The organism is Amycolatopsis sp. NPDC058340, from assembly GCF_042723975.1.
Classification (GTDB): domain Bacteria; phylum Actinomycetota; class Actinomycetes; order Mycobacteriales; family Pseudonocardiaceae; genus Amycolatopsis.
Genome location: NZ_JBHXIB010000006.1, coordinates 17,405 through 73,294, shown reverse-complemented (window position 1 = coordinate 73,294; position 55,890 = coordinate 17,405). Strand labels below are relative to the sequence as shown.

General features: G+C 69.2%; 54 protein-coding genes (1 of these 54 running past the window's edge). 28 read left to right on the top strand and 26 right to left on the bottom strand.

The window, feature by feature from the left end; translation table 11 throughout:
- The 5 genes from ACFWIW_RS10225 to ACFWIW_RS10205 form a co-directional block, all read left to right on the top strand.
- On the top strand, positions 1-441 hold the 3' portion of the coding sequence (locus ACFWIW_RS10225; RefSeq protein WP_378368124.1) for a hypothetical protein. Its footprint begins 51 nt before the window's first position; the window shows 441 of its 492 coding nt (coding positions 52-492); its start codon lies off the left edge, out of view; it ends in the stop codon at positions 439-441.
- Complete coding sequence (locus ACFWIW_RS10220; RefSeq protein WP_378368123.1) at positions 432-782, top strand: hypothetical protein; 351 nt, start codon at positions 432-434, stop codon at positions 780-782. The genes ACFWIW_RS10225 and ACFWIW_RS10220 overlap by 10 nt, the downstream gene beginning before the upstream one ends.
- 12 nt (positions 783-794) lie before the next feature.
- Complete coding sequence (locus tag ACFWIW_RS10215) at positions 795-1,652, top strand: fumarylacetoacetate hydrolase family protein (protein WP_378368122.1); 858 nt, start codon at positions 795-797, stop codon at positions 1,650-1,652.
- 1 nt (position 1,653) lies between these two features.
- Entirely contained in the window at positions 1,654-2,577 is a 924-nt protein-coding gene (locus ACFWIW_RS10210; RefSeq protein WP_378368121.1) for a VOC family protein, read from the top strand.
- Between the two features lie 95 nt (positions 2,578-2,672).
- The gene (locus tag ACFWIW_RS10205; RefSeq protein ID WP_378368120.1) at positions 2,673-3,185 is read left to right on the top strand and encodes an SRPBCC family protein; all 513 of its coding nucleotides are present in this window, start codon (positions 2,673-2,675) and stop codon (positions 3,183-3,185) included.
- Between the two features lie 25 nt (positions 3,186-3,210).
- Here the strand turns inward: ACFWIW_RS10205 and ACFWIW_RS10200 are convergent, their stop codons facing one another.
- The 3 genes from ACFWIW_RS10200 to ACFWIW_RS10190 are packed head-to-tail and all read right to left on the bottom strand — an operon-like array spanning position 3,211 to position 5,019.
- Positions 3,211-3,966, bottom strand: coding sequence for an SDR family NAD(P)-dependent oxidoreductase (locus ACFWIW_RS10200; protein WP_378368119.1), 756 nt, complete (start codon positions 3,964-3,966; stop codon positions 3,211-3,213).
- 34 nt (positions 3,967-4,000) lie between these two features.
- A complete protein-coding gene (locus tag ACFWIW_RS10195) occupies positions 4,001-4,750 on the bottom strand; it encodes an SDR family NAD(P)-dependent oxidoreductase (protein WP_378368118.1) in 750 nt (249 codons plus the stop codon).
- A complete protein-coding gene (locus tag ACFWIW_RS10190) occupies positions 4,747-5,019 on the bottom strand; it encodes an Atu4866 domain-containing protein (protein ID WP_378368117.1) in 273 nt (90 codons plus the stop codon). Before ACFWIW_RS10190 ends, ACFWIW_RS10195 begins: the two co-directional genes overlap by 4 nt.
- Before the next feature lie 102 nt (positions 5,020-5,121).
- On the opposite strand from ACFWIW_RS10190, the gene ACFWIW_RS10185 reads away from it, so the two are divergent.
- Both ACFWIW_RS10185 and ACFWIW_RS10180 read left to right on the top strand, forming a co-directional pair.
- On the top strand, positions 5,122-5,964 hold the full coding sequence (locus tag ACFWIW_RS10185; RefSeq protein ID WP_378368116.1) for a helix-turn-helix transcriptional regulator: 843 nt from the start codon (positions 5,122-5,124) through the stop codon (positions 5,962-5,964).
- A gap of 146 nt (positions 5,965-6,110) precedes the next feature.
- Entirely contained in the window at positions 6,111-6,392 is a 282-nt protein-coding gene (locus tag ACFWIW_RS10180; protein WP_378368115.1) for an aldo/keto reductase, read from the top strand.
- Here ACFWIW_RS10180 and ACFWIW_RS10175 read toward each other — a convergent pair.
- Positions 6,380-6,952, bottom strand: coding sequence for a CGNR zinc finger domain-containing protein (locus ACFWIW_RS10175; protein WP_378368114.1), 573 nt, complete (start codon positions 6,950-6,952; stop codon positions 6,380-6,382). The two genes, ACFWIW_RS10180 and ACFWIW_RS10175, sit on opposite strands and share 13 nt — an antisense overlap.
- 64 nt (positions 6,953-7,016) lie before the next feature.
- Between ACFWIW_RS10175 and ACFWIW_RS10170 the strand changes: the two genes are divergently transcribed.
- From ACFWIW_RS10170 to ACFWIW_RS10145, 6 genes are all read left to right on the top strand, one after another.
- A complete protein-coding gene (locus ACFWIW_RS10170; RefSeq protein ID WP_378368113.1) occupies positions 7,017-7,655 on the top strand; it encodes a haloacid dehalogenase type II in 639 nt (212 codons plus the stop codon).
- A gap of 104 nt (positions 7,656-7,759) precedes the next feature.
- Positions 7,760-8,224, top strand: coding sequence for a hypothetical protein (locus ACFWIW_RS10165; RefSeq protein WP_378368112.1), 465 nt, complete (start codon positions 7,760-7,762; stop codon positions 8,222-8,224).
- Positions 8,224-9,597: a hypothetical protein gene (locus ACFWIW_RS10160; protein WP_378368111.1), complete on the top strand. Its 1,374-nt coding sequence runs from the start codon at positions 8,224-8,226 to the stop codon at positions 9,595-9,597. Before ACFWIW_RS10165 ends, ACFWIW_RS10160 begins: the two co-directional genes overlap by 1 nt.
- Positions 9,594-10,964, top strand: coding sequence for a VWA domain-containing protein (locus ACFWIW_RS10155; RefSeq protein WP_378368110.1), 1,371 nt, complete (start codon positions 9,594-9,596; stop codon positions 10,962-10,964). The genes ACFWIW_RS10160 and ACFWIW_RS10155 overlap by 4 nt, the downstream gene beginning before the upstream one ends.
- Positions 10,965-10,983: 19 nt before the next feature.
- Entirely contained in the window at positions 10,984-12,096 is a 1,113-nt protein-coding gene (locus ACFWIW_RS10150) for an AAA family ATPase (protein WP_378368109.1), read from the top strand.
- Entirely contained in the window at positions 12,093-14,855 is a 2,763-nt protein-coding gene (locus ACFWIW_RS10145) for a DUF5682 family protein (protein ID WP_378368108.1), read from the top strand. The genes ACFWIW_RS10150 and ACFWIW_RS10145 overlap by 4 nt, the downstream gene beginning before the upstream one ends.
- 43 nt (positions 14,856-14,898) lie before the next feature.
- Here the strand turns inward: ACFWIW_RS10145 and ACFWIW_RS10140 are convergent, their stop codons facing one another.
- Positions 14,899-16,365 carry a carotenoid oxygenase family protein gene (locus ACFWIW_RS10140; protein ID WP_378368107.1) on the bottom strand — a complete coding sequence of 489 codons (1,467 nt, stop codon included), beginning with the start codon at positions 16,363-16,365 and terminating at the stop codon, positions 14,899-14,901.
- Between the two features lie 83 nt (positions 16,366-16,448).
- On the opposite strand from ACFWIW_RS10140, the gene ACFWIW_RS10135 reads away from it, so the two are divergent.
- Complete coding sequence (locus ACFWIW_RS10135) at positions 16,449-17,168, top strand: TetR/AcrR family transcriptional regulator (protein ID WP_378368106.1); 720 nt, start codon at positions 16,449-16,451, stop codon at positions 17,166-17,168.
- On the opposite strand, the gene ACFWIW_RS10130 is transcribed toward ACFWIW_RS10135, so the two are convergent.
- On the bottom strand, positions 17,152-17,757 hold the full coding sequence (locus ACFWIW_RS10130; protein ID WP_378368105.1) for a TetR/AcrR family transcriptional regulator: 606 nt from the start codon (positions 17,755-17,757) through the stop codon (positions 17,152-17,154). The two genes, ACFWIW_RS10135 and ACFWIW_RS10130, sit on opposite strands and share 17 nt — an antisense overlap.
- Positions 17,758-17,845: 88 nt before the next feature.
- Here ACFWIW_RS10130 and ACFWIW_RS10125 point away from each other — a divergent pair, with 88 nt between their 5' ends.
- Positions 17,846-18,718, top strand: a complete 873-nt coding sequence (locus ACFWIW_RS10125) for an alpha/beta fold hydrolase (protein ID WP_378368104.1) — start codon at positions 17,846-17,848, stop codon at positions 18,716-18,718.
- On the opposite strand, the gene ACFWIW_RS10120 is transcribed toward ACFWIW_RS10125, so the two are convergent.
- On the bottom strand, positions 18,700-19,308 hold the full coding sequence (locus tag ACFWIW_RS10120; RefSeq protein WP_378368103.1) for a TIGR03086 family metal-binding protein: 609 nt from the start codon (positions 19,306-19,308) through the stop codon (positions 18,700-18,702). The genes ACFWIW_RS10125 and ACFWIW_RS10120 overlap by 19 nt on opposite strands.
- Before the next feature lie 70 nt (positions 19,309-19,378).
- On the opposite strand from ACFWIW_RS10120, the gene ACFWIW_RS10115 reads away from it, so the two are divergent.
- Complete coding sequence (locus tag ACFWIW_RS10115) at positions 19,379-19,807, top strand: MarR family winged helix-turn-helix transcriptional regulator (protein WP_378368102.1); 429 nt, start codon at positions 19,379-19,381, stop codon at positions 19,805-19,807.
- A gap of 1 nt (position 19,808) precedes the next feature.
- On the opposite strand, the gene ACFWIW_RS10110 is transcribed toward ACFWIW_RS10115, so the two are convergent.
- Complete coding sequence (locus tag ACFWIW_RS10110; protein ID WP_378368101.1) at positions 19,809-20,420, bottom strand: hypothetical protein; 612 nt, start codon at positions 20,418-20,420, stop codon at positions 19,809-19,811.
- A gap of 90 nt (positions 20,421-20,510) precedes the next feature.
- Here ACFWIW_RS10110 and ACFWIW_RS10105 point away from each other — a divergent pair, with 90 nt between their 5' ends.
- Positions 20,511-23,507, top strand: a complete 2,997-nt coding sequence (locus ACFWIW_RS10105; protein WP_378368100.1) for an SNF2-related protein — start codon at positions 20,511-20,513, stop codon at positions 23,505-23,507.
- A complete protein-coding gene (locus ACFWIW_RS10100; protein WP_378368099.1) occupies positions 23,500-24,204 on the top strand; it encodes a hypothetical protein in 705 nt (234 codons plus the stop codon). The genes ACFWIW_RS10105 and ACFWIW_RS10100 overlap by 8 nt, the downstream gene beginning before the upstream one ends.
- On the opposite strand, the gene ACFWIW_RS10095 is transcribed toward ACFWIW_RS10100, so the two are convergent.
- Positions 24,192-25,190, bottom strand: a complete 999-nt coding sequence (locus ACFWIW_RS10095; protein WP_378368098.1) for an enoyl-CoA hydratase/isomerase family protein — start codon at positions 25,188-25,190, stop codon at positions 24,192-24,194. The two genes, ACFWIW_RS10100 and ACFWIW_RS10095, sit on opposite strands and share 13 nt — an antisense overlap.
- Positions 25,191-25,320: 130 nt before the next feature.
- Here ACFWIW_RS10095 and ACFWIW_RS10090 point away from each other — a divergent pair, with 130 nt between their 5' ends.
- Positions 25,321-26,976 (top strand): DUF885 domain-containing protein, encoded by a 1,656-nt coding sequence (locus ACFWIW_RS10090; protein ID WP_378368097.1) that lies wholly within the window; start codon positions 25,321-25,323, stop codon positions 26,974-26,976.
- Between the two features lie 22 nt (positions 26,977-26,998).
- On the opposite strand, the gene ACFWIW_RS10085 is transcribed toward ACFWIW_RS10090, so the two are convergent.
- Complete coding sequence (locus ACFWIW_RS10085) at positions 26,999-29,452, bottom strand: LamG-like jellyroll fold domain-containing protein (protein WP_378368335.1); 2,454 nt, start codon at positions 29,450-29,452, stop codon at positions 26,999-27,001.
- Positions 29,453-29,730: 278 nt separating this feature from the next.
- Positions 29,731-30,252, bottom strand: a complete 522-nt coding sequence (locus ACFWIW_RS10080; RefSeq protein ID WP_378368096.1) for an HAD domain-containing protein — start codon at positions 30,250-30,252, stop codon at positions 29,731-29,733.
- A gap of 149 nt (positions 30,253-30,401) precedes the next feature.
- Here ACFWIW_RS10080 and ACFWIW_RS10075 point away from each other — a divergent pair, with 149 nt between their 5' ends.
- Positions 30,402-31,985, top strand: a complete 1,584-nt coding sequence (locus tag ACFWIW_RS10075) for an FAD-binding oxidoreductase (RefSeq protein WP_378368095.1) — start codon at positions 30,402-30,404, stop codon at positions 31,983-31,985.
- Here the strand turns inward: ACFWIW_RS10075 and ACFWIW_RS10070 are convergent.
- Positions 31,960-32,883: a LysR family transcriptional regulator gene (locus tag ACFWIW_RS10070; protein ID WP_378368094.1), complete on the bottom strand. Its 924-nt coding sequence runs from the start codon at positions 32,881-32,883 to the stop codon at positions 31,960-31,962. The genes ACFWIW_RS10075 and ACFWIW_RS10070 overlap by 26 nt on opposite strands.
- Positions 32,884-33,003: 120 nt before the next feature.
- Between ACFWIW_RS10070 and ACFWIW_RS10065 the strand changes: the two genes are divergently transcribed.
- Both ACFWIW_RS10065 and ACFWIW_RS10060 read left to right on the top strand, forming a co-directional pair.
- Positions 33,004-34,386 carry a M20 family metallopeptidase gene (locus tag ACFWIW_RS10065; RefSeq protein WP_378368093.1) on the top strand — a complete coding sequence of 461 codons (1,383 nt, stop codon included), beginning with the start codon at positions 33,004-33,006 and terminating at the stop codon, positions 34,384-34,386.
- The gene (locus ACFWIW_RS10060) at positions 34,383-35,660 is read left to right on the top strand and encodes an MFS transporter (RefSeq protein ID WP_378368092.1); all 1,278 of its coding nucleotides are present in this window, start codon (positions 34,383-34,385) and stop codon (positions 35,658-35,660) included. The genes ACFWIW_RS10065 and ACFWIW_RS10060 overlap by 4 nt, the downstream gene beginning before the upstream one ends.
- A gap of 129 nt (positions 35,661-35,789) precedes the next feature.
- Here ACFWIW_RS10060 and ACFWIW_RS10055 read toward each other — a convergent pair whose 3' ends face one another.
- From ACFWIW_RS10055 to ACFWIW_RS10040, 4 genes are all read right to left on the bottom strand, one after another.
- Entirely contained in the window at positions 35,790-36,545 is a 756-nt protein-coding gene (locus ACFWIW_RS10055; RefSeq protein WP_378368091.1) for a tyrosine-protein phosphatase, read from the bottom strand.
- Between the two features lie 84 nt (positions 36,546-36,629).
- Positions 36,630-37,070, bottom strand: coding sequence for a hypothetical protein (locus ACFWIW_RS10050; RefSeq protein ID WP_378368090.1), 441 nt, complete (start codon positions 37,068-37,070; stop codon positions 36,630-36,632).
- Positions 37,071-37,162: 92 nt separating this feature from the next.
- The gene (locus tag ACFWIW_RS10045) at positions 37,163-38,746 is read right to left on the bottom strand and encodes an AMP-binding protein (RefSeq protein WP_378368089.1); all 1,584 of its coding nucleotides are present in this window, start codon (positions 38,744-38,746) and stop codon (positions 37,163-37,165) included.
- A gap of 80 nt (positions 38,747-38,826) precedes the next feature.
- On the bottom strand, positions 38,827-39,387 hold the full coding sequence (locus ACFWIW_RS10040; RefSeq protein ID WP_378368088.1) for a TetR/AcrR family transcriptional regulator: 561 nt from the start codon (positions 39,385-39,387) through the stop codon (positions 38,827-38,829).
- A gap of 127 nt (positions 39,388-39,514) precedes the next feature.
- Between ACFWIW_RS10040 and ACFWIW_RS10035 the strand changes: the two genes are divergently transcribed.
- The 3 genes from ACFWIW_RS10035 (at position 39,515) to ACFWIW_RS10025 (ending at position 41,958) form a co-directional block, all read left to right on the top strand.
- Positions 39,515-40,219 (top strand): alpha/beta fold hydrolase, encoded by a 705-nt coding sequence (locus ACFWIW_RS10035; RefSeq protein ID WP_378368087.1) that lies wholly within the window; start codon positions 39,515-39,517, stop codon positions 40,217-40,219.
- Between the two features lie 77 nt (positions 40,220-40,296).
- A complete protein-coding gene (locus ACFWIW_RS10030; protein ID WP_378368086.1) occupies positions 40,297-40,941 on the top strand; it encodes a flavodoxin family protein in 645 nt (214 codons plus the stop codon).
- Complete coding sequence (locus ACFWIW_RS10025) at positions 40,942-41,958, top strand: LacI family DNA-binding transcriptional regulator (protein WP_378368085.1); 1,017 nt, start codon at positions 40,942-40,944, stop codon at positions 41,956-41,958.
- A gap of 50 nt (positions 41,959-42,008) precedes the next feature.
- On the opposite strand, the gene ACFWIW_RS10020 is transcribed toward ACFWIW_RS10025, so the two are convergent.
- The 9 genes from ACFWIW_RS10020 to ACFWIW_RS09980 all read right to left on the bottom strand — a co-directional run bounded on the left by ACFWIW_RS10020 (position 42,009) and on the right by ACFWIW_RS09980 (position 51,759).
- Positions 42,009-43,310 (bottom strand): serine/threonine-protein kinase, encoded by a 1,302-nt coding sequence (locus ACFWIW_RS10020; RefSeq protein ID WP_378368084.1) that lies wholly within the window; start codon positions 43,308-43,310, stop codon positions 42,009-42,011.
- A gap of 17 nt (positions 43,311-43,327) precedes the next feature.
- Positions 43,328-43,960 (bottom strand): SGNH/GDSL hydrolase family protein, encoded by a 633-nt coding sequence (locus ACFWIW_RS10015; protein WP_378368083.1) that lies wholly within the window; start codon positions 43,958-43,960, stop codon positions 43,328-43,330.
- On the bottom strand, positions 43,957-44,718 hold the full coding sequence (locus ACFWIW_RS10010) for a sugar phosphate isomerase/epimerase family protein (protein ID WP_378368082.1): 762 nt from the start codon (positions 44,716-44,718) through the stop codon (positions 43,957-43,959). Before ACFWIW_RS10010 ends, ACFWIW_RS10015 begins: the two co-directional genes overlap by 4 nt.
- The gene (locus ACFWIW_RS10005; RefSeq protein WP_378368081.1) at positions 44,715-45,752 is read right to left on the bottom strand and encodes a LacI family DNA-binding transcriptional regulator; all 1,038 of its coding nucleotides are present in this window, start codon (positions 45,750-45,752) and stop codon (positions 44,715-44,717) included. The genes ACFWIW_RS10010 and ACFWIW_RS10005 overlap by 4 nt, the downstream gene beginning before the upstream one ends.
- A gap of 83 nt (positions 45,753-45,835) precedes the next feature.
- Complete coding sequence (locus ACFWIW_RS10000; protein WP_378368080.1) at positions 45,836-47,278, bottom strand: chondroitinase-B domain-containing protein; 1,443 nt, start codon at positions 47,276-47,278, stop codon at positions 45,836-45,838.
- 13 nt (positions 47,279-47,291) lie between these two features.
- Positions 47,292-48,593 (bottom strand): alpha-L-fucosidase, encoded by a 1,302-nt coding sequence (locus tag ACFWIW_RS09995; RefSeq protein ID WP_378368079.1) that lies wholly within the window; start codon positions 48,591-48,593, stop codon positions 47,292-47,294.
- Positions 48,594-48,614: 21 nt separating this feature from the next.
- On the bottom strand, positions 48,615-49,481 hold the full coding sequence (locus ACFWIW_RS09990; RefSeq protein ID WP_378368078.1) for a carbohydrate ABC transporter permease: 867 nt from the start codon (positions 49,479-49,481) through the stop codon (positions 48,615-48,617).
- Complete coding sequence (locus ACFWIW_RS09985; protein WP_063276487.1) at positions 49,478-50,434, bottom strand: carbohydrate ABC transporter permease; 957 nt, start codon at positions 50,432-50,434, stop codon at positions 49,478-49,480. The genes ACFWIW_RS09990 and ACFWIW_RS09985 overlap by 4 nt, the downstream gene beginning before the upstream one ends.
- Positions 50,431-51,759: an extracellular solute-binding protein gene (locus ACFWIW_RS09980; RefSeq protein ID WP_378368077.1), complete on the bottom strand. Its 1,329-nt coding sequence runs from the start codon at positions 51,757-51,759 to the stop codon at positions 50,431-50,433. Before ACFWIW_RS09980 ends, ACFWIW_RS09985 begins: the two co-directional genes overlap by 4 nt.
- 182 nt (positions 51,760-51,941) lie before the next feature.
- On the opposite strand from ACFWIW_RS09980, the gene ACFWIW_RS09975 reads away from it, so the two are divergent.
- Together ACFWIW_RS09975 and ACFWIW_RS09970 are read left to right on the top strand one after the other, a co-directional pair.
- Positions 51,942-52,949 carry a hydroxyacid dehydrogenase gene (locus ACFWIW_RS09975; protein ID WP_378368076.1) on the top strand — a complete coding sequence of 336 codons (1,008 nt, stop codon included), beginning with the start codon at positions 51,942-51,944 and terminating at the stop codon, positions 52,947-52,949.
- Positions 52,949-53,593 carry an alpha/beta fold hydrolase gene (locus ACFWIW_RS09970; RefSeq protein ID WP_378368075.1) on the top strand — a complete coding sequence of 215 codons (645 nt, stop codon included), beginning with the start codon at positions 52,949-52,951 and terminating at the stop codon, positions 53,591-53,593. Before ACFWIW_RS09975 ends, ACFWIW_RS09970 begins: the two co-directional genes overlap by 1 nt.
- 93 nt (positions 53,594-53,686) lie before the next feature.
- Here ACFWIW_RS09970 and ACFWIW_RS09965 read toward each other — a convergent pair whose 3' ends face one another.
- On the bottom strand, positions 53,687-54,823 hold the full coding sequence (locus ACFWIW_RS09965; protein WP_378368074.1) for an epoxide hydrolase family protein: 1,137 nt from the start codon (positions 54,821-54,823) through the stop codon (positions 53,687-53,689).
- An 80-nt stretch (positions 54,824-54,903) separates the two neighbouring features.
- On the opposite strand from ACFWIW_RS09965, the gene ACFWIW_RS09960 reads away from it, so the two are divergent.
- Positions 54,904-55,467, top strand: a complete 564-nt coding sequence (locus ACFWIW_RS09960; RefSeq protein ID WP_378368073.1) for a CGNR zinc finger domain-containing protein — start codon at positions 54,904-54,906, stop codon at positions 55,465-55,467.
- Positions 55,468-55,890 lie beyond the last annotated feature (423 nt).

The following is a 55,890-nucleotide window of genomic DNA, read 5'->3' as shown; positions in this document are numbered from 1 at the left end:
GAGGGCCACGACGTGCTCGTGGTCGACGGCCGGATCGCGGCCATCGGCGTCGATCTGGTCGTTCCCGGCGGCACCGACGAGATCGACGCCCGCGGTTACGGTGCCGACTGGACGCTCACGCAGTACTTCGTGTGGTACTACCTGAACTGGGGCAAGAAGTTCCGGCCGGAGGACATCCACGCCGGGAACCTCCTCGGCGCGCTGGAGGCGCTCGACGCCGGCGTCACCACCTGCGTGGACTGGTCGCACGGCCTGCAGACGATCGACCATGCCGACGCCGCGGTCGACGCGCTCGCCTCGGTGCCGGGAAGGTTCGTGCTGGCCTACGGCAACATCCAGGGCGCGCTCGCGAACTGGACGGGCACCCCGAGCTCCGCAAGTTTTTCGACCGTCGCTCCGGCGATCTCGAAGGCACGACGGGCGACGACGCCGTGCGGCTGATCCATGAACACGGCTACGGCGAGGCCAGGACGGTGTACGTGCACGCCTCGACGCTCTCAGCGGACTCCTACGCAGGCATCGCGGCGACCGGCGGGTCGGTGTCGGTGTCCACGGAAAGCGAGCAGAGCGCCGGGCTCGTCCGCAACGACGACTCACCGGCGATGACGCCGCTGCTGAACCCGCACGGACACGTCGTCCTGCACGCCCAGCGCGCGGACGTCGACGCCGTCCTTGTCGACGGCCGGATCGTGAAGCGCGATCACCGCCTGGTCGGTGCCGACCTGGCCGGTGCGCGTCGTGCGGTCGAGGCCACGCACGGCGACCCGGTGGTGAAGCGATGAAAGGAAAGAACCATGAAACTGGCTAATGTGGACGGACGCGCGGTGTTGCTGGCCGCTGACGACACCGGAATCGACGTCGAGACAGCGTCGGGCGGTAAGTTCGGCCCCGATCTCGTGTCCGTGTACGAGAACTGGGACGGGTTCCGGGCCTGGGCGGAGCAGCCGCCCGCCGGGCCCGGCGTCGTCTTCACCCGCGCGCAACTGGGCTCGCCCTCACCGGCCCCGCGGCAGATCGTCGCGATCGGCCTGAACTACGACGCCCACGCCGCCGAGTCCGGTTTCGAGGCACCGGACGGGCTTCCGCCGACGTTCACCAAGTTCGTGTCCGCACTGACCGGTCCTGACGCGGAGGTCGTGCTGCCTGCCGGTGGGGACGTGGACTGGGAGGTGGAACTCGTCGTCGTCATCGGCCGGACCGCCACCCGCGTCGCGGAATCGGACGCGTGGGACCACGTCGCCGGGGTGACGATCGGGCAGGATCTCTCCGAGCGCATCACGCAGCTGGCCGGTCCCGCCCCACAGTTCAGCCTCGGCAAGTCGTTCCCGAACTTCGCGCCGGTCGGGCCGTGGCTGGTCACGCCGGACGAGCTGGCGGACCGCGACGATCTGGCGCTCGGCTGCGCGGTCGACGGCGAGACCGTGCAGGACGGCCGCACCGGCGCGCTGATCTACCCGGTCGCCAAACTGATTTCCGCGCTGTCGCGGACCATCACCCTGTATCCGGGCGACCTCGTCTTCACCGGGACCCCGGCGGGCGTGGGCGTGGGCCGCACGCCGAAACGGTTCCTGCGTCCCGGTGAACAACTCGTCAGCTGGATCGAAGGCATCGGTGAGATGCGCCAGACCTTCGTTGCCGCGCAGGAGGACTGACATGGGCATGCACCGCCTCACCCGGGTCACGATGGGTGTCCCGAACGTCGCGGACACCATCGCCTACTACACCGATTTCGGCCTCACCCACCTCGGCGGCGGAGCTTTCACCACCCGCGAAGGCGGCGAGCAGCTACGGGTCCGGCACGCCCCCTACCGTCAGTTGCTCGAACTCGGAGTGGGGGTCGACGACGCCGACGACATCGCGCGGCTGGCGTCGCGGTTGAACCGCCTCGGCGTGGCCGGCGGCACGGACGGCAGCGCGGTCACCGCGATCGAACCGGTTTCCGGGTTCACCGTCCGCGTCGAGATCGCGCCGCGGATCGCGCAACAGCCCGTCCTTGCCACCCCTTACAACGGGCCCGGCCGCATCGAAAGGTACGGCCGCGCGCCCGGGGTGCTGCGAGAGGATCCGATCCGGCCCAAGAAACTCGGCCACTGCGTGGTGGGTACGACCGATCTCGAAGCCACCATGCGGTTCTTCACCGAAGGACTCGGTTTCAAGGTCAGTGACTACATCGGGGACAAAGGCGCCTTCATGCGCTGCTCGGTCGATCACCACAACGTGCTGGCGCTCGCGGCACCGGTGAACTTCCTGCACCACACGTCCTGGCAGGTCGACGACATCGACGACGTCGGGCGAGGAGCGAAGGCGATGCTGGAAGGCAATCCCGACCGGCACGTCTGGGGCCTCGGCCGCCACCACGCGGGCTCCAACTTCTTCTGGTACCTCAAGGATCCGGCCGGGAACTTCAGTGAGTACTACGCCGACATGGACTGCATCCCCGAGGACGAGATCTGGACCCCGGAGGTCTTCGAAGGCGCGCAAGGCCTGTTCAGCTGGGGCCCGCCACCGCCGCCGTCGTTCCTGGAGCCGGACGACCTCGCCGCGCTCATGACCGGACAGCACGCACCCTCCCGGTGACCGCGGCGGCCTCCCGGCCGGCTGACGTGTCACCGGAAATCGAGAAAGGCCCCAGGCGCCGGAACCTCCCGCGCCTGATCGGAAAAGGAGAAGTTGTGTCAGAGGAACTGTACGTCCCCCAAATCCCGGACAACCTGAACATCCGGTTCGTCGAAAACCGCATCGTCGTCAAGCGCCCGGCACAGGAGGTGTACGACTGGGTGACCACCTGGTCGAACCTGCCGAAATGGCTGCCGATGGCCCTCGGTACCGAGGTTCGCCGCGGCACGGCGGACGTCCCCGCCGAACTCGGCGACGAGCTGCTCGAAACCATCCAGCCGGAACTGAACGAGAAGCCGAAGCTCTACACCGTGGTTGCGCGTGTCCCCGGCAAACTGTGGACGGTGGTCGGCCGGGACGTGTACGACGACGGCACCCTGGCACCGATGCACGCGATCGCCACCTTCACCACGTTCGACCTCGGCGACGGAACCACCCTGTTCTGCCGCCTGTTCGAGCGGCTGATCCCGGACACCGAACCGCCCGGCCCGCACCCCGTCGAAGACCCCGCGCTCATCCAGCCCGGCCTGGAACTGATCAAGACACACCTCGAAGGCACTGCCGGATAACTCGGCGTGAATCCCGGGCTGGTCGTCAGTGTGCGGTGAGTCCGCCGTCGACGACGAGCTCTGTTCCGGTGACGAACGAGGATTCGTCGCTTGCCAAGAAGAGCATCGTAGGAGCGACCTCGGCGGGGCTACCTGCGCGGCGCATAGGGGTGCGCACGATATCGGGTTGCTGGTCGCCCTGTTCGTCGAGCAGATCTTGGATCATCGGGGTGGCGATGACGCCAGGGTGCACCGAGTTGACCCGGACTCCGCGGGTGGCGTATTCGACGGCGGCGGTCTTGGTCAGCAGCCGCACTGCTCCCTTGGTCGCCTGGTACGCGGCGGCGGCTCCACTGCCGACCAGGCCGAGCACTGAGGAAGTGTTGATGATGGAAGCGCTGCCGGAGGCGAGCAGCAGGGGCATGGCGGTCTTCATCCCGAGCCAGGTGCCGGTCTGGTTGACCGCGACCACCTGGTCCCAGCCGTCCTTTGTGGTCTCCTCGATGCCGGGCCAGTCCACGACACCGGCGATGTTGACCAAGACGTCAAGGCGGCCGAAAAGCCGCCGGGTCAGCTCGATCGCCTCGCTCCAGTTCTCCGGCGAGGAGACATCCAACCGGACGGCCAGCACATCGGTGCCCTCGGCTTTCAGGCGCGCGGCGAGCTCGTCCGTGGTGTCCTGGGAGACGTCGGTGACGACCAGGCTGGCGCCTTCGCGGGCGAACAGTTCCGCGGTGGCTTGTCCGATGCCGCCGGTCGCGCCCGTGATCAACGCGACTTTGCCGACGAGGCGTCCACGCATGACACGCTCTTTCTCTCGTTGTGTTTGCTGGGAGTCAGGCGGCGGTGTAGCCGCCGTCGGCGGCGACGACCGCGCCGGTGATGAAGCCGGAGCGGGGCGAGGCGAGGAAACCGATCACCTCGGCGATCTCCTCGGGCTGCGCGACGCGGCCCAGGGGGTGGGCGTCGCCGAAGGAGCGCAGATACTCCCGGCTGTCGGCCCGGAAGTTGTCGAGCATGTCGGTCTCGATCACGCCGGGGGCGACGACGTTGGCACGGATGCCGTGCGGTCCGCCCTCCAGCGCGAGCACCTTGGTCAACTGCGCCAACGCTCCCTTGGACGCGCTGTAGGCGGCGGCCTCGACCAACCCGACGGTGCAGGCGAACGACCCGACGGTGACGATCACACCCCCGCCGTGTTCGCGCATGACCCGGAATGCTTCCCGGGCGTGCAGAAACGCCCCTCGGGCGTTGATCGACATCAGCTCGTCCCAGTCGGCCGCGGTGGTCTCGGTGATCGGCTTGTTCACGGATCGACCGGCGTTGCCGACCAGGATGTCCACGCTGCCGAACCGGTCGATCGCCGCGGCCACCGACCGCACCGCGGTGTCCTCTCGGGATACGTCGCCGACCAGGGTGGACACGCCGTTGAACCGGGTGGCGAGACCGTTCACCTCGGGGCGGAGGTCGGTGGCCAGCACTCGCGCGCCGCGGGCGTGAAGCCAGGCGACCGTGGCCGCGCCGACCCCACGGGCGGCGCCGGTGACCAGCGCGACCTTGCTCGCCAGCTCATCGCCCACGCTCATCGCCGTGCCTGCCCTCGGCGATCGGCGGCGGACTCGCGACACAGGACGAGATGCTCGTGGTAGAGCACGCCGTCGCGAATGTCGCCTGTCGCGGTGAAGCCGGTGTCGTCCACGTAGTCGAGGTGGTTCCCGGTCACCGCGTAGCGACCGGTGTAGGCGCTACGCCGTTCGCCGCGCGCTTCGTCGTAGCGCCCGTCGGCGCGCAGCTCCTGCCGGATGAGCCCGTCCGCGGTGACCCACATGCCGACCACGTCGATATCGCTTGTCATACCGACCAGTGTCGGCGACGGCGAAAAGCGATGGCAGGACGTGTGGTGGCCGGGTGTGCCGCACCCACCCAGCCGGACGCACAGCGATTTACCATGATCGCCATGGCCAGTGGTGAGCTGGGGGCGTTCCTGCGAGCGCGCCGCGCACAACGATCTCCGGAAGACGCGGGCGTGCTCTACTCCGGCCGGCGCAAGGTGACCGGACTGCGCCGCGAGGAAGTCGCCGTGCTCGCCGGGGTGAACGCCGACTACTACACCCGCCTGGAACAGGGCCGCGAGACCCACCCGTCACCGCAAGTGCTCGACGCCCTGTGCCGCGCACTGGATCTCGCCCCCGACGCCCGCGAGCACCTGTACCGGCTGGCCGGCGCCACACCGGACGACACACCCGCTCCGGTACCTCAGACCGTGAGCCTCGAACTGCGGCAACTCATGGACGGCTACCCGCACACCCCCGCCTTCGTGCTCAACCGCATCCTGGACGTCCTGGCCACCAACACCCTTGCCGACGCGCTGCTCTCACCATTCCGCGCGGCGGACAACCTCGCCCGCATGACCTTCCTCGACCCCGCAGGACGACGGTTCTACGCGCACTGGGACTGGACTGCACAGGCCACCGTGGCGAACCTGCGGATAGCCGCGGGCTTCGACCCACATGAGCCCGCTCTGCGGAACCTGGTGGCCGAACTCAACGAAGGCAGCGCGCACTTCCGCGCCTTGTGGGAAACCCACCAGGTTCGCGGCAAGACCCGCGAACCCAAACACCTCGTGCACCCCGACGTCGGCCCTCTCACCCTCACCTACCAGGCATTCGACGTCCGGAGCGCCCCCGGCCAACAACTGATCATCTACCACGCCGAACCCGGCACACCCAGCGCCCACGCCCTCGCACTGCTGAGCAGCCTCCACGCCGGCACACACCACGCGCGTTCGGTCGACACCTGACGGCTGCGGAGTCTCATCGACTGACGCATGTCATTGCGTTGTGGATCATGTGGCTTGACCTGGAGCGCGCTCCAGGTCCTAGTGTCGAAGGCGTTGTCAGCCTTCGGGGTACCGCCCGGTCCGCCGGGCAGGAGGAGCATCCGCGCATGATCACCCGAACCACGCGCGGCTCGTCCGGTCTCACCGTCAGCGCGATGGGTCTGGGGTGCATGGGGATGAGCGAGAGTTACGGTGCAGCCGATTGGGACGGCGGTGTGGCCACCATCGACCGGGCCCTGGAGTTGGGCATCACGTTCCTGGACACCGCTGACGCCTACGGCACTGGGCACAACGAGGTGCTGCTGGGCCGGGTCGTCCACGGCCGCCGGGACGAGGTGCAGGTGGCCGCCAAGTTCGCATCGACCGCAGCGCGGGCTCAAGCGTTGTGAAGTCCGGACGCGGCCGCGGAGGCCTTACGTGCCCGATGGTTCGCCACGTTGACGCGGTTTCCGCAGAGTCCCGGCATGCAATAGCGCCGCCGTCCGGGACGTGTCGTGTCGATGAAGGCACCTTGGCAAGTAGGTGCGCCACAGGCGCGGAACCGTGCCGATCCGAGAGACTGGACGACGCCGAGTATGCCGACGCCACAGATCAGTGAAAGCGCGTCGGCGACGGTCGAGCCCGGTCGGAGCGAGACGGCCCAGCGAGAGCTGCTCGAGGAGGTGTCGAGGGTGACGTCACCGATCGACGAGGTGAGCGCGGTGGCGCCGGTGACGAGGCGCGCCTGGGCTGGATGGTCGATCAAATCGCGCACTGTGCCGCGCAGTCGGCGAACGGCGCGCAGGCCACTGGGGCGGGTGTTCACGGGGATCGAGTGCAGCTCGGCGAAGGCGACGAGAGACGCCAGGTCGGGCAGCTTGTCTTCCCCGTGCCAGACCTCCGGCGCCGTGTTGACCAGGTCGGTAGCGACGCCCGCCGCCCAGACGTAATCGTCCAACGCCACTTGCATCCCTTACCGACCTCTCGTACGTTCGCGGTTAACCGACACTTTAACCCTTACCGGGAGGTTCACCGTGGAGATCGACGCGTTGGTGTTCGACATCCTCGGCACGCTCGTCGACGAGCCGGCCGGGATCCGCGCGGCCGTCCGGCAGGCCGCACCGGATGCCGACGCGGACGAGCTGGTCGAGCTGTGGCAAGGCCACGTCGAGACCGAGCAGCGGCGCATCGTCGCGGGGGAACGGCCCTACGCGCCGAGTGACGTTCTCGACCGCGAAGCGGCTCAGCTCGCCACTAAGACGGACGTGGTGCCGAAGCTCTCGCCCTGGCCCGACACCGTCGAAGGGCTGGCCAAGCTCGCCGAACACCACACGCTGATCGGGCTCTCCAACGCCGGCCGGACGAGCCTGCTGCGGATCAACGCCCACGCCGGCCTCCGGTGGCATCAAGCGCTCTCCGCGGAGGAGGCGCGGACCTACAAGCCGGATCCCGCGGTCTACCGGCTGGCTGTCGACTTGGCCGAGACGAAGCCGGAGCGGTTGCTGATGGTCGCCGCCCACTCCTGGGACCTGAGGGGAGCGCAGAGCGCCGGTCTCCGGACCGCCTACGTCGCGAGGCCCGTCGGCGACCCGCCAACCGAGACGGATCACTTCGACTTCCATGCCGACGGCCTCGCCGATCTGGCCCTTCAGCTCGCGAAACTCCGCATCTGATCAAAACTGTCGGTGCCTCCCGCTAGGTTCGTCCCAGTCCCCACCGAGGCACCCCGCAAGGAGAAGATGCGTTGTCAGACTGGGAAAGAGCAAGCACGGCCCGGGTGTTGCCACCCGCCCGCCCGCGCAAGCTCGCGAAGGTCCCGTTCGTCGAATTGGCCGACGGACGGGTGCAGGGCGTGGTGTCCAGCGGATCGGACATCGGGCGGGTGTACGTCTCGTCGGTCGCGGCGAGTACGTACGAATTCTCCTGCAGTACCAACAACAACCGGCCCTGTGGCGGGGCGCGGGGGATGTTCTGCAACCATATTCTCGCCTTGCTCAACGAATCCACCCTTCAATACGGTGCCGAGCGGGTGGCGAGGTACTTGCGCGTCGAAGTTCCCGAGCCGACAGCACAGGCCATTTCGCAGACCATGAGCGCCACGCGGCCATCGCAGGGTGACAACACCGCCGCGGCTTCCGTGTTCAGCCAGTTCCTGCGGCACTTGGCCTACCTCGAATTCGAAGCGTCGACGGCGCCCGTGCCGGAGCTTCAGTGGTTCCCGTCGACCAGGGCGGTGGTCTGATGCGTATCGATCTGCTCACCGATCCCATCGCCGGTCTCGACGAGGCGCTGGCGGTTGCCGACGCCTTCGATGAGGTACTCGTCGCCGGGTTGCTTCGCCCCCAGAAGATCGCCGGTCTGACCGAGCTCGCCGATGCCGTCGCGGGGTCGCCGCTGGCGGCGCGGGTCGCGGAGGCGGCCGAGAAGACCGCGGCCGGGGCGGCGGGGGAGGAGCACTTCGTTTCCCTTGCGGCGGCGCGGATCGCGGTGTTCGGCTCCGTGCACGACGCGGTTCTCGCACGCCTCGTGGAAGCGACTGGCCGTCCGCAAGGTGAGGAGTCGGCTCGCCAAGCGTCCGAGGCGGATTCGCCGAATCTGCTGGCCGCCGCCCGTTCCTGGCTCTCGGACCTGGCCCGAGCTGGCTGGCAGGGCATCGACCACGATCTCATCTCAGGCTCGACGCAGGTGATCTCCGCGCTCCTCGCCGAACCGGGCTCGCGTCGGCTTGCCGTCCTGCTCGACGGGTTCGCGGCCGAGCTCGCTGCCTCCTGCCCTGGTGCGGCGCTGGAGCGCGTCCCCACCAGGCGTTGGGGCGACCTGTGGTCGCGTGGGATGTTGCTGACCCTTCCCTGGGAGACGTCGGCGATCAGCACGGTCACCGGACGCCTGCTGCCGCTCGGCGTCGACCTCCTCGAACATCCGACGGCCGCGCAGGCCCAGGTCCACGCCGTGTTCGAACCCGAAGACGGCACGGCGCCCCGTCTCGTGCGTGCGAATGTGACCGTGCCCAAGCCGGACACGATCATCGGCGCCGGGATCTGGCAGTTGCTGCGCCCGCACCTCTCCCTGCTCACGGCGCTCAGCGAGGGCCGCTCGATGGACCTCGCCGGTATGCCGGTCACCGCCGAGGGCGACTTGCTCTGGCAGGACGAAAAGGCCCGTCTTGGCGAGCCCGCGGACGCGTTCTCGACGGCACGCGTTGTCCTGCCGAAGGCCGTCACGCCGATGGTCGCGCCACTGGACCGCCATCCGGTACGGATCGCCGTCCCCGTCTTCCTCGAGGGTTACGACATCGAGGGCGACGAAGACGAGGTCACGTTCACCTTCGCCGGTAATCGGCTCCCCGTCGAGACGGACCGCATCCCAGCGGCCGGCCCGCTGACACCGAAGGCGGTCGCGAGTTCCAGCGCGTGCATCGGCCTCGTCCGGTGGGACGGCGGATTCCGCCTCCAGCCGCTCGCCGTCGAGACCACCGTGCGGAAGAAGACCACGGCCGTGCACGCCGGAGCCTGGGCCGGCGGCACCACGGACAAGGCCGGGGTGAAAGCCGAGAAGGCGGCCACCGACGCCGCGGCCGTACTGCGCGAGCGCGCCGGAAGGCTGTTGCGGAAATGACCGAACCCGAGGACAACCGCCGCCAGGTCCTGTACTGGCGGCTGCTCGCCCGGCTCTTCGACACCGAGGAGCAGGCCGCGCTCGAGTCGGCGAGTGTGGCCGTGGTCGAGGACATCGGCCTGCCGTCGGCGCTGCTGGATCCGAACGTCGCGGTCGACTCGGTCGTCCAGCGTCATCCGGAGCTGGCCGCCGAGTTCGACGGGCTGATGGTCCCCGAAGCCGAGGACAGCCGGGACAAGGCCGCGGAAGTGCGGCGCGCGGCGCTCGTGTCGAAGGTCCTGCTGAACGTCTTCGCGCAGCCGCCGCACACGGTGACCGCCAGCAGACTGTCCTGCTGGCAGTCCGACGCGGGCTGGCTCGAGCGCGCGCTGGGCTGCCGTCCGGGCGAACTGCGCGGCGGCCGTCCGGGTGGCGCCCCGACCGGGCTCGGCGGCACCGGCGGGGGCGGCACACCCGATCTGAGCACCCTGCTCCCGGCGATCGGCCCGGACCTCGGCGACATCGAGGCGGATCTGGTCAAACGGATGCGTCTGCGCGAGGTCCTCGCCGATCCCGCGCTCGCGGCGAAGCTGAGCCCGAGTATGTCGCTCATCGAACAGTTGTTGCGGGACAAGGACAATCTGTCCGGAGTGGCGTTGGCCAACGCCAAGTCGCTCATCCGGCGTTACGTCGACGAGATCGCGGAGGTCCTGCGGACCCAGGTCGAGAAGGCCTCGACGGGCAAGGTGGATCGTTCGGTCCCGCCGAAGCGCGTGTTCCGCAACCTCGACCTCGATCGCACCATCTGGAAGAACCTCACCAACTGGAGCCCGGAAGAGGAACGGCTCTACGTCGACCGCCTCTACTACAAGCAGACCGCGAAGAAGACCACGCCACAACGCCTCATCGCGGTGGTCGACCAGTCCGGTTCCATGGTGGACTCGATGGTCAACTGCGCCGTCCTGGCCTCGATCTTCGCCGGGCTGCCCAAAGTGGACGTTCACCTGATCGCCTACGACACGCAGGCGCTCGACCTCACGCCCTGGGTCCACGATCCGTTCGAAACACTGCTGCGCACCAACCTGGGCGGCGGCAACGACGGCATGGTCGCGATGGGGCTGACCCAGCCGAAGATCGCCGAGCCCGCGAACACCGTGGTGGTGTGGATCTCCGACTTCTACGAGACCCGCGTCGAGCAGCTCTTCGAAAGCATGGCCGCGATCCACCGGTCCGGGGCGAAGTTCATCCCGGTCGGTTCGGTCACCAGCGCCGGGCGGGGCAGCGTCAATCCCTGGTTCCGCGAGCGCTTCAAGGATCTCGGCACTCCCGTGATCTCCGGTCACATCACCAAGCTCGTCCACGAACTCAAGACTTTCCTCACCTCCTGAACTCCCCGAAAGGCAAGACATGTCCGACCTGTTGCGCGCCCCCGCCGAGATCAAGTACGCCGAAGAGCTGGACTGGCTGGAGTCCGTCGACGACAACCCCAAGCCGTTCGCCTGGCGCCTGTCCCCGAAGATGCTGCGCCTGTTCATCCTCGGCTCCGAGCGCGCCGACGGCCTCGACCGTGAGATCGCGCAGAAATGGTTCGGCGACCGGAGCATCGTCGAGCGCGCCATCGTCACACTCGCCTCGGACCGCGGGCTCCTGCTGATCGGCGACCCGGGCACCGGCAAGAGCTGGCTCGCCGAGCTGCTGGCCGCCGCGATCTCCCGAAACTCCACCCTCGTCGTGCAGGGGACCGCAGGCACCACCGAAGACCACATCAAGTACTCGTGGAACGTCTCGATGGTCATCGCGAAGGGCCAGTCCCGCGAGTCGATGATCCCGTCGCCGATCATGACCGCGATGGAGGCGGGCTCGATCGGCCGGTTCGAGGAGCTGACCAGGTCCACCAGCGACGTGCAGGACGCGCTGATCTCGATCCTGTCGGAGAAGTACATCTCGGTGCCGGAGCTGGACAGCGACGGGATCGTCTTCGCCAAACCCGGCTTCTCCGTGATCGCCACCGCGAACAGCCGCGACCGCGGTGTGAACGACCTGTCGTCCGCGCTCAAGCGCCGCTTCAACTTCGTCCGCATCCCGGTGGTGACGAACAAGAAGAGCGAGGCGGAGATCGTCCGCTTCCGCACCGAGGAACTCCTGCGCCGCCACCAGATCGAGCTGGACGTGCCGCCGACACTGCTCGACGTGCTCCTGCGCAGCTTCGGCGACCTACGCGCCGCGGCGGCGTCGGCGGGCAGCGACGACGAGAAGCTGGAGTCCGCGTTGTCCACGGCCGAACAGATCGGCGTGCTCGAAGACGCGGTGCTGCACAGCAACTTCTTCGGGGAACGCGAGCTGACCGCCCGCACGCTGGCGTCCTCGCTGGTCGGCTCGCTCGCCCGCCGTGAGCCGGAGGATCTGTCGATCCTCAACAAGTACCTGCACGGCGTCGTCGAGCCGCGCAGCAAGGACGAGGGCGGGGACTGGCCGGAGTTCCTCGACGGCGGCCGCGACGCGATCGCCTCACTCTCGTGAGCGGCGCCTTCGAGGCGTTGCGCGGCCAGTTGCAGGAGGCCGCGGCCGCCTTCGCCGACGGGCCCGGCGCAGTGGAGGGCATCCTGCTCGGGCTGGTCGACGACGTCGACCGCGCGGTGCGCGAGCCCTTGGAGATCTTCCCGGTCTGCCACCATTCCCCGGCTTCGGCCGTGGCGATGGCGCGGCGGTTGCGGGAGAAGCAGCCGAAGGTGGTGTACCTCGAACTGTGCGAGGACATGGCGCCGTTGCTGACCGAGCTGCGCAACTGCCGTCTCCCGGTGGCGGTGCAGGCTTTCGCGACGGAGGTGAAGGGCTTCCCCGCGGAGTGGGCACCGTTGTCCGTCGTCGCGCCGATCACCGAGGCTTCGGCGGAGTACCAGGCGATCGCGTACGCCTTGGACACTCCTGGCGTCGAGCTCGTCCTCGTGGACCGGTCGGCGGACCACGTCTTCCAATGGAACGAACGTGAACCGTCCACTGACCCGGACGCTCCGCCCGCCGAGGAGGAGGCCGCGCTGCACGGTGACGCGGTCGGCGTGGAGATCGGTGATCTGCGGCCCCGGTTCGCCGAACTCGAGGAACACCTCCTGCGGCACGGGCGGGTGCGGCACTGGTCGGAGTGGTGGCACCAGTACGTCGAGCTGCCGCTCGGCGACAGCGACCACGACACTTATCGCCAGGTGATGTTCCTGATCGGCAGCCTGTTCCGCCGTCTCGCACCGGGGGACGCCCGGCACGTGAAGGTGGACGAAGATCGCGAACGCCACATGTGGACCCGTATGCGCGAGCACCTCGCCGCGTCGGGCGCGGATCCGGCGGAGTGCCTCTACATCTGCGGCGCCTTCCACGCGGCCAGCCGGGTCGCGGAGTTCGGTGTCGAAGGCGCCGACGGGTTCGTGATCAGCCCGCGCAGTGAGAGCACCTGGCAGTACGGGCTGATCCCGTCGAGCCACACCTCGATCGAGGCGCAGTTCGGGCTCGCCGGGGGATCGGTGTCGATCGCCGCGACCGAGTGGGCGAAGAACCTCAAGCGCACCAAGGTGAAGCAGTTCCAGCTGGAAGGGCAGGTGGGCGGGCCGAAGCGGAAGAAGGCCGCGGAGCTGCCCGCGCCGGCATCGGATCCGGTGGCAGTGGATCCATCGGACCAGCTTTCCGGCTTCCTGCAACGGCCTCCGGTGCTCGACCGGCTGGACGAAGCCGAGCTGCTCGGCTGGTCGGTCGAGATCGTGCGGGCGGCGCGCCGGAACGGCTATCTGGCCTCGACGGCCGACGCCATCGCGGTCTTCGAGACCTCGATCCTGCTGGCGGGTCTGCGTGATCGGGCCAAGCCGACACCGTACGACTTCCAGGACGCGGCGGTCACCTGCATCGAGAAGGACGTCGTGCCCGGCAGGCGCGACGTACGCCGTCTCGTCGAGATCATGATGGGCGGCGACCGGATCGGCCAGGTCGGATACGACGCCTTGCCGCCCTTGGCACGAGACGTGCACGACAGGCTGGAGCCGCTGAACCTCAAGCTGCAGCAACGAGGTGTGCAACGGGCGCTGCTCGACATCGCGTCGAGACCGGAGCTGGAGCCCTGTTCCGATCTGCTGTGGATGCTGCGCTACCTGATGCCGCACGGCGCGGCGAGGCCGATCATGGGCGAGCGGCGGCTCGGTGAGCGGCCGATCCAGGAGTCGTGGGATCTGGCGCTGGGCACGCACCAACGGGCCCTCATCGAGCTGGGCTACGAAGGGGTCAGCGTCGAGCAGGTGCTGGAGCAGCGGCTTCGGCGCGCTGCCTACCACCCGCAGGTCACCGCCGCGAAGGTACTCGGAGCGGTCGAGGACGCGACGCTCTACCTGCGCAGTGCCCGGCTCGCGGGAGAGCTGGGGACACGTGCCCTGGAGGTGCTGGCGACCGAACGTACCGTCGACGGGGCTCCGGAAGTGCTGCGGCGGGTGCGGAGGCTGCTGGCGCACTACCGGACCAGCGAGCCGGTGCTGCCTCGATGGATCGAGGACTTCGTCAGGACGGGGTACGCGCACTACTGCACCCTGCTCCCGGCGGCCTTCGCCGACGAGGAAGCCGGCGTCGAGCAGGTCGCCGCCATGCTGGGGTTCCTGTTCAGCATGGAGTCGCTCGCCTTGTCGCTGGGGTGTGACCGCACGCAGCTGGAGCTGGCGATCGTCGGATCGCATCCACAGGAGCCGTCGAAGGTGGCGTTGCTGTGGGCGGCGCAGGTGCAGCTCGGCCGCCTCTCCCGTGCGGAGCTGCGCGAGCGGTGCGCCGGCTTGCTGGCGAACCCGATGGTGCTGCCCGCTTATCCGCGCTACCTGAGCGGGTTCGTGCACGCGTTGGAGCCGGCGCCGGGGCTGGCCGACTTCGTCGTCGAGGCGGTGTCGAACGCCTTCGCCGAGCTGCCGGACAGGCTGCTGTTGCCGTGGTTGCCGACGTTGATCACCACGCTGCGGTCTCGCGGAGCCGAGCTGGTGCCATTGCTCGTGCGTGAGGCCGGACGGATCTTCCCCGGTCGCCTCGCGGCGCTCGACGAGTGGGTTCCGCCTTGGAAGAGTCAGCCGGAACCCAGTGCGGTGACGAGGAAGGCCAACGGCGGCGGCCTCGCGTTGCTGGCGGCGCATCCGGCGGCTTGTGACGCGGTGGCGGGTCTGCTGGGCTGCGACGAGTGGGGGAGCACCACACCCACCGGTTTGGCACTGCTCGGGCGGTATCCGGACACCGCCGCCGCGGTGGAGGAGGTGCTCACCGGAGTGTGAACCGAGGGGCTGTCGCCGGGGCTTCCGGCGACAGCCCTCTCGATCAGTCGGCGACCCAGCTTCCGTGGAAGCCCAGCGGTACCGGCCTCGGCAGATGGATGCGTGCCAAGGGTCTCGCGGTGAAGTCCTGCGCCGCGAGGATCACCAGGTCCGACGCGTTGCGGTCGGGGTTGTTGACGTAGGCGAGGGCGTAGCCGTCGTCCTCGGCCTTGCCGCGGGAGGACGGCACGAACACCGCTTCGCTCGCGTCGGCGCCCCGGCCGAAGCGGTGCACCTCCGAACGCCCGTTCCGCAGGTCGTGCTTGATCAGCGCGTTGCCGAAGGAGCCGGACGGCTTGTCCAGGTAGACGTCGAACAGTTCGCCGGGAGAGGCCGAGTAGCCGTACCGGTGCCGTCGCGACACCAGGCTTTCGTTGACGCGCGGGAATTCCTGCGGCCGGTCGTCGAGGACGCGGCGCCGCACCCGTCCCTGCGCGAGATCGATCGTCCAGCGTTCCAGCACCGGCGGGCCCGAAGCCGACGGACCACCGAAGCCCTGCTCACCCGCCACCTCGAACGGCGCGGGCATCGTGGTCAGGTCGACCACCACCGTGGAGCCCTGCTCGTAGGCGTTGAGCGTATGCGAGTAGAACACCGGATCCACCCCGAACCAGCGGACCGGGCCGCCGTCGCGTTTCATCACCCCGACCCTGGCCGGGTGACCCGTGTTCCACTTGTAGGGCACGACCTTGCCCGGCTGCGGATCGAAGGTGACGGGTACGTCGAAGACGACCACGTAGTTCTCGGTGAGGCCGAAGTCGTGCATCATCGGGCTGTCGGTGACCGGGATGCGGGTGGTCCGCACCACGCGGCCGGTCCGGTCGACCATCAGATGCCGCACGTGGTCCCAGGTCGGGTGGTAGGTGATCGCGTGCAGTTCGTCGGCGCGGGCGTCGAATTTGGTGTGCGCGGTGTAGGAGCCCTCCAGCGAGCCGCTGAAATCGAACGGCCCCAACGTGTTCAGCTCGCCGTCGAGTTCGTAGGGCGGGGCGCCCGATTCCTGCAGGGTGAGGATGCGGCCGTGATGGCTGATCACATGCGTGTTCGGCGCGAAGTCCTCGGCGGGCACCGGCCACGGGTACCGCTCGCCGAGTTTCGCCGCGACCCCGGACGACCGCACCCAGCGGTTGCGGTACCACTCGGCCTTCCCGTCGCGCAGCCGGACACCGTGCACCATGCCCTCACCCAGCATCCAGTGGTGGGCGCGTGGATCTTCGAGGCCGAGGACGTTCGGCCCGGTGCGCAGGTACCGCCCGCAGAGATCGCCCGGGATCCGGCCGGTGACCGGAAGGCCGAACGCGGTCACCTCCTCCGTGACCGGCGCGAACGCGCCTTCGAGGAACGGGTGGTGCGGTTTCGCCGGTGCTTGCGCGGCGGAAGCGGTTGCGCCGCTCCCGAGGCTCGCGGCGGCTCCTCCGATGGCGAGAGCGGCCGCCCCGCGGAGCACGTTCCGCCTGGTCGGTTCGGTCATGGTCGATCCCCCGGTTCGTGACGTAACTGTGTATGCCATGAACAGTGTATGCCTTTACCGGTTTTGGGTGCAACAATGCCCCGATGGACGACGTCGAGATCGAGTTGCTGCCGCCGGGCACGGCGCTGGCCTGGGGACACGCCCCGGCGCCCCGGCGTGGGCCGAAACCGGGATACAGCCTCGACCAGATCGTCGACGCGGCCATCGCGCAGGCCGACGCTGAGGGCTACGCGGCACTGTCCATGCCTTCGATCGCCAAACGCCTCGGCGTCACCGCGAACGCGCTTTACCGGTATCTGAGCTCCAAAGAGGAACTGCTCGTGCTCGTGGCCGAAGCGGCCTGGGGGCCGCCGCCGGAGCCGGTATCCGGCGATTGGCGCGCCGCGGTCACGGCCTGGGCCCGCGCGCTCCTGGAACGCTGCCGTCGTCATCCGTGGCTGATCGACTTGCCGGTGCGGAGCGCGCCCACTACGCCGAATCTCTTGGGGTGGCTGGAGAACTTCCTCGAGGGGATGGCGGATTCAGGGCTGAACGCCCAGGACGTCACGGGCTGCGCGGTACTGGTCGACGGATGGGTTCGCAGTACCGCGTCGCTGCTCCGGGACGTGAACGCGAGCCCTCCCGATCAGGTGCGGGCTCTCGGTTCGTTTCTGGGGCCGCGTCTCGAAGCGCGGGGCTACACCCGCGTCGCCGCCGTGATCTCCGGTGAGGCGTACGGCGAAGAGGGAATCGAGGAAGCGGACATCGAGTTCGGCCTCGGTCGCATCCTGGACGGCATCGAAGCGCTCATCGAGCGCCGCTGAACACCCCGTCCAGCCGGTAGTCGACGATCTCCGACGCGCGCTCGGCCGTGTAGGCGTCGACCATGATCGCCGTGACGAGGCCGGCGGACATCGTCGCGAGGGAGTCCGCCTCGAGACGGGGGTCGAGGCGGGCGGGAACGTCGCCTTTCTCCTGGGCTGTGCGAAGCAGCTCGGTGATCGCGTGGACCAGGTGGGGCAGAAGCGGTTCCTGATCGGGGTCCTGGCTCCCGCGTGTGACGTCGACGGCGAAATACGCGATCTGGACGGCGGAGAGCATGCGGGCGCGCTCGCCGTCCGGCAGGACGGAGGTCAGATAGGCGCGCACGATGGTGCGCTCGTCCTCCGACTTCATCGCCTCGCCGATGGTCTTCCCGGCGTGCTCCATGGTCAGCTCGACGATCCGCTGCCAGGAGAAGCGCAGCATCTCTTCCTTGGTCGGGAAGTAGTACTGGACCAGGTTCATCGAGATGCCCGCCTCTGCGGCCACCGCACGCAGCGTGACCGCCTGCAGTCCTTGGGCGGCGGCGATTCTGAAGAGTGCCTCCGCGATCTCGCGCCTGCGCTCTTGGTGGTCCACACGTTTCGGCACGCGGTCACTCTGCCATGCCGGTGAGGGGTGGCCGAAACGGCCACCCACTGTTATGGTGCAAGTGCACTATAAAAACCGAGGAGGCCCGATGCTGGGGGAGTTCACCGACAAGAAGGCCGAGGAGCGCTTCTTCGCCGTCTACGACGAGGTGCTGCGGAAGTGGCCGGTTCCCGCCGAAGAGCTGGGCATCGGCACGAGATTCGGCCCGACGCGAGTTCGCAGCTGCGGGCCGGAGGACGGCCCGCCGATCGTGCTGCTTTCCGGCGGGATGGGCACATCGCTGTCCTGGTATCCGCATATCGCCGAACTCGCCGTCCGGCACCGGGTCCACGCGGTCGACTCCCTCGGCGAGCCCGGGCGATCGATCCAGACCGCTCCGCTCGAGTCCGCGCAAGACTGCGCGGACTGGCTCGCCGAGGTCATCGAAGGCGTGCTCGCGGGAACAGGCCACGAAAAGGTCCATCTCGCCGGTGTTTCGAGGGGTGGCTGGCTGGCGTTGAATCTCGCGACGCGGTCCACCGTTCGGATCGCCGGTGTCGTCGCCATCGAAGCCGCGGGGTTCGGCGTGATCGGCCGGAGCTTCATCTGGTGGAGTTTCCGCGAGATCTTCCGCTGGTTCCTGCCCAAGTGGCTCCTGCGGCTGGTGGCGTCGGGAGATCCGGACGTGCGGCACACCGTGCGGCCTCTGCTCTTCGCCGCGCTCAAGTACAAGCAGCATCTTCCTGAGCTGCACCTGTTCAGCGGTGACGAGCTGGCGGCGATCGACGTACCCGCCCGGATCGTCGTCGGCGAGCGCAGTGTCATCCACGACGCTCGCGCGGTGGCGTCCCGGCTCGGGTCACTGAGCCCGCACATCGAGGTCGAGGTCGTGCCCAAGGCGACTCATGGGTTGTCGCTGGAGAAGCCCGGCCTCGTCACCACCCGGATTCTCGAGGCCGCGCATCACGCCGCGGCCACCTGATCCGGCCAGGACGGGGAACGGCCGAGCAGAGCCACGATCGTGTCCAAATCGGACTGTCCCGTCGCGTCCACGGCCGGAGCGAACGCCGCGCCTGGCGCGTTCCGGCTCTTCCCGTCCGGGATCGCCTTGGCGAACCGCAGCCCGGCGTCGAGGACCTCTCGCTGGAACCTGATCGGCAGGCCGAGGGTTTTGGCCACGTCCCACGAATGCACCAGGTAGTCCACGAAATGGAAGCCGAGGGCCTGCTCCGCGGTGAAGGTGATTTCGGTGGAGAACTCGGGTAGCGCGAACTTCCGGTCGGCGAGGTCGTGGGGGACGAAGGCGTTCAGCACGCGGTTCACCGAGGCGCGGTAGGTGCCGACGGGGTCGTCGCCCAGCGGGAGCAGCCGCCAATGGTCGAGGTGGCTCTCGCCTTCGGCCGCGGCGGCGAAGCCGTGGTGCTGGGTGGCCATGTGCGCCAGGAGGCCGTGCAGGGTCCAGGCGCTGCACGGGGTCGGTTTCGTCAGATCCGCGGGGGTGATCTTGGTGACGAGGTCCAGGCTGGCCCGGGTCACGACGGCGTCGAGCATGCGGAGTTCATCGATAGGCATATGCATATCATCTACACATGCGTACGAGTTCGTCAACCGGTTCCGGAACTCCGGTCGGTATGGTCTGCGCATGGCGGAGCAGGGGAGGCCGGATCTGGCGGCGATGCTCGGCGGGCTGATGCGACGGCTGATGAACGCCGAGACGCCGGTGCTGGCCGAGCACGGGTTGACCATGTGGGGCTACGTGGTGCTGAGCGCGCTCGACGACGGGCCCGTCCGCACGCAGGCCGCGCTCGCCAAGGCGATCGGCGCGGACAAGACCCGGATCATCGGCACCCTCGACGCACTCCAGTCGGACGGGTTGATCACCCGCGAGCCGGATCCGAAGGACCGCCGGGTCCGGCTGCTGGGGATCACCGAGGCGGGCCGCGCGTCGCGACGGTCCGCTCAAGCCCGGATCCAGGAGCAGGAGGAACGGTTGCTCGGTCAGCTGTCGGCCGCCGACCGCAAGGCTTTCCTCAAGGCCGCCCGCGTGCTTTCCGAAACGCGGTGGCCGTGAGTCAGCCCAGTTCCTCCACGACCATCCCGGCCGGATAGTCCGACGGCGAACGGCGCCACCACGCGCTGAAAGCCTGCGCCAGCCGGCGTGGCACCTCGACCTGGGCGCCGCCCCCGTGGAACTCGATCGTGACCAGCAAGGCCTCGATATCCCAGGGGATCCGCCGGGCCAGTTTCGCGTAGTCGGCGCTGGCGGACACGAACGTGACCGCCTTCGTCGCGCCGATCCGGCGCGCTTCCCCCAGCACGGCGTCTTCGAGCACGCCCGGCGGCCAGTCGCCGAGCCGCAGCTTCCGGTCGTAGCAGGAGATCGGCTCGTCGGCGCGCAGGATCCCGTAGCCACCGCTCAGGATCAGCAACCGTCCGGACGCCGCGGCCTCGCCCAGCGCGCCGCCGACGTTCCGGTAGAAGTTCCCACTGTAGCGCCGCCACGCGGGCAGCAGTCCGCCGTCGTCCACCTTGGATCTCGCCAGGACGTCGGCCCGCGCGCGGAGCATCGGCTCCGGCCAGGCGGCACCGGATCCGGCTGTGCCGCCGCCCCGGTGCTTGGCCTTCGAGGGGCCGATGATGGCCAGCGCCTCGCGCGGATCGATCGTGTCCAGGACGGTTTCCACCGGGAGGACCGTAGCAGCCGGGACCCTCGCTGACCGGCCGCTGACCGGGGCCGGGCATGCTGGAGGGAGCAGACTGCGGAGAGGGGGAACATGTCGCCACTGGTCGTGCACGGCTTGTGGTCCCGTGGCCGCGGGATCGTGCTCTGGGGTGAACACGGCGACCGCCCGGCGACGACGTCGATGCGGCCGTCGAGCGCGGCCCGGCCGCATCCGTTCGCCGCGTCGGTCGCGGATCTGACCGCCCTGCATCCCGGCAAGCCGGCGACGGCCGTCCTGCTGTTGCCGTCGCGGCGCGGCGGTCCGCTCGCCTCGCCCGAACTGGGCGCGCGGGGCCGTCCGCGGCCGGAACCGACGCTGGAACCCTGGTCGGTGCCCGCGCTCCTGATCGACCCCTCGGAGCTGGAGGACCTGGCCGAGACGGTCGGCTACGGCACGTCGGTCCGTCATCTCCGCGCCGTCGTCCGGCTGGCGGACGACCTGGTCCGCCGCGGCCGGGTGCTGCCGACGCTCGTACGGAACGAGATCGTGGCGCGGGCGCGGTGGCGGCCGGTGGCCAGGGGCGGTGACGCGGTCGCGGTCCGGGCGCTGATCGCGGCCACCCCACCGGTCGGCCGGGCCGAACATCCCGGGCCGGATCCGGCGGCTCTCGTCACCGACGCCCTCCACACCCTCGTCGACGCCGCGGTCCGCGAGCGGCTGGGTGCCGCCGGGCTCGCCACGGAAAGCGATGGGCGCGAAGGCCCGTTCGGGTCCTGGCTCCACGCGCTCAAGAGCGCCGACGACCGGGTCGGCCAGTCGCCGGGACGGATGGGGATCGTCGCCGAGGGCATCGCCGCCTGGGACGCGATCGGCGACACGGACCTCACCGAGGGCACCGTCTGCGTCCGGCTCGACGAGGTTCCGACACTGCACGGCCCTGCCGACGACCCGGACGACCAGACCGGCGACGGGACCAAGTGGCAGCTGCGTTTCCTCCTGCGCTCCGCGGCCGACCCCAGCCTCCTGCTCCCGGCCGAAGACGTCTGGTCCGGCAAGGCGGGCGCGAAGTTCACCGACCCCGAAGGTCTTTTCACCGCCGAGCTGGAGCGCGCCGCCGGGGTATTGCCGATGCTCGGCCCCGCGGTCGAGGCCCAGAAGCCGGGCACCTACGACCTCACCGTCGCCGAAGCCGTGGAGTTCCTCGACGGCGGCGCGGAAGAGCTGGTCGCGGCCGGATTCGACGTCCAGCTCCCGGCGAGCTGGGGTGGCAGGCGGAAACTCGCGCTCAAGCTGTCCGTCCGCGGCGCGCCCGTCGACCAGGCCGCCGTGCACCGGCTTGGGCGGCACCAGCTCGCCCGCTACCGCTGGGCGCTCGCCGTCGGGGAGGACGCGCTGACCGACGAGGAACTCGCCGGGCTCGCCGCCGCGAAGTCGTCGTTGGTGCGGTTGCGCGGCCGGTGGGTGAGCGTGGACCCCGAACTGTTGCGCGCCGGCCTGGAGTATCTCCGTCGCGACCCGGACCGCGAGAAGCCACCGCTGCCCACCCCGGCGGACCTGCTCGAGTTGCTCCGCGGCGGCTTCGAAGCGCCGTTGCCGGTCACCGAAGTCACCACCGACGGCTGGATCGACGACTTCCTCGCCGGACGAATCCAGCGCACCATCGAACCGGTCGAGCCGCCGCCGGGCTTCGTGGCGACGCTGCGGCCCTATCAGAGCCGCGGTGCCGCCTGGCTGGCGTTCATGACGTCGATCGGGCTCGGGGCCTGCCTCGCCGACGACATGGGGCTGGGCAAGACCGTCCAGCTGCTCGCGCTCGAAGCGACGGAGCGGGCGCAGGGCGACACGGGGCCGACACTGCTGGTCTGCCCGATGTCGCTGCTCGGCACGTGGCAACGGGAAGCGGCCAAGTTCGCCCCGAAGCTGCGTGTCCATATCCATCACGGCGCCGATCGCGGCCGCGTGCGGGCCGAGGGCGTGGATCTCGTCGTCACCACGTATTCCACGGCCGCCCGCGACGTCGACGAACTCGCGGGCATCCGTTGGCACCGGCTCGTGCTCGACGAGGCGCAGGCGGTCAAGAACCAGAACACCGGACCCGCGCAGGCCTTGCGCCGGATCCCGGCCGGGCACCGGGTCGCGCTGACCGGGACGCCGGTGGAGAACCGGCTCGCCGATCTGTGGTCGCTTTCGGATCTGCTCAACCCGGGCGTCCTCGGAGGCAGGCAAGAGTTCCGTGAGCGGTTCGAGGTGCCGATCGAGCGCCGGGGCGACCTCGCCGCGGCCACCGAGCTGCGGCGACTGACCCGGCCGTTCCTGTTGCGGCGCCTCAAAACCGACCCCACCGTGCTCGCGGACCTGCCCGAGAAGATCGAGATCCTGCAGGAATACCGCCTCACCCGCGAACAGGTGACGCTCTACCGCGCGACCGTGGACGAGATGATGACGAAGATCGCCGACAGCGCCGGGGTCAAACGGCGCGGCAACATCCTCGCCGCGATCACCAAACTCAAGCAGATCTGCAACCATCCCGCGCATCTGCTGCACGACGGTTCGCCGATCGGGCACCGCTCCGGCAAGGTCGACCGACTCGAAGAACTCCTGGCGGAGATCCTGGACTCGGGCGACCGCGCGCTGTGCTTCACCCAGTTCGCCGAGTTCGGCCATCTGCTCGTGCCGCATCTCTCGCACCGGCTGAACGTGAAGATCGCCTTCCTGCACGGCGGGCTGTCGCAGCGGCGCCGCGATTCGATCGTCGAGCACTTCCAGTCGGGCGAGGGCCCGTCGATCCTGCTCGCGTCGCTCAAGACCGGGGGAGCGGGCTTGACCCTCACCGCCGCCACCCACGTCCTGCATCTCGACCGGTGGTGGAATCCGGCGGTCGAGGAACAGGCCACCGACCGCGCGTTCCGCATCGGCCAGCGGCGCAGCGTCCAGGTGCGGAAGTTCGTCTGTCCCGGAACCATCGAGGAACGGATCGACGAAGTCATCACCAAGAAGGAGGCGCTGGCCGATCTCGTCGTCACCGACGGGGAGGACTGGCTCACCGAGCTCTCCACCGATTCGCTGCGCGAGGTCTTCGCGCTCGGCCGGGAGGCGGCCGATGACTGACGGATTCCGCCGGGCGCTCGACGAACTGGGTGTCCACAAAGGACTCGTTCCGCCCTGTACGGTCGATACGCTCACGCTGGGGCCGGGGGCCGCCGTCGCCAGGGTCCGGGTGACCAGGCAACGGTTCCACGATGTCCGTATCGGCCTGCCGGCGTTCGGCAAACAGGTGTGGACGGCGGTCGTCGCCGCCTTCGTCGCGGACGAGCCCACGAGGGCCGCCCTGCTCGACGGGCGAGTCCCGGACGGTATCGATCGGTTCTTCGCCGCCGAGCAGGTCCCGCTGTTCCCCGAGGCGGCGTGGGAACTGTCGCTGGACTGCACGTGTCCCGGCACCCGCGTCCCGTGCGATCACCTCGTCGCGGGCCTGATCGCACTCGAAGCGGACACGGACCCGTTCACGATCTTCACCCTCCGCGGGCGGGATCGCGCGACGCTGCTCGAAGAGATCGGACGGCAGGCGGGTGCCCGTGTGACGGCCCCTGCCGCGGAAGACGGGACACCGGGGCTCGACGAGGTGATGGACGACTTCTTCGGCTGGGGCCCGGCCGGGGACGTCACGAACAGGCGACGGCCGCCCGCCGGGGATCCGCTGGGACTGCTCGACGAGGTTCCGCCGCTCAAGGCCACAGTGGACGGAAAACCGGTCGACGCCCTGCTGCGGCCGCTCTACCGGGCGATCACCGGTCAGGAGAAGTAGGCGTCGACGATCCTGTCGTCCACTTCGGACAGAGTGGCGGGCGACCACTTCGGCGCACGGTCCTTGTCGATGATCTGCGCCCGGATGCCTTCGGCGAACTCGGCGGTCGAGAGAGCGTGGGCCGAGATCCGGTATTCCTGCGCCAGCACGGTTTCCAGGTCGGGCATCGCCGCCGCCGAGCGGAGCGCCCGCAGGGTCACCTTCAGCGCGGTCGGCGACTTCGCCTCGATCTCCTTGGCGGCGGTGGCGGCCGCGTCACCCGCGGTGTGAAGCCGGGCCAGGATCTCTTCGACGGTGTCCGCCGCGTAGCAGTGGTCGATCCAGGCGGCGTCCCCGGCCAGCGCGCTCGGCGGCGCCGGTTCGGCGATCAGCTCCAGCGCGGCATCCGTGGGGTGCGACCCGAGTGCGTCGAGCAGGTCCGGGATCCGTTCACTGGGCACGAAGTGATCGGCGAGTCCACAGTGGATCGCGTCGGGCCCGGAGATCGCCCCGGCGGTGAGCGCGATGTGTGTCCCGAGTTCGCCTGGGGTCCGCGACAACAGATACGTGCCACCGACGTCGGGGACGAAACCGATGCCGGTCTCGGGCATGCCGACGCGGGAGCGTTCGGTGACGATCCGGTGGCTGCCGTGCGCCGAGACGCCGACCCCGCCGCCCATCACAAGCCCGTCCATGAGCGCGAGATACGGCTTGGGGTAGCGCGAGATCAGGACGTTGAGGCGGTACTCGTCGGCCCAGAACCGCAACGACGCGGTGCCGCCGCCGCGCGCGTCCTCGTAGATGGCGCGGATGTCCCCGCCGGCACAGAGCCCGCGACCGCCGGCGCCGTCGATCAGCACGGCGCGGACTCCGGGATCGGCGCGCCACGCTTCGAGGTGGTCGAGCATGGCGAGGACCATGCCGTGGTTCAGCGAGTTCAGCGCACGCGGCCGGTTCAGCGTGATCCGGCCGATTCCGCTCTCGACGAAGAACTGGACGTCGTTCACGAAGCCACCCTAAAAGTCGGAAGTCCGACCATGTGACGCTTGTGGCGTACGCCTCGGACGCGAACGACGGAGCTTTGCCAGTGCTAATAACTGCCAGCGGGCGGGAGGTCCGGTCTGGTAGTCATCGGTCATGAGCGATGAGCCCACCGCGGCGGAGCTGGCCGACGAACTCCTCGACGTCCTCGCGGCCGAGGTGCCCTTGATGGCTACGTTCGACAACATCCCCGGACACGACCACGAACTGCGGGACGTGTCGGAGGCTGGCGACGAACGGCTGCGGGAGCGGGCCGTCCGGATCGCCGGGTACGCGGCCCGGTCCACCGATCCGGACCGGATCACCCTCGGCGTCGTCACCCATCACGCGGAATCGCTCCTGACCAGGCTGGACTCGCGGCTGACCGAATTCGTCCTCGCCGATCCGATGGTGTCCGAGGGCATCGGGGCGTTGTCCTGGCTTCCGCAGCTGGAGCCGTCGGGGGAACAGGCGGAGGAGGACTATCTGGCCAGGCTGGCGGCGTTCCCGGCGTTCTTCGCGGCGCTGGCCGACCGCCACCGGGCCGGGGTCGCGGCGGGCCGGGCCCCGGTGGAACGCGCGGTGCGCAACGCCATCGCCCACCTCGACCGGCTTCTGGCCGCCGAACCCGATCCGCTGCTCGTCCCGCCGCTGACCGGCGACCGTGTCGCGCGACGGGAGCGGCTGTTCACCGAGCAGGTGCGGCCGTCGCTCATCGCCTATCGCGAGGTGCTCGCCCGGGAGATCGCCGGACGTGGCCGCCCCGACGACCGGCCGGGCCTCTGCTGGCTGGACGGCGGCAAGGAGAGTTACGCCGGCCTGGTCAGAACGCACACCACTACCGGGATCTCGCCGGAGGAACTGCACGAGACCGGCCTCGAACTCGGCCGGGCGCTGGACGAGGAGTACCGGCGCCTCGGCGCGGCCGTGTTCGGCGAGGACGATCCCGTCGAGGTCCGGCGACGGCTGCGTACCGACCCGTCGCTGCGCTGGCGGGACGCGGACGAGATGGTCACGACCGCGTCGGAAGCGGTCGCGCGGGCCGCGGCGGCCGCGCCCGGCTGGTTCCGGCGGATACCGTCGGCCGAATGCGTGGTGCGTGCCGTGCCGGAAGCCGACGGGCCGTCGGCCGCGCAGGCGTACTACATGCCGCCGTCGGCGGACGGCAGCCGTCCCGGCGTCTACTCCACCAACACCTACCGGGTGACCGAGCGGTTCCGGTTCATCGCCGAGTCCGTCGCCTTCCACGAAGCCGTTCCAGGGCACCATTTCCAGGCCTGCGTGTCCTTCGAACTCGACGACGTGCCGCGGCTGCGAAAACTCGTCCCGCTGTCGGCGTTCGACGAGGGCTGGGCGCTCTACACCGAACGGCTCGCCGACGAGATGGGGCTGTACTCCGACGACGTGATGCGGCTCGGCATGGTCGCCGAGGATTCCTTGCGCGCCGCGCGGCTCGTCGTCGACACCGGTCTGCACGCGCTGGGCTGGAGCCGGCAGCGATGCGTGGACTACCTCGCCGAACATTGCGTGCTCAGCGATGTCGAGGTGCAGTCGGAGACCGACCGCTACATCGAATGGCCCGGTCAGGCGCTGTCGTACATGACGGGCAGGCTGGAGATCGAGCGGTTGCGCGCCTTCGCCGAGGAACAGCTCGGAGAGGCGTTCGACATCCGCGACTTCCACGACGTGGTGCTGAGGAACGGGCAGGTGCCGTTGCCCGTGCTCGGCGACATCGTGCGGGAGTGGGTGACGGGCACGCGGCGCCGGGAGTGACCCCGGCGCCGCGTGCCCGGGCTCAGCCGCGCTTCGCGAGCGTCGCGACCTCGGCGTCGGACAGCGGCCGGTCGTAGAGCCGGACGTCGTCCACCGCGCCGCGCAGGAAGTCGACCTGCTGGCCGCCGTACTGGCCGCGGCCGATGACCGTGTGCCCGGTGCTCGGGGCGGCCGAACAGGCGTTCTGCGAGGCGACCTTCGCGCCGTCGACGTACAGCGACAACGTGCCCGCCTTCGCGTCGCGGACGCCGGTCAGGTGGTACCAGCGGCCGACTTCCGGCTTCTCCGGCGACAGGGCGCGCAGGCCGACGAAGCTCATCGCCCACCGCTGATCCTGCCCGGAGTACTGCAGGAAGAACGCGCTGTCGCGGCCGGTGTCCTGGCTGACGACGGTCTGGAACGCACCGCTCGCCTCATCCAGCTTGGCCCACGCCGAAACCGAGTAGCTGCCGGCCGTGTTCACGAGGTTCGTCCCGGTATCGGCCTGCCCGTTGCCTGCGAAGGCCAGCGCGCCGGCCTGGACCCCGCCTGCCCACTGCGTGTTGGTCAGCGTGGCGTGCGCGGTGCCGACCGAGTCCTTGGCGCTGGATCCGGTGCCCTCGTCGAACTTGTAGGCGTGCACACCGTCGATTCCCGGGGTGCCGGGGCCGGGATCGGGTGCGCCCGAGCCGCTGCCGTCGGCGTTGCGGATGATCGCCTGGTTGACCGCGCGCACCTGGGCGAAGTCCATCTTCTTCACTTGCCTGTCGTAGGTGAAGAAGCCGTTGACCTCGTGCTCGACGTCGGTGATCTGCGTGTAGATCGAGCCGCTGATCCCGCAGCTCTGCGCGGCCGCGAGCACGTCGCGCTGGTTCTGGACGTAGCGGCTGTTCAGGGTCGCCTGGTCCTTCACCATCTCGTAGGCGTGGCCTTCGCCGAACCACATGTGGTCCTCGACTTCGAGACCGTAGCCGCCGTGCTCGCCGTCGATCGAGATCCGCTTGGCGTCGGGCATCGGCTTCGCGGGGCCGGGGTAGGAGTGCCAGTCGAGGACGTCACCCTTGCCCGAGTCACCGAGCGAATCGCAGCAGTTGACCCCGCTGTGCGCGTTGACCAGCCGGGTCGGGTCCTGGGCCTTGACGCTCTCGGCGACCTGCCCGGTCTCCTCGCGCGACCACTCCGCCCAGCCCTCGTTGAACGGCACATAGCCGACGATCGAGGTCCAGTTCTTCTTCTGCTCCACCAGTTCCTTCAGCTCGGCCTTGAACTGCCGCTGCGCGTCGACGGGCGGACGGCCGCCGGTGCGCATCGACGGCATGTCCTGCCAGACGAGCAGGCCGAGCTTGTCGGCGTGGTGATACCAGCGGTCGGGTTCGGTCTTGATGTGCTTGCGGACCGTGTTGAACCCGAGGACCTTGTGCTGTTCGAGGTCGAAACGCAGCGCCTGGTCGGTCGGCGCGGTGTAGATGCCGTCCGGCCAGTAACCCTGGTCCAAAGTGGACTGCAGGAAGAGGATCTTGCCGTTGAGGGTGAACCGGAGTTTGCCGTCGGCGCCCTTCGTGGTGCCGAATTCGCGCATGCCGAAGTAGGACGACACCTTGTCGACGGTGCGGCGGCCGTCCTTCAGTTCGACGTCGAGATCGTAGAGGAACGGCGAATCCGGCGACCAGAGTTTCGCCTTGGGCACCGGCAGCGAGATCGTCCCGGCCGCGGCCGCCGTGCTGCGGCTGACCACCTTCCGGCCGTCGCGGACCACGGCCTCGACGGTCAGCCCGGAGTTCCCGCCGGTGTCGACGGTGAGCTTGAGCGTGGAGGACTTGAGGTCGGGGACCATGCCGAGCGTGCCGATGTGCTTCGCCGCGACCGGCTCCATCCACACCGTCTGCCAGATGCCCGAGGCGCCTTCGTAGAAGATCCCGCGGTCGGGGACCCGGCGCTGTTTGCCGACGGGCTGCCAGGTGGCGTCGGTGCGATCCTCGACGCCGACGATGATCTCCTGCTCTCCCTTGGGTTTCAGGGCCGAGGTGACGTCCGCGGAGAACGCGCCGTAGCCGCCCTGGTGCGCGGCGACCTCCTTGCCGTTGACGTAGACCTTCGCCTTGTAGTCGACCGCGCCGAAGTTGATCCGGAGGGTGTTGTCCTTGCCGACGTTCCAGTTCCGGGGCACGGTGAACGTGCGCCGGTACCACATGAAGTCCTCGTGCCGCTGGATCCCGGACAGCGCGGATTCGGTGGGGTAGGGGACCAGGATCTTCTCGGCGAGCTTCTCGCCGAAGGGCGGGGCCTCGCCGGGCGCGGCGCCGGCGAACTCCCAGACCCCGTTGAGGTTCTGCCAGTTCTCGCGCACCAGCTGCGGCCGCGGGTACTCGGGCAACGCGTTGGCGGGCGAAACCTGGTTCGTCCACGGGGTGGTCAGGCGTGGCTTGCCCATCTTCCAGCCGCTCTCCGCGGCCGTCGCGGCCCCCGGCGTCAACGCCAGGGCGGTCAGGGCGACCACCGCGGCGGTCAGGGGTTTCCGGAAGCGTCTCGGCCTCCGGGGACGTTGTGACAACGTTGGCAACATCTGCTCGACACCCTTCTCCGGGGGCGGCCGCCTCGGCGGAGGTGCGCCTCCCGCTGGACTTGTGCAGGCGTGAAACCACGACCCCGTGGCCGGTGGGAACCGGTGTGAGCCGGGCCACGGCTGGCCGTCAGGATGTTTTTACATCGTTGATACAACGTTGTAAAGCGTCGAAGGCCTCGAATCGGTCCTGGGTGGGAGAGCTGTCCGGTGTGTCAGGAGCGGCGGGATTCCCGCAGCCACTCGTCGAGTTCGCGGTAGTCGTCGCCGGTCAGGCCTCGCTGGGGATCGACGCGGTGCAGCAGGGCCGGTCCGGCGTGGTGGCCGGACACCCATTCGCGATCCAGGCCGGAAATCTCGTCGTCGATCCAGGCGAACGGGCGATCCCGGGCGTGGTCCAGCAGCGGGCGGGTCTTCCAATGCAGGCCGATGCGGGCGTCGAATTCGTCGTCGTCGGAGGGCTCCGGCCAGTCCACGACGGGCAGGCGGGGCAGGCCGAGTCTGGGGGAGAGGGAGTCGTTGGCGTCGTGCAACCAGGTCGTGGCCCAGACGAGTTCGCCGGGGAGGGCCCGCAGCCGCGGTCCGTGCGAAGGGTCGAGCCTGCCGAGAAGCGGGTTCTCGTCGTCTCGCGGCAAAGGGTCGAACGACGGGTAGTGCGACGGCTCCAAGCCGAACGGGATGAGCGGGCCGTCGACGTCGAGGTAGATCAGGGGGAGCCGCTCGGGACCGGATGTCATGGAGCGACGCTATCCGTCTTCGCGGCGCCTGCGCGGAGGCAGGCGCGCGAAGCCGCTGCAGGTGCCGGAGGCCGGGAGAGGTTCATGCGTTGACACGAGAATTGACTCACAAGTAACTTACTGGAGAGTCAGATCGAACGGAGGCGACGGTGCCGGCCGAGGTGCGTTCGTGGTGGGGCTGGGGCACCACCGACGGCGAACTGTCCAAGGAGGAGTCCGGCGCGCTGGTCGCCCGCACCTCGGGTGTGCTGCCCGGCCACGACTTCACCGATCACGCGCCGCCGGATCCCGCGGATCTCGACCTCCCGGCGCCGAGGATCAGGCCGCCCGCGGCACTCGCCGCGTTGTGCGGTGACGCACCGGTCGACCGGCTGTCCCACGCTCGCGGCAAGGCGTTCCGCGACGTCGTCCGCAACCTGCTCGGACAGCTCGACCACGTCCCGGATCTGGTCGCCCGCCCGCGTACGGAACAGGACGTCGCCGACCTCCTGGACTGGTGCACGGCCTCCGGGATCCCGCTGATTCCTTACGGTGGCGGCAGTTCCGTGGTCGGCGGGGTCGAGCCGCGGTTCGACGGCCCCGCGGTTTCGATGGATCTGGCCGGTCTCGGCGAGGTGCTCGAAGTGGACACGGTCAGCCGCGCGGCCCGGATCCAGGCCGGGATCTTCGGGCCGGCGCTGGAAGACCGGCTCCGGCCGCTGGGGCTGACCCTGCGGCATTTCCCGCAGTCGTTCGCCCATTCGACGCTCGGTGGCTGGCTCGCCACGCGCGCGGGCGGGCATTTCGCCACCCTCGCCACGCATATCGACGATCTCACCGAGTCGCTGCGCGTCGTCACACCTGCCGGGATCAGCGAATCGCGGCGCCTGCCGGGATCGGGCGCCGGCCCTTCGCCGGACCGGATGTTCCTCGGCTCCGAGGGGACGCTCGGCGTGATCACCGAAGCCTGGATGCGCCTGCAGGACCGGCCGGTCTGGCAGGTGACCGCCTCCGTCGCCTTCGAACGGCAGGAAGACGCCGTCGCCGCCACCCGGGCGATCGCGCAGTCCGGGCTGTATCCGTCGAACTGCCGTCTGCTCGACCCGGCGGAGGCGTTCATCAACGCGGGTGCGAGTGTGGGCGGCGGTCTCCTGCTGGTCGCGTTCGAATCCGCCGATCACCCGGTCGACACCTGGCTCGACCGCGCGCTCGAACTGACCGCCGGCCACGGCGGTGTCGTGAAAGCCAGGCGCGGCAAGGATTCCGCAGGTCAGGACAGCGCATCGGCCTGGCGATCGTCGTTCTTGCGGATGCCCTATCAACGCGACGCGCTGGCCCGCCGCTCGCTGATCGTGGAGACCTTCGAGACCGCGTGCACGTGGGACGGTTTCCCGGAGTTCCACGACGCGATCACCTCGGCGGCCCGCGCCGCGATCGACGAGGTATGCGGTGGCGCGGGTGTCGTCACCTGCCGGTTCAGCCACGTGTACCCCGACGGCCCCGCGCCCTACTACGGGATCTACGCCGCCGGGCGCTGGGGCAGCACGGTCGCCCAATGGGACGAGATCAAGGCCGCCGTCTCCGAGGCCATCGCGGGCCACGGCGGCACGATCACCCATCACCACGCCGTCGGCCGCGATCACCGGCCCTGGTACGACCGGCAGCGTCCCGGCCCGTTCGCCGCCGCGATCACCGCCGCCAAGGCCGCGCTCGACCCGGCGGGGATCCTCAATCCGGGGGTGCTGATCGGCTGACCGGTGGCCGGACGAACGACGTCAGCAGCGCGGTGAACCGCATGGCCGCCAAGGACAACGTCCGCCCGGCCATGGTCTGCACCTGGGCTTCGCGTTTGCGGAACACGGCGTTGTCGAGCAGCACGTACGCGACCCCTTCGGTGGCCGCGTCCCGCTCGATGTCACCCAGCCCGCCGACCAGGGCGATCCCGCCGCCACAGCGGACGAACTCGTACTTCGGGCTCAGTTCGTTGCACTCCAGCACCGGATGCGCCGTGAGGTTCTCGATCCGGGCGGCGATGTCGAACAGGTCGCGCAGGCTCTGCCCCGGCGACGGCAGCGCGAGCGGATGCGCGCAGAGCTCGGCGAGCCCGACGGCGTCACGACTGGTCAGCGGATGATCGAGCGGGACGATCGCGTACACCGGGACCACGACGGCGCTCTCGACGCGCACCCCGTGCTGAGGCCCGGTCGCGAACGTGACGGCGACGTCGGCCGCGCCTTCGAGGACCCGGCGTGTCGCCTCCTCCCTGGTCACGACGTCGATGTGGAACGTGACGTCGTGATCGCGCCGGAAGGCGGCGATGGCCTGCGGGACCACGCGGCGGGCGAATCCTTCGGAACAGGCGACCGTCAGGGACCGGGCGTGCAGCCCGCGGCCGGTGCGGAGTTCGTCGACGAGAACGGCCGATTCCGCCTCGCTGCGGCGGACGTGGTCGAGCAGCCGGGTCCCGGCCTCGGTCGGCACCATGCCCCGCGGATGCCGGACGAACAACGGCACCCCGATACCCGCTTCGAGTTTGGCGATCTGACGGCTGATCGCCGAGGGCGCCACCGTCAGTTCCGTCGCCGCCTCGGACACCGAGCCGGTGCGGGCGACTTCGAGGAAGTACGTCAACGCGATCGGCAGCAGCCGCATCAGAACTCCGCAGGTTTGCCCAAATGAGAACGCGGAGCACGGTAAACGGCAATGGTCACGGTACGCAAACCGACTTACGCTCCTCTGCGACACTCGACGAGCGAATCGGGAGAGAACACGGTGATCCCAGCGGAACTGGTCACGAAGGCCCACGAGCACGTCGACTCCGGCGCGTTCTTCGCCGAGCTCGCCGAACTCGTCCGATATCCGACGGTGAGTGATCATCCGAGTGGTCGCGTTGCCATCAAGGCATACCTGGACGAGGTCCTGACCCCGGCGCTGACCGCGCTCGGCTGTTCCGTCGAGACGTACCCGAACCCCGACCCGGATGGCGGGCCGTTCCTGATCGGCACCCGGGTGGAGTCCCCGCGGCTGCCCACCTTGCTTTGCTACGGCCACGCCGACGTCGTCGACGGGCACGAGGGCCGGTGGAGCGAAGGCCGGGATCCGTGGACACTGACCGCCGACGGCGAGCGCTGGTACGGCCGCGGTTCGGCGGACAACAAGGGACAGCACCTGATCAACCTGACCGCGCTCAGGCTGCTCCTCGCCGAAACGGGTTCGCTCGGCTTCAATCTGAAGTTCCTTTTCGAGACAGGGGAGGAGATCGGCTCGCCCGGCCTCGACGAGTTCGTCGAGGCGAACCGGGAGGCACTCAGCGCCGACGTCCTCATCGCGTCCGACGGTCCGCGCTTGGACGCGGCCACGCCGACGCTGTTCCTCGGCGCGCGGGGAAGCGTCCGGATCGCCCTGGACGTCGATCTCCGGCCCGACGCCTACCACTCGGGGAACTGGGGCGGGGTCCTGCGCAATCCCGCCACCACCCTCGCCGGGGCGATCGCCTGTCTCGTCGACGGGCACGGCCGCGTCCAGGTGCCGGAACTCCTGCCGCCCGAACTCCCGGACAGTGTCCGTGCGGCGCTCGCGGACCTCGAGATCGGGAACAAGCCGGGCGATCCGGCGCTGGACGCCGGCTGGGGAGACACCGGCCTGACCGCGGCCGAGCGGCTGTACGGCTGGAACACGCTCGAAGTCCTTTCGCTCGGCGCGGCCGACATCGACCGCCCGGTCAACGCCATCCCCGGCCGCGCCCGCGCGATGCTGCAGCTGCGCTACGTCGCCGGGACCGACGTCGACGGCGTGGGCGAGGCGATCACGAAACACCTTGCCGCGAACGGGTTTTCGATGGTCGATGTCACCGCCGAGGGCAGCTTCCGGGCCAGCCGCACCCCGGTCGACGACCCGTGGGTCGGCTGGGCGAAGAGTGCGCTCGACGAGGTTTCCGAGCGGCGGGCGGCGATCCTGCCGAGCTTCGGCGGGGGACTGCCGAACCATGTGTTCACCGACCTGCTCGGCCTTCCGACCCTGTGGCTGCCGCATTCCTATCCCGGGTGCCTGCAGCACGCGCCCGACGAACATTTGCTCGCGCCGATCGCCCGGGAAGGGCTCGTCCTCGCCACGGCGCTGTTCCACACGCTCGGACGGCGCGGGGAGGAGGCATGACGACCGACCAGACAGTGGCCAAGCCCCGGACGCCGTCGTCGACGCGGCGCGCGATCGCCGCGGCGACCATCGGCAACGCGCTCGAATGGTTCGACCTCGGCGTGTACGCGCTGATGGCGGCCTACATCGGCAAGACCTTCTTCCCCAGCGGGAACGCCGCCGTGGAACTCGTTCAGGCGTACGCCGTGTTCGGTATCACGTTCCTCGTGCGCCCGCTCGGCGGGCTCGTGCTCGGGGCCTACGCCGACCGGTTCGGCCGCAAGAAGGCGCTGGTGCTGACCATCTGGCTGATGGTCATCGGGACGTTCCTGCTCGCGGTGATGCCGGGTTACGCGACGATCGGTTTCCTCGCGCCGGTCGGCGTGATCGTGGCTCGGCTGATCCAGGGATTCGCCGCGGGCGGGGAATTCGGGGCGGCCACGTCGTTCCTGATCGAACAGGACGACCGACGCAAGGGTTTCCTCGGCAGCTTCCAGTTCGCCAGCCAGGGTTTCGCGACACTGATGTCGGCGGGGTTCGCCGCCGGGCTGACGGCTTCGCTCAGCGCGGACGCGATGACGTCGTGGGGCTGGCGGATCCCGTTCGTGTTCGGGCTGCTCGTCGGCCCGGTCGGCTATTACATCCGGCGTCACGTCGACGAACCCGAAGCCGCCAAAGAGAATCAGCCGAAGTCCACGCCGGTCCGGACGCTGTTCCGTTTCCACTGGGGCGGTCTGCTGATCGCCGGGGGAGCGCTGGTCGTCTCGACCTCGCTGAACTTCATCCTGCAGTCGCTGCCGACGTTCGCGATCAAGAACCTCGGCCTGGACGACTCACTGTCGTTCGTCGCGCTGATGATCACCGCGGCCATCCTGACCGTCGTGACACCGATCGTCGGACTGCTCACCGACCGGCACGGTCGGATCAGGATCATGATCGGGGCCGCGGCGGTGATCGGGGCGGGCGTGGTGCCGCTGTACCTGTGGGTCACCACCTCGCCGTCGTTCCTCACACTCACGGTGACGATGACGATCCTGGGACTGTTGAAGGCCACCTACTTCGGCGCGCTTCCCTCGGTGATGGCCGACGTCTTCCCGGCACACACCAGGGCGACCGGGCTTTCGTTCGCCTACAACGCCACCGTCGGGGTCTTCGGCGGATTCACGCCGACCATCGCGACCGCGATGATCGCGGCCACCGGATCGCCGGTTTCGCCCGGCTACTACCTTTTGGCGACCGCGTCGCTCAGTATTGTCGCGCTGGTCGCGGCGAATCGGCGGCGCGGGATCCGATGAAGGCGGGCGCATTCGTACCCTCGTCGTTCCGCAGAACGACACGGTTGGCCAGGTCTGGCTTCGTCCGGGCATGCTGAGGCATTGCCGGGATTTTGACTTCAACACCGACCGGGCTTGGACGGTGCGTGATTACAGCAGTCTGCCGCGAATGCTGTCGAGGTCGGTGTCGCTGACGCCGGCAGCGAGAAGATATTGCTCGACGTCGAGGCCATCGAGGGTGCTCAGGACGGCGGCTTGGGTCGTGGTGCCGCGGTCGGCGAGGACGGACTGGATGATCGGTCCTTGGTCCTCGGTGCCCATCGCGGCGAACAGGGACTTCAGGGCCTCGGTGGACATGTCGTAGTCCTTTGCGATGGCCTCCGGTCGGACGTCGGCCAGCGCCAACAGCAGAAGAGTGACCAGGCCGGTGCGGTCTCGTCCTGCGCCACAGTGGAACAGGACACCGCCCGGCCCGCAGTGGGCGAGCGCGGTGATGACGGCGGCACATCGGCCGGCTTTCCGTTCGAGGAAGGGACGGTAGTAGAGCGGACTGCCGTTGAGCTGCTCAGTGTTGATGTGCCGCCAGAACTCTACGTCCTCGATTTCGTCGAGGGGTACCTCGATGCGGTCGATGCCGGCCGGTGTGGTCGCCCCTGCGGTGGTGGCGGTGAAGTGCGCCGAGCCGGCCATCGCTGTCGGGGACTTTGCCGTCGCGGGCCGGATTTCGTCGGCATTGCGCAGGTCGACGATGGTTCGGACACCGGATTGCCACGCCTGGGTCCAGCCCTCGTCGGTGACGAAACGAAGGTCGGCCGCCCTGAAGAAGGCGCCGTAGCGAGTTGTATGGCCCGATCTGGTCGGCAAGCCGCCGAGATCTCTGGTGTTGTGAAAGCCTTCCCAGTTCACAGCTCTGCTTGTGCGCATGGTCGAGCATTCTCCAAGGCCCGCCGATCGGCCCGGAAGCCCGAGCCGATCGGCGGGTGAGGCCGGTTACGGGAAGTACGGGTTGTCGTAGCCGTAATCCTTGCAGGAGTCCAGCCCCGGCCGGATGTCCGTGCACACCCGCAGCGTGGGACCGTAGATACCGTTGGTGTCAGATCCCGCGATGCCCTTCCAGGTAATGGTCTTGTTGCAGCCCTCGTTGTTGTCGCGCCGTTTGCCCTGCCACTCGCTCGTCCACCCCTTGTTGATGATGAAGTAGAAGTAGACGGGGTTCCCGTCGCACTTCGCGTCCTTCAACGTGACGTCGGCCTTGAAGCTGCCCCGGCCGGTCCAGGTCAGCGTCCCGCTGAAGCTCGCGCCGCCGTCCGGCGACTTCCCGGAGATGGATTTCGACTGGTCCGCCGCCGCGGATCCCGCGCCGGCGAACGTCAGCCCGAGCGCCATGAACACCGACACAAGACATGCGACGACCCTCGAACGACCTTTCATGACAATCCCCTCGTGCTCTGTCCGACAGCGAAGCACCTAGGATCCCGGGAGCGCTTTTATTCTGCTTTCATGCCATGAAAGCAGAAGCAGGATCACAATTCCCGCAGCAGATAACGCTGCAGCTTCCCGCTCGCATTGCGCGGCAAAGCGTCGATGAACCGCACACGCCGCGGGTACTTGTACGGCGCCGCCGTCGCCTTCGCGTGGTCCTGCAGCGCTTTCACGAGATCCGTGCCGGGTTCGGCGCCGGGCCGGGGGACGACGAACGCCGTGACGACGGAACCGCGATCCGGGTCGGGTGTGCCGATCACGGCGCATTCGTCCACGTCCGGATGTGTCAGCAGGACCTCTTCGACCTCCGGGGCGGCGATGTTGTAGCCCGACGAGATGATCATGTCGTCGCTGCGTGCGACGAACCGGAAGTAGCCGTCGGCGTCGCGCACGTAGGTGTCGCCGGTGAAGTTCCAGCCGTCGCGGACGTAGTCGCGCTGGCGCGGGTCTTCGAGGTAGCGGCAGCCGGTGGGGCCGCGTACCGCCAGGAACCCGGGCGTGCCGTCCGGCACCGGCGAACCGTCGATGTCGAGAACGGCCGCCTCGTAGCCGGGGACGACCTTGCCGGTCGCGCCGGGACGTGCGTCGTCGTCGGCGGCGGAGATGAACACGTGCAGCATTTCGGTGCTGCCGAGTCCGTCGATGAGCGGCCGTCCGACGATCTCCCGGTACTGCTCGGCCACCGGGGCGGGGAGCGACTCGCCCGCGGAGACGGCCCGGCGCACTCCGGCCAGCAGCTTTCCTTGGCCGGCGTTGAGGATCGCGCGGTACGCGGTCGGGGCGGTGAAGAGGACGGTGACACCCTTCTCGGCGGCGATCGCGGCGAGTTCCGCCGGGGTGGCGCGTTCGACGAGCAGCGTCGCCGCTCCCGCGCGCAAGGGGAAGACCAGCAGGCCGCCGAGGCCGAAGGTGAAGGCCAGCGGTGGTGTGCCGCAAAAGAGATCGCCGGACGTCGGGCGCACGACGTGCCGGGAGAACGTGTCGGCGATCGCGAGCAGGTCGCGATGGAAATGCATCGTCGCTTTCGGGGAACCCGTCGTGCCCGAGGTGAACGCCAGCAGGGCGACGTCGTCGGCCGCGGTCGGGACGTCGGCGAACGTCGCCGGATGCCGTTCCGCGCGGGCGGCGAGTTCCGTTCCGTAGGACACGGCGGGCAGATCGGGCGGGAGTTCGTCCAGCAGACGCTCGTCGCAGACGGCGAGCGCGGGCTTCGCGCGGACGGCGATCTTGTCGAGTTCGGTCCGCCGCAGCATCGGCATGGTCGTGACGGCCACCGCTCCCGCCTTGAGCACGGCCAGCCACACCGTCGCGAGCCACGGTGTGTTGGTGCCCCGCAGCAGCACGCGATCTCCGGGAACCACGCCGAATTCGGCGACCAGGACGTGGGCGACGCGGTTGGCGCGGGCCAGGACTTCGCCGTAGGACCACGTTTCGGTGGGGGAGAGCAGGCAAGGCCGGTCCGGGCCGAGCCGGGTGACGGTGTCGTCGAGCAGCGCGGTCGCGGCGTTCAGCCGGTCGGGATACCGGAGTTCCGGCAGGGCGAAGACGAACTCCGGCCACTGATCGGCTGGAGGCAGCCGGTCCCGGCAGAACGGGTCGACATGCGCGCTGGGAGAAAGCCTCATCGTCGCCGCTCCTCGGTCCGGCCGTGCCCCCTCCCGCGAAGGTAGCACTTGTTACGACCGTCGAGAAGACGCGATGAAGCTCAGTCCACGACGTCGGCCACGGCCCGCGCCAGGGTGGCCCGCACGGTTTCGGGGGCGTCGAGGTTCCCGCCGTGAAGCGCGCCGTCGCGGAGGAGGACGAGGGTGCGGGCGGCGTGGTCGGGGTCGGGATGGCCCGCGTCGCGTGACAGGTCGCGAAGCACGCCGAAGAACCAGTTCCGGTGGTCGTCGATGACCTGCCGCACCTGGTGCGCGGGATCGGGGTATTCGGCGGCGGCGTTGAGGAACTGGCAACCGCGGAAGTCGTCGTCGAGTGTCCGGTCGCCGATGATGCCCAGCGCGGCGAGCAGTGCTTCGCGGGCGGGCTTCCCTTGCGTGGCCGCGCCGACACCCTCACGAATCCGTTCGCTCGTGGTGCTCAGGTAGGCGGCGACGAGGTCGTCCTTGGTGGGGTAGTGGCGGTAGAACGTCGCCCTGGTCACGGCCGCTTCGGAGACCAGGCGCTCCACGCCGACGGCATGAATGCCCTCGGCGTAGAAGAGTCGCGACGCCGTCTCGAGCAGCCGGATCTTCGGATGTACTTCCCGGTCGACAGTCGGCATCTCTCAACTCTAGAGAAAGAACGGTCATTCCACCAGGTCGGCTTCGTCACGTTGCGGAAGCCGCCCCGGATCAGCATGGTTGAGGGAGAAAGACCGATCATTCTCCCTGACTCTGAAGGAGCCAGCCATGAGCAACCAGAAGCCCACCATCGTCCTGGTCCACGGTGCTTTCGCCGACTCGTCCAGCTGGAACGGCGTGGTCCCGAAGCTGCGCGAGCAGGGCTATCGCGTTCTGGCGGCGGCGAACCCGTTGCGTGACATCGAGTCCGACGCGGCCTATGTCGCCGATGTCGTCAACGGAGTGGACGGCCCCGTGGTGCTGGCCGGGCACTCCTACGGCGGTGTGGTGATCAGCCGCGCGGCCACCACCGCGCCGAACGTCAAGGCGCTCGTCTACATCGCCGCCTTCCAGCCGGAGGCGGGGGAGAGCGTGTTCGAGCTGTCCGGCCGGTTCGAGGGCGGCAAACTCGGCCCGGACACCACGAACGTCCTGGCCGCCCAGGGGGAACTGTCGATCAAGCCCGAGAACTTCTCGGACGTGTTCGCCGCCGACGTCCCCACGGAGATCGCCGACGTCATGGCGGTCACCCAGCGTCCGGTCACCGAGCGCGCGCTCGGCACCCCGTTCGACGGTGAGCCGGCGTGGAAGAACCTGCCGTCGTGGGCGCTGATCGCCGAACAGGACCACGCGATCCCCGCCGCCGCGCAGGCGTTCATGTCCGAACGCGCCGGTTCGGAGGTCACCAGGGTCGACGCTTCGCACGCCGTCTCGGTCTCGCGGCCGGACGTCGTCGCGGAGGTCATCCTCGCGGCGGCCGCCAAGGTCGCCTGACCTCGGTCGCTTGACAGGTGAAACCCTCCCCGGAGAGACTGCAAAAGCGTTTTGGCAGCCTCTCCGGGGAGAACCACGTGAAGGTCTTGGTGCTCGATTCGAGCCCGCGTCGTGAAGGCAATTCCTGGGCGCTCGCGCAGGCGCTGGCCAAGGGGGCGGAGGAAGCGGGGCATACGGTCGATTTCGTCCGGCTCTCCGATTTCGTCGAGTCGCCGCTGGGGGACTGCCGCGACTGCCGGCTGAAAGACGGATCCTGCGGCATCGGGGACGGTTACGAGCGCCTGCTGTTCGAGCACGTGCTCCCGGCGGACGCGATCGTCTACGCGACACCGCTGCACTGGTACGGCATGACCGGGCGGCTCAAATCCTTCTTCGACCGGCTTTTCTGTTACACCTCCGGCAGTTCGCCGCATACCGCCGAGGTCGTGCCGGGGCTGATGGGCAAACGCGCCGCGGTGCTGATCTCGTGCGAGGAGAGCTATCGCGGCGCGACGCTCGGCCTCGAGGCCCAGTTCCAGGAACTCACCCGGTATCTGCGCCAGGACCTCGCCGGGATCGTGGTCGGCGTCGGCAACAGCCGGGGCGAGGTGGAACGCGATCCCGCCCGGCCGTTGACGGCGGCGGAGGACCTCGGCCGTAGGCTGGGCGACGCCCATGTCACCGACTATCGGCTGGACACCGACCGGCCGAACCGCGTCTGGGGACCGCCCGTGGAGGCCTGAGTGTCGCCGACCATCCGTGACGTCGCCGCCGCTGCCGGGGTTTCGATCACCACCGTCTCCCACGTGCTCAGCGGGCAGGGCCGGATCTCGGAGCAGACCCGGGAGCGGGTCGCGCGGGCGGCGGCCGACCTCGGCTATCAGGCGAGTGTGCACGCGCAGCAGCTGGTCACCCGGCGCAGCCGCACGCTGGCGATCCAGCTCGCGAACTCGGTCGACGCGAGCAGCGCCTGCGCGCTCGTGCCCAATTCCGACTACTTCCTCGAAGTGCTCAACGGGGCGGCCGAGGCCGCGTCGAAACGGTCGTACGCCTTGCTTCTGGCCCCGACGGACGCCGACCTCGACCGGCTGAACGCCTTCGCCGTCGACGGCGCGATCCTGGTGGATCCGCGCGGAGACGAGCCCTTTTTCGCGACCGGCTGGTGCCGTGACCGGCCTTTGGTGACCGTCGGGCGGCCGATGGCGGCGCCGTGCCCGGTGCCGGTCGTCGTCGACAACGATCTGGTCGCGGCCGCCCGGCTGATGCTGGATCACTTGGCGGACAACGGTTACGAGCGCCCGGCGATGATCACCACGGACACCCGCCGCTCGTACGCGGCGGATCTGGTCGCGGGATACACCGGCTGGCTGGAGGAGCGGGGGCTGGAGCCGGTGGTGGCGGAGATCGACGAGCCGCCGACCACCGAAGGCACGGCGGAGGCGCTGGGCAGCCTGCTCGACCGGCCGGTTTGCCCGGACGCCGTCTTCACGACGTCGGAAAACCTCGCCCTCGGCGTCCTCCACGAGGCCCGTCGCCGACGGCTCTCGGTCCCGGGCGGGCTCGGGATCTGCAGTGCCGTCGACAGCGGTTCGCTTCGGCTCGTTTCGCCACAGGTGACCGGGATGTTCGTGCATCCCCGCGAGGTGGGCGGCCGCGCGGCCACGGCGTTGATGGACCTCGTCGAGGGTATGGGCGGTGGGCCGCACCGGATCGAGGTTCCGGTGCGGCTCAACGCGCGGGCATCCACTTGCCGTTGCTGAAGGACGCTTTCACCGCGTGAGATGCGGGGAAAGTCCCCTTCAGCCTCCGGTCAGGAGCTCCGGCACACCGCGACCGGCGCGTCCCCGCCGTCGTCCTCGGTGGTCGCGATGAAGCCGAAAGTGGTCGTCCCGCCGGCGGGCAGTACCGCGTTCCAGTCCACTTCGGACACTCGCACGCGGTCGCCGTCCTGGACAAGGGAACCGTTCCACAGATTGGCGATGCGGGTGCCGGGCGGCAGGGTCCAGCTGACCTCCCAGCCGGTGAGCCGGGTGTCCTGGGCGTTGCGCACCGACACGCGGATCTCCGAGCCGCCGGGCCAGCGGTTGGCGATCTCGTAACGCGCTTCGCACACCGGTTTCGCGGCCGACGGGGTCGGCGCCGCCACCGGGGCGACCGGGTCGGGTGGGTCGCCACCGGACAGCAGGATCCCCGCGAGGACACCACCCGCCACCACGACACCGCCCGCGATGGCGATCGGCAGGCGCGATCGGCGGGTGGGCGCGGGAAGCCGTTTCGTACCTGCCAGGATCGCCGGACGGCCGTCGGCGACGGCGACGAGCATCCCTGCGGCCTCGGCCATGTCCGGCCGCTCCGCGGGATCGCGCCGGAGCATGCGCAGCAGGACGTCCGTGAGCGGGCCGGTGGTGCGCGGCGTGACGATCTCGCCGCGGGCGACCCGTTTGAGGAGCGCGATCTGGTTGGCGTCGGTGCCGAACGGCGGCGCGCCTTCCACCACGGTGTAGAGCGTGGAGCCGAGTGAGAACACGTCCGACGGATAGCCGGGCTCTTCGCCGTCCGCGACCTCGGGGGAGAGGTACGCGGGAGTGCCGACGACGAGCCCACCGCCGGTCATGGTCCCTTCGCCGGTGGCGTGGGACAGGCCGAAGTCGGCGATCTTCGCCTGACCGTCCCCGGTGATGAGGACGTTGTTGGGCGTGACGTCGCGATGCAGGATCCCGTCCTCGTGCGCGGCGGCCAGCGCCGAGGCGATCTGCGCGCCGAGTACCGCCACCCGGCCGGCAGGGAGCGGGCCGTCGTCCGCGAGGAGTTCCGTCAGCGGCCGCGACGGCAGGTACTCCATGACCAGGAACGGGGTTCCGTCCTGCTCCACGACGTCGTACACGGTGACGGCGTGTGGATGCTTGAGCCGCGCGGCGACCCTGGCCTCCCGCATCGCGCGCACGATCGACCGGAACGGCGCGCCGTCCGGCGAGGTGTCCGGCAGCATCTGCTTGAGCGCCACCGTGCGGTCGAGCCGTTCGTCCCACGCCCGCCACACCACGCCCATCGAGCCCCGGCCGACCTCGCGCTCCAGCCGGTAACGTCCGGCAATGACGGCATCCCGGTTCACGGACGCAACTGTATCCGCTAGTGGAGCGGAACCTCTCCGACCGGCGCCCCGGCAGCCGCGAGCCAGGCTTCGGCGAGCAGGCGATGTCCCAGCGGGCTGGGGTGGACGCCGTCCGGGGCCAGCGTCGCCGCCCCGTGCTCTTCCGCCGCGCGCGGCATGAACAGATCCGCGCGGATCAGCCGCGCGCCGAACTCGGTCGCCACGTCGATCGCGGTTTCGATGCGGGGCGCCAGATCGGCGACCCAGTCCTGCTGCTCCGGCTCCACCGGCAGCAGGAACGGCGTGATCACGTACAGTTCGGCCGGGAGGTGCTCCCGCGCGCCGGCCAGCAGCCGGGAGTAGGCGTCGCGGAACTTTCCGATCGGGCTCGACAGGCCGCGATCGAACGTCCGCCAAGTGTCGTTGATGCCGATCTTCACCGTCAGCACCGTGGGATCCGCCGCGAGGACGTCGGTGGTCCACCGGGCTTCGAGGTCGTAAATCCGGTTGCCGTTGATCCCGCGGTTGATCACCTCCGGCCCGTCGCCGAGGAGGTCCGCGATCTGCCGCACGTAACCCTTGCCGAGCGACGCGGGATCGGTGCGGTCGCGGCTGGAATCGGTGATGGAGTCGCCGGCGAACAGCAGGCGGTCGGCTTCGGTGAACCTCACGCGCCCGCCTCGATCAGCTTGCGCAGCGAGTCGGCCTCGCCGGGGATCAGGTCGGGGTCGTTGTCCGGGACGAACTCCAGCAGCGCGTCGAGCGGCCGGCCCGCCTTGGCGAGCAGGCCGAACGCGCGGGTCCAGAGCTCGGCCCGGAAGGTCAGCGGATGCCGTTCGTTGCTGGGCCACCACGAGAACACGTGCACCGCGCGGACCTGGTCGAGCACCAGCTCGAGCCCCGCCAGCGCCTGCTCGTCCGGCAGATCCTGCGGCGGTTGCCAGTAGGTGCCGAGATTGTCGCGGCCGACCTCTTCGAGCAGCCGCACGGTGGATTCGGCGGTGTCGGTCAGCGTCCCGCCGTGGAACTCCAGCGCGACTTCGAGACCGTGCTCGTTGGCGACGTCGGCGGCCTCGCGGAGGCCGGCGACGATCTGCTCGCGTTCGTACGAGTCGACGTCCTCGGAGCCCGCTTTCCCCGCCCACACCCGGATCCGCGAGGCGCCGAGCCGGACCGCGGTGGCGGCGATCTCGCCGAACTTCCCGGTCTCGACCGGGGTCGCGCGGAAGTAGGAGCCGTAGGAGTCACACTTCAGCCCGTGCCGTGCCATGGCCTCGAACGCGCGCTCGGCCGCCCAGTCGTCACCGGGACGCACATGGACGTCGGCGCCCCACTCGATCACCTGCAGGCCCGCCTTTTCGGCGCGGCGGGCGACTTCGTCGGCGTCCAGCCGCCGCAACGTCACCGAACACAGTCCCGGGCGGATCATTTTCCCTCCAACGGTTGAGTGCTTTCCCGCAGCACGACCTCGCCGGTGATCGCCAGGACACGAGGGTCGTCGGCGCGGGTGTCGAGGATGAAGTCGATCGCCCGCTCGCCCATACGCTCGATCGGCACACGCACAGTCGACAGCGAAGGCCTTATGTCGCGCAAGGTAATAATGTCGTCGAACCCCGCGATCGCGATCTGCGTGGGGACCAGCAGACCACGGTCGCGGCAGGCGGCCATCGCGCCGACGGCCATCACGTCGTTGACCGCGAACACGCAGCCGCGGAAACCGTTCTTGATCGCCTGCACCATCGCCGCGTAGCCACCGTCACGGGTGAATTCCGCGCGCAGCACATGGTTCTCGGGCAGCTGAATACCTTGCCGGGCGAGGCCGTCACGGAAGCCGAGGACACGATCTCGTGAAGTCATCAGGCCGAGCGGCCCGGCGAGGACGAGGAAGTCGCGGTGCCCGAGCAGGGCGAGCTGTTCGGCCAGATCCGCCGCCCCCGCGCGGTTTTCCAGCATGACCGTGTCGAAGGGGAGCTTCCGCTGCCCGATCACCACGACCTGACCGTCGGCGGCCTCGAACGCCTTGAGCTCCTTGGTCAGGTTTCGTTGCAGGGCATCGCCTTCGGTACGCGACCCGGCGAGGATGACCGCCCGCGCCCGTTGCCCGCGCAACGTCGTGACGTATTCGAGTTCCTTCTCCGGATGGTTCTCCGTGCTCGCGATGGTGACCGTCAGCCCGTGCCGGGCGGCCACGCGCATCACGCCGGACGCGATCGAGGAGAAGTACGGGTCGACGATGTCGTGCACCAGCAGCCCGACGACGTTGCCGCGCCCCCGGGCCATCGCCTGCGCGGGCACGTTCGCCGTGTACTGCAAGCGTTCCGCGGCCCGCAGCACCGATTCGCGCAGCGTCCCGCTGACCTGTCTGGTCCCGCCGTTGAGCGCCCTCGACGCCGTCGCGAGGGACACTCCGGCCTCACGGGCGACGTCGGCCAGGGTGGCCGAACCCGCGGCACGCTGCGCCATGCTTCCTCCTCGGTGGTGCGGTTGGGCTCACGCCGGTGTGGGCTGACACCGGCGTGAGCCCGGCTCTGCTGTCGACCGCCCGGCTACGGAGCGGCGGGGCCGACGTCCGCGGTGGTGAGCGGCCGGTTGGCGATGGCGGCCGTCGAGTACTCGTCGGCGCCGACGTCACGCAGGCTGCCGCGGGCCTGGCCGTCGATGTCCAGCGTGACCGGCGCGGTCGACAGGGTCGCCGCGTCGATCGCCGGGCTGCCCGCGGCGAGCCGCGAGACCCCGTCGCCACCCTGCACGAGCTTGGGGTCGACCCGGCGGAACGTGCCCGCCGGGATGTTGCCGTCCCCGCCCGAACCCCACAGGATGTTGCCGGACCAGGTGAAGTTGCCCGTGGTGCTCATCGTGACCAGGTCGCCGTTGCCGCCGACGAGGATGTTGTCGGAGATCGTGCAGTCGCGCGGTTCGATCGTCCGTTTGGTCTCGCCGGAAAGCGTGCCGCCGTTGTTCAGCAGCGTGTTGTGCGCGATGAGCACGCGGTCCGCCGCGTCGTTGCCGCGCCGCGATTCCTTCGACTCACCCGGGAAATGGTCGCGGACGGAGCCGCTGCCGACGACCAGCGCGGTGCCGGACACCCCGGCGACGTAGTTGTTGACGATCTTGTGGTCGTTGCCGTAGATCCGGATGCCTTCCTTGCCGCCGAGGATGAAGTTGGATTCGACGACGGACTTGTTCCCGTGGCGCAGCACGATGCCGCCGAGGCTGTTCCGGATGGTGTTGTTGCGGATGAAGTTGCCCGACGACTTGACCGAGATCGCCTCCGGGTCGCCGTTCGCGCGTTCGAAGAGGTTGAACTCGATCTTGGCGCCGGCGGTGCTCAGCGCGCGCGGGCTGACGCCGAGCCGGATCGGCTCGCCGCCGTTGTCGCCGGGGAAGGTGTGGTCGGAGAAGTAGTTCCGGAAGACCTCGACGTCCGCCGCCATCTTGTCTTCGTCGGCGCCCTCGATGCAGAGCATGACGCCGAGGGTCGTCTTGTGGTGGAAGTGGTTGCGGTCGATCTTGCTGTTGTCGGCACGGACCATCACCCAGTGCAGGTCGGGGAGGTCGGCGAACTGGAGGTCGTTGCGGGTCAGCCGGATCCGCGAGCAGTTCGCCGGGATCTCCAGCGTGGTGCTCTGACGGAACTTGAACCCGCTGATCGTGACACCGGTGGAGTCGTCGAAGACGAAGCTCTGCTCGCCGTTCAGCGTCACCCCTCCGCGGGACTGGGCGACGATGGTGATCGGCTGGTCCTTCGTGCCTCGCCTGCCCTTGATGCTGATCGGCTTGCCCGTCGGCACGGTGTACGTGCCGTTGTTCACGGTGATGACGGCACCGGGGCCGGCCTTGTTGATCGCGTTCTGCAGTTCGGTCAGCGAACTGACGTTCAGGGCGCACAACCCCTTCGGTGTGGCCGACGCCGTGCCCGCGGTGACCCAGGGGACGGTGATCAGCGCGGCGCCGAGGGTGGCGCCGCTGAGGAACCTTCTGCGATCCATGATGCCTCCGTGCTCAATCGGTGGGGAGGGTTTCGGCGGCGGGGCTTTCGGTGCTCAGGAACAGTTCGATCACCGGGACCGGGGTGTCCGGTTTCCGGATGGGGAGTTTGAGGGTGAGCGTGCCTGCCGGCTGCCCGCCCATCTGGGTGTTCTGCGCGGTCTGCCCGGGATCCGTGTGCACCTGCCGGATTTCCGAGGCGTCGTCGAGCAGCTGGGCGTAGCGCACCCGCCCGGCGAGCCCGGGCAGGTGGACGTGGTTCATCGGCCAGCTGAACAGGTGCAGGTACAGCCGGTCGCCGCGCTGGGTGTAGCGGCCGTCGGCTGGCGCGGTGAACTCGCTGGGCCCGCAGCCGCGGACGGAGCGTTCGTGCCGGTCCATCCAGCGGCCGATCTCGGCGAGGACTTCGTGCGCGCGGGGGTCGATCTCGCCCCGGCCGTTCGGGCCGACGTTGAGCAGCAGGTTGCCGTCCTTGGACACGCCGTCGACCAGCATCCGGATCAGCAGTTCCGGGCTCTTGTAGTCGAGGTTGTCGCGGTCGTACCCCCAGCTGCCGTTGAGGGTCTGGCACGCCTCCCACACCACGGGGACACCGTCGCGGGTCATCGGGCCGGACGGCTGGTACTGCTCCGGGGTGATGAAGTCACCAGGGATCCCGGTGCGGTCGTTGACCAGGATGCCGGGCTGGAGTTCGCGGACCAGCTTGAGCAGGCCAGGGGAGTCCCAGTCGTCGGGTCCCTTACCGCCCCACCATTCCTTGCGGCCCTTGTACGAGAAGTCGAAGAACAGATAGTCGATCGTGCCGAAGCGGGTGAGCAGTTCGCGCACCTGACCGTGGAGATAGAGCCGGTACTCGGCGATGTCGGCGTACTGGTGCGCCGCGATGTACTCCGCGTCGTCACGGCGGGGATGGGTGCCGTCGACGGGGAAAGCGGGGTGGTGCCAGTCGATCAGCGAGTGGTAGAAGCCGACCTTCAAGCCTTCCTCGCGGCAGGCGTCGACGAACGGGCCGAGCAGATCCTTGCCATACGGCGTGTTCGTCACCTTGAAGTCGGTGAGATCGCTGTCCCACAGGCAAAAACCGTCGTGGTGCTTGGTGGTCAGCACGACGTAGGTCATGCCCGCGGCCTTCGCGGCCCGCGCCCAGGACCGCGGGTCGTACTTGTCCGGCTCGAAATGGTCGAAGTAGACCCGGTACTGCTCGTCGGTCAGCTTCTCGTGGTTCTGCACCCATTCGTGGCGGGCGGCGAGGGAATACAGTCCCCAGTGGACGAACATCCCGAACCGGTCGTGGGTGAACCAGGCGGTGGAACTCACTTCGCTCCTTGTGATGGTGGGTCAGCCCTTGAGCGCGCCCGAGGCGAGACCGCGGACGAACGAACGCTGGAAGAACAGGAACGCGGCGACCGAGGGCAGCAGTGCCAGCAGCGACGCGGCCATGATCACGCCGGGGGTGACCGTCGGGTCGATCCGCAGTGTCCGCAGGGCCAGCGGCAGGGTGTAGGTCGAAGCGTCGGTCGACACGAGCAACGGCAGCAGATACTGGTCCCAGATCATCGTGAAGCCGAAGACGCCGATCACGCCGAGCGCCGGCTTGCACATCGGGAGGATGATCTGCGCGAAGATCCGCAGGTCGCCTGCTCCGTCGATCCGCGCGGCCTCTTCGAGCTCGCGGGGGACGTCCTTCATGAACTCGGTCATCACCAGGATCGAGAAGGCCCACGCGCCCAGCGGCACGATCATCCCGGCGAGGCTGCCGATCAGGTTGAAGTGCACCACCGGCAGATCCGACAGGATCAGCGACAGCGGGATCGCGAGGATCTCCTCCGGCAGCATCAGCGTCGCCAGGATCGCGACCAGTACGAAGGTCATGAACCGGAACTTCTTGCGCGCCAGCGCGTAGCCGGCCAGCACCGACACGATGACCTGCAGCAGCAGGCCGAAGCCGACCACCAGGAACGAGTTGAGCAGGTACAGCCCGACGCCCTGGTCGAACGCGATGCCGAAGTTCTCCAGGGTGGGGCTCGACGGGATGACGCTCAGCGCCGTCGGGTCGGAGACGTCGTTGAACGCGCTGACCAGCAGCGCCAGCAGCGGTCCCGCGAACACCAGGAGCAGCAGGGCGTACAGGACGTACTTCAGGATCCGTCCGCCCGGCGATTTGACGGCGTCGAGGCCGAGCGCCGAATCGTTGGCCGCGGTCATGCGTCTCGCCTCCGTCGGAGCACCTGGACGAACAGGGTCAGCACGAGCGTCGCGAGGAACAGCAGGACCGCGCCCGCCGCGCCGACGCCCAGCCGGTTCTGTTCCAGGCCGAGTTTGTAGATCAGGGTCATCGCGACTTCCGTCGAGCCGTTCGGCCCGCCGTTGGTCAGCAGGAACACCTCGGTGAACACCCGCAGGCCGCGGATCGCCGCGAGCACGAACAGGATCGAGAACACCGACCGCAGGCCCGGCAGCGTCACATGGAGGATCTTGCGCCAGCGGGAGGCACCGTCCACAGTGGCCGCTTCGTAGAGACCGCGGTCGATGCCCGCCAGGCCCGCGAGGAAGATCATCATGTCGTACGGGGCGCCACGCCAGATCCCGGTGATGATCACGGAGACCATCGACGTGTCGGGATCGTTGATGAAGCCCGACGGGCCGAGGCCGACCAGGCCGAGGATGGAGTTCAGCATCCCGTCCTCGGTCGGGTGGTACATGATCCGCCAGAGTTCGGCGACCACCGCGATCGGCACGACCACCGGCAGGAACGCCGCCGACCGCAGGAACTTCAGCCGCTTGCTCTGGCCCTCCATCAGCAGGGCGAGCGCGAGGCCGAGGATCATCGAACCCGCGGTCTGCCCGACCGCGATCACGACGGTGTGCCAGATCGCGGAGTGGAACGCCTCGTCACCGAGGACGGTGCTGTAGTTCTGCCCGCCGACCCACTGGTTGCCCAGGTACGGCTGGACGTCCTGGAAGGACATCGTCACCGCGGTGATCATCGGGATGAACTTGAAGTACACGAACAGGATGAGGGCGGGGGCCAGGAACAGCCACGGCGTCCACCACTTCCCGTCGCGGTCGCTGCGCCTGCGGGCCTTCGGCGCGGGCGCCCGCTTCACGGCGGGACGGTCCGCGCCGACGGCCGCCGGCTTGGCGTGATCTACGGTCATGAGGCGCTGATTCCCTGTTGCTGCAAGGTCGCGGTGAGCTTGGTGTCGAGTTTGGACAGTTCCGCCTTGAGATCGAGCTTGCAGTCGGCGACGAGCGCGCTGATCGTGTCGGCGGTGTCCTGGCGGACCGGCGTCCAGTTCGGGATGGACGGCGCGTAGTGGCCGGACTTGGCGTAGATCTCGGCGTAGGTCTTCCAGCGCGGGTCCGAGCGGACCTGGGTGATGTCGACGTTCTTGTTCACCGGGAGCTGCACGATGAAGGCCGACTCGCCCTCCATGCCGATCTTCTGGCCGTCGGCCGAGATCGCGAAGTCACCGAAAGCGTCCTGGCCCGCCTGGTTCGGCGAACCGGCCATCATGAAGATCGACAGGCCCTCGGCGAGCACGTCGGCGTTCTTGGCGCCCTTCGGCATCGGGACGACCTCGTACTTGTCCTTGCCGAGCGACTTGTCGAAGCGGGGCAGCAGGTACGGGCCGACGACGTACATCCCGGCCTTGCCCGCTTCGAAGGTCTCGTTGGTCGCGGGGGTCGGCATGGTGACCGAACCGGGCTGGATCACGTTGTCCTTGCAGCCGAGATCGCGGAACCACTGCACGGCGGCCACGGATTCGGGCGTGCTCATCGCGGGTTTGTACTTGCCACCACCGGATTCGGTGATGAAGTCGCCGCCCGCGGCCCACAGGAAGTTCGAGAAGTACCAGGAGGCGTAACCCCGCTTGGTCGACAACGTCGCGTTCAGGCCCGCGGTGTCGGCCTTGCCGTTGCCGTCGGGGTCGCCGGTGGTGAAGGCCTTGGCGAGGTCCGCCAGTTCGGCCCAGCTCTGCGGGACGCCCTTGCCGAGCTTCTCCCGCCAGTCCTTGCGGATCAGCAGCGCCGAGGCCTGCGCGCTGTAGGGCAGGCCGTACAGCTTGCCGTCGGGGGTCTGGTTGGACTTCAGTGCCTGCTCGGTGAGCTCCGGCACGTGCTTGATCTTGCCCTGGTCGATCTCGCGCACGAGACCCTGGCTCTTCAAGGTGCCGACCTGGGTAACGTCGTTCATCACGATGTCCGGCAGGTCGCGCTGGGCGGCGCGCTGGGCCAGCTTCGTCTCGAAGTCGTCGAAGATCGCGGTGACCTGCACCTTGAACCCCGTGGCCTTCTCGAAGGCTTCGGCGAGCCGTTTGGTGGCCTGTTCGCCGGGGCCGCCGGGGGTCGTCCGGGTCCACAGTTCCAACGGCGCCTTGGTGTCCTGCGCGACGTTCGTTCCGGCGGGGCCTGCCGAGCAGCCCGAAAGGACCAGCGCTGAGACAGTGAGTCCCACGCCGATCCACCGCGATTTCCGCATCGCTTCTCCTGTTCACTGTGGACCACGCTGTCTACCTCGGAGGGGACGGTAAGCGCTTTCCCGGTCTCCGGTCAATGGTCCGATCATTACGAATTTCAATCGCCCGTGTTTGCCTCTGCGCGGGACTCGCCGGGCGTGGACCGGCTCAAGCATCCGATGTATGGTCGCCGCCGGAGGTAGGGATGACCGAGCTGCGACACCGGCCGACGGCACTTCTCGTGATGGAGGAGCGCCGCCGCGACGACGTTTACCCCGAGGCGGTGCTGAAGGAGATCGGCACGCTGGCGGACCTGCGCGAGCCGCTCACCCGCGAGCGGCTCGCGGAGCATCCGGCGGCGCTGGAAGGTGTCGAAATCCTGCTGTCCGGCTGGGGTGCGCCGGTGCTGGACACCGTCCTTTTGGGACACGCGCGGGAGCTGCGGGCCGTGCTCGTCGCCGCCGGGTCGGTCCGGCCGCTGACCACGCCCGAGTTCTGGGCGCGCGAGCTGCCGATCGTGTCCGCCGCGGCCGCGAACGCCGTCCCGGTCGCCGAGTTCACCCTTGCCCAGGTCCTCTTAGGACTCAAGCAGGTGCATCGCATCGCCCGGGAGATCCGGGAGCGGCGGGCCTATCCGCCGGATCCACGGGTCGCGGGCGCCTACCGGTCCCGGGTCGGTCTGCTCGGCCTCGGCGAGATCGGTGCTCTCGTCGCCTCGCATTTGCGCGGTTTCGACGTGGAGGTGCTCGCGAGCGACCCCGTCGTCGACCCGGCGACCGCCGACGGCCTCGGCGTGCGGCTGGTGGGCCTGGACGAACTGTTCGCCACGTGCCCCGTGGTGAGCCTGCACGCGCCCCTGCTCCCGGAGACCGAAGGGCTGGTCGACGGCGAGCTGGTGGCCAGGATGGGCGTCGGCGCGACCCTGATCAACACCGCCCGCGGCGCCGTCGTCGACGAACCGTCGGTCGTCCCGGTGCTGGCCGACCGCCCGGATCTGACGGCGATCCTCGACGTCACCTGGCCCGAACCGCCGGAGCCGGACTCGCCGCTGTACACGTTGCCGAACGTGGTGCTCACCCCGCATCTGGCGGGCGCGCTGGGCGCCGAGCGCGCGCGGATGGGCGAGCTCGTGGCGGGGGAGCTGCGGCGGTTCGTGCGCGGGGAGCCGCTGCGGCATGCCGTCGCGCCGGACCGGGCGCATCTGCGGGCCTGATGCTCGCCGTCCGGGAGACCGGCCCGTCCGGCGGGGTGCCCGTCGTCCTGCTGCACGCCTTGGGCAGCAAAGCGGGCACCTGGGACGATTTCGCCGCCCGCCTGACTCGCCGTGTCCTGGCCGTCGACCTGCCAGGGCACGGCGACAGTGCCCACATCGAGGACTACTCGCTCGACGCGATGGCCGACGGCGTGGCCGGGCTCCTCGGCGAGGAAGCGGACGTGGTCGGCCATTCGATGGGCGGCCGGGTCGCGGTGCTGCTCGCCCAGTGCCTGCCCGGCCGTGTCCGGCGGCTCGTCGTCGAGGACACCCCGCCGCCACCGCTTGAGCCACTGGAGCCGTTGCCTCCGACGCAGAGGCCGTCCGAACCGTTGTCGTTCGACTGGCGGCTGATCGATCCGATCATGACCGAGCTCCGCACGCCCGACCCCGCCTGGTGGGAGCGGCTCGGCGCGATCACGGCGCCGACTCTGCTGATCGGCGGCGGGCCGTCCAGCCATGTCACCCGTGAGTCGCTGGAGCGGATGTGCGGGCTGATCCCGGACTGCCGCCTGGAGATCATCGAGGACGCGGGGCATCGGGTGCACAGCTCCAGGCCGGCCGAGTTCGCGGCGGTGGCGGGGGAGTTCCTCGGGCCGGCGTGATCCGGATTCCTGCCTGGGGGAGGTTCTCCAGGACGGCCCGCTGCCCGGAGCATCCGTGGCCGTGGGCGATCACCGACGGTTTCGTATAACGACCTATACCGCGGCGGCCAGGACGGCCGCGAGGCCCGCCTGCAGATCCTTGACGAAATACCCGGGAACCTCCAGGGACGGGAAGTGCCCGCCTGCCTCGGGCTCCGTCCATCGGACGATCCGCCGGTACCGCTCCTGTGCCCAGGGGCGCGGGTACTTCTCGATGTCGCGGGGGTACATGGTGATCGCCGACGGGACGTCGACGCGGAGTTCGGGATCGAGCGAGTTGTGGCTTTCGTAGTAGATGCGGGCCGCCGACGCGCCGGTCCGGGTCAGCCAGTACAGGGTGACGTCGTCGAGGACGCGGTCCCGGGAGATCGTCTCGAACGGGCTGTCCCCGGTGTCCGACCACTCGGCGAACTTGTCGAGGATCCAGGCGAGCAGGCCGACCGGTGAGTCGACGAGCGAGTAGCCGATGGTCTGCGGGCGGGTCGCCTGCTGTTTGGCGTAAGCCGCGCGGTGGTGCCAGAAGTCGTGGGTTTCCTCGGTCCACCGGCGCTCGGTCGCCGTCAGCCCGTCGGTCGTCAGCCCGGGCGGCCCCTCCGCGAACGTCGTGTGGATGCCGAGAACGTGGTCCGGGAACCGGCCGGCGAGGACGGTGGTGATGTTGCCTCCCCAGTCGCCGCCATGGGCCAGGAACCGGTCGTAACCGAGCCTGTTCATCAGCTCGACCCACGCGGCCGCGATCTTTTCGGTTCCCCATCCGGTGGTGGCCGGCTTGTCGCTGTAGCCGAAACCCGGCAACGATGGGACGACGACGTGGAACGCCGGTGTGTCCGGATCCGCCGGGTCCGCCAGTTCGTCCACGACGTCGACGAACTCGGCGACGCTGCCCGGCCAGCCGTGCGTCAGGACCAGGGGAGTGGCATCGGCGCGGGTGGACCTGCGGTGCAGGAAGTGGATCCCCAGGCCGTCGATGGTCGTGCGGAACTGGCCGATCCGGCCGAGGCGCTTTTCGAACCACCGCCAGTCGTATCCGGTGCGCCAGTAGTCCACGACCTCGACGAGGTCGGCGAGCGGAACGCCCTGCCCCCAGCGGGGGACCGTCTCGGCTTCCGGCAGCCGCGCCGCGGCCAATCGCGCACGCAGTTCTTCGAGTTCGGCGTCGGTCGCGTGGGCTTCGAATGCTTGCACGGTCATGGGGCCTCCTCGTCCGTGGAACCGGCTAAGACGGTTCTAACAGTTCGCCCCGTCGAGACGCAACCGGCTAAGGTGGTTCCATGCGTTCCGGCTTCCCTGATTTCCGCCTCGGCAGCGTGCTGGCGACCAGCTTCACCGCGACCCTGACGGAGCGTCGTGGCGAGGCCGTGGAGCGCATCCCCACGCCGCAGCGGCTCGTGGACTGGCTGGCGGTGAGCGGTCTCGCCGTGGAGACGTGCAGCACCGCCGAGCTCGACCTCGCCCGGGAACTGCGGGAGGCGATTCACGCCGCCGCGACGGCGACCGCGACCCGGGAAGCCCTGCCCGCCGCAGCCGTCCAAGTGATCAACGATCGGAGCACTCAGGGGCGGGCCGCGGCCGTCCTGACGTCCGAAGGGAAGCGGCGATGGCGGGTTGCCTGCGTGGAAGACGCCCTCAGCGTGATCGCCGCCGACGCGATCAGCATCATCTCGGGCGAACGGGACGGGAAAATGGCCTTGTGCGCGTCGCCGACGTGTCTGGCGGCGTTCTTCGACACCAGCCAGAGCCGCACGCGCCGGTGGTGTGACATGAACACGTGCGGGAACCGGCAGAAGAAGGCGCGGTTCCACGCCAATCAACGGAAGAACTCCGGGAGTTCTTGATCGGGCTTATGGGCTCTGGCTTGGGGCGGTTCGTTGCCGGGGGTGACTGCCTGGGCGGCGCCCGGTGGGGTGGCTGTTGCCGGGAATCGGCGAGGGGTCTGGTAGCGGGCGGTGCTGTCGGGTGCGGTCCGCGCCGTGGCCGCTGGTTCGTTGCCGGGATGCGGCAATTGTCCTGACGGCGGGGTCGGTTTCGTGAGTTGGCCGTTCAGGTTGTTGCCGGGGAATGGCGACCAGCCCAGTTGGCCATTCCGGTCCGTGGCCGGAAAGCGGCGACGGGGTTCCTGCCTGCGGCTGTGGTCTGTGACGTGGCTGGTTCGTTGCCGGGAAACGGCAATTGTCCTGACGGCGGGGTCGGTTTCGTGAGTTGGCCGTTCAGGCTGTGTTGCCGGGAAATGGCGACCAGCCCAGTTGGCCATTCCGGTC

Coding starts and splice junctions, on each gene's coding strand:
- ACFWIW_RS10185 (WP_378368116.1), top strand. CDS start 5,122: ATGGCCAGTGGTGAGCTGGGGGCGTTCCTGCGAGCGCGCCGCGCACAA.
- ACFWIW_RS10200 (WP_378368119.1), bottom strand. CDS start 3,966: ATGCGTGGACGCCTCGTCGGCAAAGTCGCGTTGATCACGGGCGCGACC.
- ACFWIW_RS09975 (WP_378368076.1), top strand. CDS start 51,942: ATGACCGAGCTGCGACACCGGCCGACGGCACTTCTCGTGATGGAGGAG.
- ACFWIW_RS10100 (WP_378368099.1), top strand. CDS start 23,500: ATGACTGACGGATTCCGCCGGGCGCTCGACGAACTGGGTGTCCACAAA.
- ACFWIW_RS10040 (WP_378368088.1), bottom strand. CDS start 39,387: ATGCCGACTGTCGACCGGGAAGTACATCCGAAGATCCGGCTGCTCGAG.
- ACFWIW_RS10010 (WP_378368082.1), bottom strand. CDS start 44,718: ATGATCCGCCCGGGACTGTGTTCGGTGACGTTGCGGCGGCTGGACGCC.
- ACFWIW_RS10090 (WP_378368097.1), top strand. CDS start 25,321: ATGAGCGATGAGCCCACCGCGGCGGAGCTGGCCGACGAACTCCTCGAC.
- ACFWIW_RS10070 (WP_378368094.1), bottom strand. CDS start 32,883: ATGCGGCTGCTGCCGATCGCGTTGACGTACTTCCTCGAAGTCGCCCGC.
- ACFWIW_RS10135 (WP_378368106.1), top strand. CDS start 16,449: ATGGACGACGTCGAGATCGAGTTGCTGCCGCCGGGCACGGCGCTGGCC.
- ACFWIW_RS10120 (WP_378368103.1), bottom strand. CDS start 19,308: ATGCCTATCGATGAACTCCGCATGCTCGACGCCGTCGTGACCCGGGCC.
- ACFWIW_RS10215 (WP_378368122.1), top strand. CDS start 795: ATGAAACTGGCTAATGTGGACGGACGCGCGGTGTTGCTGGCCGCTGAC.
- ACFWIW_RS10140 (WP_378368107.1), bottom strand. CDS start 16,365: ATGACCGAACCGACCAGGCGGAACGTGCTCCGCGGGGCGGCCGCTCTC.
- ACFWIW_RS10080 (WP_378368096.1), bottom strand. CDS start 30,252: ATGACATCCGGTCCCGAGCGGCTCCCCCTGATCTACCTCGACGTCGAC.
- ACFWIW_RS09970 (WP_378368075.1), top strand. CDS start 52,949: ATGCTCGCCGTCCGGGAGACCGGCCCGTCCGGCGGGGTGCCCGTCGTC.
- ACFWIW_RS10035 (WP_378368087.1), top strand. CDS start 39,515: ATGAGCAACCAGAAGCCCACCATCGTCCTGGTCCACGGTGCTTTCGCC.
- ACFWIW_RS10000 (WP_378368080.1), bottom strand. CDS start 47,278: ATGGATCGCAGAAGGTTCCTCAGCGGCGCCACCCTCGGCGCCGCGCTG.
- ACFWIW_RS10160 (WP_378368111.1), top strand. CDS start 8,224: ATGCGTATCGATCTGCTCACCGATCCCATCGCCGGTCTCGACGAGGCG.
- ACFWIW_RS10155 (WP_378368110.1), top strand. CDS start 9,594: ATGACCGAACCCGAGGACAACCGCCGCCAGGTCCTGTACTGGCGGCTG.
- ACFWIW_RS10210 (WP_378368121.1), top strand. CDS start 1,654: ATGGGCATGCACCGCCTCACCCGGGTCACGATGGGTGTCCCGAACGTC.
- ACFWIW_RS10105 (WP_378368100.1), top strand. CDS start 20,511: ATGTCGCCACTGGTCGTGCACGGCTTGTGGTCCCGTGGCCGCGGGATC.
- ACFWIW_RS10045 (WP_378368089.1), bottom strand. CDS start 38,746: ATGAGGCTTTCTCCCAGCGCGCATGTCGACCCGTTCTGCCGGGACCGG.
- ACFWIW_RS10150 (WP_378368109.1), top strand. CDS start 10,984: ATGTCCGACCTGTTGCGCGCCCCCGCCGAGATCAAGTACGCCGAAGAG.
- ACFWIW_RS10005 (WP_378368081.1), bottom strand. CDS start 45,752: ATGGCGCAGCGTGCCGCGGGTTCGGCCACCCTGGCCGACGTCGCCCGT.
- ACFWIW_RS09980 (WP_378368077.1), bottom strand. CDS start 51,759: ATGCGGAAATCGCGGTGGATCGGCGTGGGACTCACTGTCTCAGCGCTG.
- ACFWIW_RS10180 (WP_378368115.1), top strand. CDS start 6,111: ATGATCACCCGAACCACGCGCGGCTCGTCCGGTCTCACCGTCAGCGCG.
- ACFWIW_RS09960 (WP_378368073.1), top strand. CDS start 54,904: ATGCGTTCCGGCTTCCCTGATTTCCGCCTCGGCAGCGTGCTGGCGACC.
- ACFWIW_RS10125 (WP_378368104.1), top strand. CDS start 17,846: ATGCTGGGGGAGTTCACCGACAAGAAGGCCGAGGAGCGCTTCTTCGCC.
- ACFWIW_RS10195 (WP_378368118.1), bottom strand. CDS start 4,750: ATGAGCGTGGGCGATGAGCTGGCGAGCAAGGTCGCGCTGGTCACCGGC.
- ACFWIW_RS10175 (WP_378368114.1), bottom strand. CDS start 6,952: ATGCAAGTGGCGTTGGACGATTACGTCTGGGCGGCGGGCGTCGCTACC.
- ACFWIW_RS09985 (WP_063276487.1), bottom strand. CDS start 50,434: ATGACCGTAGATCACGCCAAGCCGGCGGCCGTCGGCGCGGACCGTCCC.
- ACFWIW_RS10060 (WP_378368092.1), top strand. CDS start 34,383: ATGACGACCGACCAGACAGTGGCCAAGCCCCGGACGCCGTCGTCGACG.
- ACFWIW_RS09990 (WP_378368078.1), bottom strand. CDS start 49,481: ATGACCGCGGCCAACGATTCGGCGCTCGGCCTCGACGCCGTCAAATCG.
- ACFWIW_RS09965 (WP_378368074.1), bottom strand. CDS start 54,823: ATGACCGTGCAAGCATTCGAAGCCCACGCGACCGACGCCGAACTCGAA.
- ACFWIW_RS10050 (WP_378368090.1), bottom strand. CDS start 37,070: ATGAAAGGTCGTTCGAGGGTCGTCGCATGTCTTGTGTCGGTGTTCATG.
- ACFWIW_RS10115 (WP_378368102.1), top strand. CDS start 19,379: ATGGCGGAGCAGGGGAGGCCGGATCTGGCGGCGATGCTCGGCGGGCTG.
- ACFWIW_RS10190 (WP_378368117.1), bottom strand. CDS start 5,019: ATGACAAGCGATATCGACGTGGTCGGCATGTGGGTCACCGCGGACGGG.